Below are 57,671 nucleotides of genomic sequence, written 5' to 3'. Positions count from 1 at the left end.
AGAAGAAGTAGACTCTATCTGGAAGTAATCTTTTCTACCGTAGATGTGGCCGACCAAGGATAGCGTCGGCTGATTATTTTGACTGGTACTAGGACAGTTTCAGCCATTATTACTATATGTTCATGTATGTGTGCGCATATTCGTGTATCACTGTGCGTATTCGTGTATTGCTATGTGTATATTCGTATATTGCTGCGTGCATGCTCGTGCTTACATAGAACCTAGTACTTAGTCGGAGAGTTATGCAAACGTCTACCTCACAGACCCCAAGCTCACAATCACAAACGCCTCAGTTAGGTTGGATGCTATTTTTGGTTCTGGGCGCTATTGGTGCTTTAACACCACTCGCCATCGATATGTACCTACCTGCAATGCCAACGATCGCCAAAGATCTTGGTGTGACAGCAGGGGAAGTGCAAATCACACTTACCGCGTACACCGCAGGTTTCGCTTTAGGTCAGTTGTTACATGGTCCGTTAGCCGACAGTTATGGTCGCAAGCCAGTTCTACTGATTGGTGTGCTCTTCTTTGCGATAGCGTCTGTCGTGAGTGCAACCACTCATGGCATTGAAGCGTTAACGTTAGTTCGTACCGCTCAAGGTTTTGCAGGTGCGGCGGCGGCGGTCATTATCCAAGCGGTTGTGCGTGATATGTTCGACCGTGAAGATTTCGCAAGAACCATGTCGTTCGTTACCTTAGTGATGACGGTTGCGCCACTTATCGCGCCGATGATTGGCGGCTATTTGGCATTGTGGTTCGGCTGGCGTTCAATCTTTTGGGTGTTAGCTATTTTTGCAGTGATTGTGATTCTCGCGGTGATAATCAAAATCCCTGAAACTCTGCCTGTTGAAAATCGTCAACCATTACGCTTTAAAACCACGATTCGTAATTACGCTCGTTTATGTAAAAACTCGACCGCTATGGGCCTAATTTTCTCGGGTGCGTTCTCGTTCTCTGGGATGTTTGCATTCTTAACCGCAGGCTCTTTTGTCTACATTGATGTCTATGGAGTACGTCCTGACCTGTTTGGTTACCTGTTTGGTCTGAACATCGTTGCGATGATTCTGATGACGACAATTAATGGTCGAATTGTTAAGAAGGTTGGCTCTCATACCATGCTGAGAGCCGCGCTGGTCATTCAATTATTAGCTGGCGTCGGTTTACTGGTTGGTTGGTTATTGGATCTCGGGCTTTGGGGTATTGTGCCGTTTGTGATGCTATTTATTGGCACCATTTCTACTATCGGCAGTAACTCTATGGGTCTATTGCTCAGTGGTTATCCAAACATGGCCGGCACGGCTTCATCGCTTGCGGGAACATTAAGATTTGGTACTGGTTCTGTCGTTGGAGCTATCGTTGCGATGCTGCCAAGTGACAGTGCTGGGTCTATGGCTATGGTAATGGCTGCGTGTGCAGTAATGTCAGCATTACTATATTGGACATTAGGAAAGAAGGCATAATGTCAAAATACTATATTGAAATTCAGAAGTTAGTGAATGATGCGTTAGGCGAGCTTTACGCTCTGCACAAAGCAGGCAAAGCGATTGATGCGCCTATTGCGAACAACCTTTATTTAGTTCGTTGGGTAACGAAGGCGATTAAGGCTCAGTCTTATGATCGTGTGATTGTGCCTGACTTGGTTCGCTGGCAGAAACAGGGCCGTTCAAAGGGCAATAACTCTGATTTAACTTTTACCTTTAAACGTATTTCTGCGTTTTACGGACGTTTTTTCCCTGAAGGCGAAGAGCCTAAAGCGCTAAAAGACAGTGATGTTGAAGCGTTCATGGACAAAATGTACGAGATGGGTTGGAGTGTATCAAGTGAAGACGAGCTAACGACTGGAGGCAAGATTCAATTCTTCACCGATGGTGAGCACTCTTTTGCTTTGTGTGGCAAACAGTGTGACGACTCTTTCGACGGTGAGCTGATGGTTAAGCCTATGAACTGGTTTGTTCGTGGTAACCACGCTGAGTTTATTCAAGCAGCGATGGAAGCGGGTTTCATGCTTCACAAAGTGACGGACTATAAGTCTGCGGTGAAGTATCACGGTGAATACATCGTGTACCCAGCTAACCAAGGCAACCAACTGGCTGAGATCCCAATTAGCGTTATTGGCTAATCTAGTGACAGTTAAAAATATAAAGACCGCCTAAATGGCGGTCTTTTTCTAGCAAGAAGGTGTGCAGGGAGTCTCATCTATAGCTCTTAATTTCTTCGCATCTCGAATCTGCTTTAATCCTTCATCTGATCTTTAGCTTGCTTCTCAATCGCCTTCACCATGCCTTTAAAGATAAATAGGTGAGCTGGCATCATCGCGAACCAATACAGTAAGCCTAAAAAGCCTTTTGGATGCCACCAAGCTGAAATGTTCAGTTCACGAGAATCACCGTGGTCAGATACGGTAATTTCGAGTCTCCCCAAACCGGGGCCTTTCATACCGAAAAGCAGAGATAGAAACTGATTCTCTTCACAGCGAATAACCTTCCAAGAATCAATTTTGTCACCGACTTTTAGGTTAGGGCCTTCTGGCATTTGTCGAACAGGTACACCACCGCCAAAGATAAGATCTAACCATTCGCGTGTGCGCCATAAAGCGTTAGCGAAGAAGTAACCCTGTTTTGGGCTTCCTATCTGCTGTGCAACATGCCAGAGGGAATCTAAGGATGCGCTTGAGGTGATACTTGCCCCTGTTTTCTTCGGGTAATAGCCATATCCAGCTTGCCAGCGCTTGAAGGCGGTTTTGTCAAAGCCCCAAACATTACTTTTTACGAAGTTGCCTTCAGAATGAATCGCTTGCTCAACCATGTTTTCGAATGAGATAAGTTTCTGAGGGTACTTTTCTCTAATGATGGTCGAACTGGCAATAAAGTCATGCTTTAAGCCCGCGAGAAGCGCTCTGCCTATGTTGGACGGAACAGAAGTCACCACGCCCAACCAATAAGACGCCATTGAAGGTGTGAGAAGCGATGTCGCCCACAGCCTGAGTGGACGATCGGCTGTTTTGGCAATGTGAGCAAATTGATTTCGATAAGAGACAATATCTGGCCCGCCAACCTCGAAGGTTTGATTGTCGCTTGGCGTGTCTTGTGCGAGTTGTAGTAAATAATGGTTCAGGTTCTGCAAGGCAATCGGGTTCGCTTTAGAGTCAACCCACTTTGGCGCAATCATGATAGGTAAGTTGTACACGAAATCTCGCATGATCTCGAATGCCGCAGAGCCGGGGCCAATGATGACGCCTGCTTGAAGTTCGGTTACCGGTACTGGTCCTTTACGAAGCAGTTGTCCGGTTTGTTTTCTCGCTTGAAGATGCTCTGAATCACCCGTTTGCGGTTGAAGCGAACTCAGGTAGATGACGTGTTGGTTTTTTGGCCCAAGAGCCGAAACAAAGTTACGAGCCAACTTGAGTTCGTAATCAATGAAATCATGGCCTTCAGCCATTCCATGTACAAGAAAGAAAATAAGGTCAAAGTCAGGGACGAGCGCTTGTGTCGCAGCTTGATCTGCGAGATCAAGGTATTCAAGTGACAAGTTGTCGTGAGGCTCTGTTCGTGCTTTTAAATAGTCGATATGCCTTGCTGCAGCTGTGACTAGATAGCCTTGCTCAAGCAGGAGAGGGAGGAGCTGCGAACCAACATATCCAGAAGCGCCTAAAACCAGTACTTTCTTCATTGTTACTCCATTTATCTCTGTGGTTAAAAACCGAACATTGATATAATAGCGTGATATTTATCTTTATTCATCAATACGTTCCGTTTAGGTATTTCTATGTTGCTCTCTTCAATTATTCATCACACTCGAGGTGATTTTGTTCGTAGGCTTATTGCGATTGCTTTGCCTATTACTTTGCAGAGCATTATGTTTTCAAGCCGAGGCTTAGTGGATGTGTTGATGTTAGGCCAATTGGGTGAAGCGGATATTGCGGCGGTGGGTGTGGCGAGTCGAGCCATGTTTGTCACGACCATTATGCTGGTGGGTGTCACCACGGGTGGTGCGTTATTGACTGCGCAATATTGGGGAGCAGGTAACAAGCAAGGCGTCAGAGAAAGTACGGCGTTGACTTGGCTGGTTTCAACACTGTTTGCATTACTAACTATTGTTTTCTTCGTTTCATTTCCCGCACAAATCATGGGCGTGACGACTGACTCCCAAGAAGTGATCAACCTTGGTGTTGAATACATTGTTATCACCTCGTTTAGCATGCTAGCTGTATCGTGCGTTAGCAGTATGGCTGTAGGTTTGAGAGCGATGCACAAACCCGGGCTAAGCACCTTCTTCAGCGGTATCGGTATCCTGTCTAACGTGTTCTTAAACTGGGTGCTGATCTTCGGTAACTTAGGCTTTCCTGCGCTTGGAATCAAAGGTGCGGCGATTGCGACGGTATTGAGCGGTGCCATTGAAGTGGCGACCTTATATGGTTATCTTTATTGTTCAAAGCATCTCTTGGCTTTCAAGTTATGCGATATAAAAGCAGCAGCTTCGATTGAAAAAGTGGTTCGCTTCTTAAAGTTATCGCTGCCGACGACGTTTAACTTTTTGGCGTGGGCGGGTGGCTTATTTGCTTACCACGCGATCATGGGGCAATCGGGCGTTCAAGGACTGGCAGCACTGTCAGTGATGACGCCGGTTGAATCTATCTCATTGAGTTTACTGATTGGCCTTTCGAATGCGGCAGCGGTTCTGGTGGGTAATCAACTTGGCGCAAAGAATAATGAAGCGGTTTATTACCAAGCGTTAGGCTTAACGATTTTGTGTTTCTTGACCAGTATCGTGGTCGCGATTTTTCTTTACTTCGTACAAACGCCAATACTGAATGCTTTTAGTGCACTGACGGAAGAAACCAGAGCCCTCTCAGAAAAGTTCATTCTAATTTTAAGCGTGGGTATTGTTATCCGATCGGTACCGCTGACTGTCATTGTTGGTGTGTTGAGAGCGGGCGGTGATGTGAAGTTCTGCCTTTATCAAGACCTGATTGCCCAATGGGTGATCGGTATTCCGCTCGCCGCGATTGCTGCTATCTATCTGAAGTTTCCACCTGAGTGGATATATCTACTTTTCCTCACTGAAGAAGTACTTAAGTGGGGTGGGTCGCTCTACCGCATGAAAACAAGAAAATGGATTAAAAACTTGATAGGAAATTGAAGTAGAGCGCATCAACCCCATCACTTTATCGTTGGTGTGTGATCTATCTTTCAAAATACTTCCTCCTAACAGGGAATTAGTGTAGATTCTCATTCCAAATTCTAACTAATGTGAGCTGTTTAATGTTAAAGCTGTCAGACCTGTGTAAAGGCTATGTCGATGGGGGGGAGTTTCACCCTGTTTTGCAAGGTGCTGAATTAACATTAAACCAAGGTGATCAGCTGGCATTAATGGGAGAAAGTGGCTCTGGTAAGAGTACTTTGCTGAATCTTATCGCGGGTTTAGACCTCGCCGATTCAGGTGAAATCGCTTTCCCTCACTTCGATATGCACGACTCGACCGAGCGTGACCGCACCGCTTATCGTAGAAACAACATCGGTCATATCTTCCAGCAATTCAACTTGCTACCAACGCTTAACATTGCCGACAACATCCGTTTTTGCCGCCAGTTAAAAGGTTTACCTGAAGATAAGGGACTCTGGAGACAGATTCTTTCTGCTTTAGATCTTATGCCTTTGCTTGGTCGTTACCCTGAAGAAGCGTCTGGTGGCCAGCAACAACGTGCTGCGATTGCTCGTGCCTTGTATATGGAACCGAAAATTTTGTTGGCCGATGAACCAACGGGAAGCCTTGATGAGCGCAATGCGGAAGCTGTGATGCGTTTGCTGACCTCTTTGGCCCGCCAATTAGAATGTACATTATTGCTGGTGACACACAGTGAGAAAGTTGCATTGCATATGGATGGCAGAATTCGCCTACAAGGAGGGCAACTGCATGTTATGGCCCGTAGTTAAAGCGCTACTTGGTCACTATCGACGTTACCCACTTCAGATTATCTTGGTATGGCTTGGTTTAACCCTAGGCGTATCACTTTTGGTTGGTGTTACCGCTATCAACCAACACGCCAAGCAAAGTTATACGCATGGCGAAAAACTCTTTTCGAATCCTCTTCCTTACCGTATTCGACCAAAACATAACGCGAATAAAATCCCGCAAGGTTTTTACATTCAGCTTCGTCGTGAAGGCTTTCAGCAGTGTTCTCCTTTTGACCACCATAGTATCACTGATGAAAATGGTGCAAACTTTATGCTTATTGGCATAGACCCTGTTTCTATGCTTCAGCTTCAGCCTGGTGCTGCCCTAAAAGAACTCACCACGTTAGATCTCATGAAACCACCATATCCGATCCTAGTGAGTGATGATCTTGCTGAACATATGGAATGGAAGGATGGGGACTACATTCCACTTATGGATGGTTCAGAGCTAGGTCCAGTGGTAGTGGACCAAAATAACCTGATTAATGGTACAAGGTTGATTGCGGATATCTCTTTGCTCCGAATGCTTAAACGCAGTGCAGGGCTTTCCGTGATTGCGTGTTCAGACATGTCTCCCGAGAAGTTTGAACGTCTTAAAAACATGTTGCCCAATGGTTTGACAATCTCTCGCAGCTCTAAAGCTGAGCTTGAGTCATTGACTAGCGCTTTCCACTTAAATCTAAAAGCGATGGGCATGCTGTCGTTTGTCGTTGGCTTGTTTATTTTCTATCAAGCGATGTCGCTGTCTTTCATTCAGCGCCAACCACTCGTCGGAATCTTGAGACAAACAGGTGTGTCTGGTTGGCAACTGACTAAAGCGCTTTGCTTAGAGTTATTGTTATTGGTTCTACTGAGCTGGATCTGCGGTAATGTATTCGGTGTCATGTTGGCAAACCAACTGTTACCTGCCGTTTCTTCGAGTTTAGGTGATCTTTACGATGCGAATGTGGGCTTAACCCTTAGCTGGAGTTGGCGTTGGAGTGGTTATAGCTTATTAATGGCGTTGCTTGGTGCATTCCTAGCGTGTGCATGGCCATTGGTTCGTTTGCTGAGGTCGCAACCGATTCGTTTGTCATCTCGTTTATCTTTGATGCGTTTTGCTGGCACTGAGTTTACTTGGCAAGCATTGATTGGTTGTGGTTTCTTGGTTGCAGCTGTCGCTGTGTATCAAGCCCCACAAACGCAAGAATCTGGTTTTGCGATTATTGCCCTGATGCTCGTCAGTGTGGCTTTGTTTACGCCTTTCTTGATGTGGAAGCTGTTCAACAGTTTGTCTTATTCACTGCGTTGGGTTCGTGCTCGCTGGTTCTTTGCGGATGCCGCTTCAAGCATGAGTTATCGTGGTGTGGCGACAATGGCGTTCATGCTAGCGTTAACAGCGAATATTGGTGTAGAAACCATGGTGGGTAGCTTTAGGGATACCACCGATAAATGGCTAACACAGCGTTTGGCTGCAGACCTTTACATTTACCCAACCAACAACGCCGCTGCACGTATGAGTAATTGGCTGTCAGAACAGCCTGAAGTCGATTCAGTTTGGTGGCGTTGGGAGAAAGATGTCGCTTCCCCTGTCGGAAGTACCCAGGTGGTCAGTACTGGTCCTTCTGAAGGCGAATTAGAAGCGCTGACGATCAAGTTAGGTATTCCGAATTACTGGTACCACCTGCATCATTCGAAAGGTGTGTTGATCAGTGAATCGATGTCTCTCAAGTTAGGGATTCGCCCAGGCGACTATATAGACCTTTATGACAGTCTTGGCTCTGGTTGGCAGGTTGTTGGTGTTTATTACGATTATGGCAACCCTTACCATCAAGTCATGATGTCACATCGAAACTGGCTATCTGGGTTTGCTGGACGCGGAAATGTCGGTCTAGGCGTCATACTCAAAGATGATGTCAATTCCGTAGGACTTCGAAGTCGATTGGAAAGCGTATTCAGGCTTGGATCTGAGCGTATTTTTGATAATAACAATATTCACAGTCAGGCGATGAGAGTGTTTGATAGAACATTCGCGATAGCTGATACATTGGGTAACATCACTTTGGTCATCGCGGTCTTCGGCATCTTTTTCGCGACGGTTGCGGGTGAAGTGTCTCGACAAAGGCATATTTCATTGCAACGTTGCTTAGGGGTCTCGGCAAAAGAGCTGATTTTTACAGGCAGCTTGCAGTTGTTTGTGTTCGGACTTATTTCTTCCTTGATTGCTATCCCGCTCGGATTGGCGTTAGCCAGCTTGATCGTCGATATTGTCATTAAGCAGTCTTTTGGGTGGTCACTCGAATTACAAGTGATTCCTTGGGACTATTTGCAGACATTTGCGTGGGCCATGGCAGCATTAATGTTAGCTGGTGCATTGCCAGTGATGAGAATGATTCGGAACACACCGATGAAATCACTGAGGGATGCGCTTTAATATGCTTCAACGAAATGGCTCAAAAAAACTCAGACACCGATTTGTTTCTGCTCTATTACTGATTGGTTTCTTTGGCACTATTTTAGGTGTCTGGGCTTACTATTCCTATTTTGTCGATGTTGGCGATAAGGGCGAGAATGAGGTTAATTCAGTACTTGTAAGTGAGCACTTCAATGTGTTTGAACCTGTATTGCCAGACCGAGGCGTTTCGTTGCCTCGTGATTTCCAGTTCCACCCAGAATTCCAGCATGAGTGGTGGCATTATTTTGCGTCTCTAAAAGGGGATGATGGGAAAAAGTACTCGGTACAGTGGAGCTTCTTTCGCATTGCAACCGATGAGCGAGAAACCTGGGGGTGGCAAAGCCCGCAGGTTTATATTTCAAATGTGGTAATTTCGTCTGAATCTAAGGTTTGGAAAGAGCAACGTTTGGCGCGTGGTGGCATTGGACAGGCGGGAATGACCAGTCATCCGTTTAGAATTTGGATTGATAACTGGAACTGGCGTGCCTTGGGTAACACACCGTTTCCAGGTCGCCTTCAAGTACAAACCGATGCGTTCGGCCTTGAACTCGACACTATTGCGAAAGGGCCATACGTGCTCAACGGCGATAACGGCTATCAGAAAAAGCACGACTTATTGCCTGTCGCGTCTTATAACTTCAGCGCTCCGTTTTTATCTTTGAGTGGGGTTTTGAATCTCGACGGTGTAACGAAAGAAGTCGAAGGTACTGCGTGGGTGCATAAAGAGTGGGGCAGTGGTTTACTCGGAGTCGGTCAGCAAGGCTGGGATTGGTTCGTGTTTAATCTCGATGACGGTACTGCACTGAGCATTAACCGATATCGCCATAATCAACAATTGCCTTATGTTTTTGGAACATTGGCAACTCGTTCTGGCAAAGTGTATCAGCTAACGGACTCCGACATTTCTATCAAGCCATTACAGAATACGACGCTAATGAATGGTAGAAGAATGCCGCTCCAATGGATTATTAACGTGCCACAACACGATATCAATCTCACTACGCGTATCAAACGTAGGGATATGTGGCTGCCTTTTGTCATACCCTATTGGGAAGGGCCAATTATGGCGAGCGGAAGCCATGAAGCAACAGGCTTTATGCAGTTAACTGGCTACTAAAAAACACCTAAGGCTATCATTTGATAGCCTTTTTTTATGTTTGATATTCCGACAACCCTCGAATTATTTGTGCATACAGCCTTGGTGAACTCATCTATACTTAATTCATGGTGCATAACAACATTATGGAATATACGACGTATTGTTTAGTATTTGTAGGAAAAACCGAAGTTAAACATCCGAAGAAGTGATTATCTATCGATAGAGCTTGGATATAAACTCGTGGTTATTCTTTGTTATTCGTTTATTTAAATAATAAATATAAGGGCGAAATCATGACCGACGTCATCCGTGACTTCTTTAAATTGGAATCTGCTGGCGGCATCATACTAGTCATCGCTGCGGCGATCGCAATGTTTGTAGCAAACTCACCATTGAACGAAATGTACCAAGGGGTACTGCACAGCTATGTTCTTGGTATGTCTGTATCACACTGGATTAACGATGGCTTAATGGCTGTCTTCTTCCTTCTAATTGGCTTAGAAGTTAAGCGCGAACTGTTAGAAGGCGCATTAAAGTCTAAAGAGACAGCAATCTTCCCAGCTATCGCAGCGGTGGGTGGTATGCTAGCTCCTGCACTTATTTACGTGCTATTCAATTCAAGTAACCCTGAAGCGCTTCAAGGTTGGGCTATCCCAGCGGCAACTGATATCGCTTTCGCATTGGGCATCATGGCTCTTCTTGGTAACCGTGTACCGGTAAGCTTGAAGGTATTCCTACTAGCGTTGGCAATTATCGATGATCTAGGGGTTGTTGTTATCATTGCACTGTTCTACTCAGGCGATCTATCGACGCTTGCACTAACGGTTGGCTTCATTGCAACTGGTGTGCTGTTCATGCTAAACAACAAGCATGTAACTAAGCTGAGTGTTTACCTTATTGTTGGTGCAATTCTGTGGTTCGCAGTATTGAAGTCAGGTGTTCACGCAACATTGGCTGGTGTAGTCATTGGTTTTGCTATCCCACTGAAAGGCAATAAAGGAGAGCGTTCTCCGCTGAAACATCTAGAACATGCTCTGCACCCATACGTCGCTTTTGCAATTTTGCCAATCTTCGCATTTGCAAACGCAGGTATCTCACTAGAAGGCATCTCAATTTCAAACCTTACAGGCATGCTACCTCTTGGTATTGCTATGGGTCTATTGGTTGGTAAGCCTCTGGGTATCTTCCTATTCAGCTGGGGTGCTGTGAAAACGGGCATCGCTAAGCTTCCTGAAGGTGTGAACTTCATGAACATCTTCGCGGTATCTGTGTTGTGTGGTATTGGCTTTACGATGTCTATCTTTATTTCATCGCTAGCATTTGGTCCAACGAACGCAGATTTTGATACGCTTGCTCGATTAGGTATCCTGATGGGCTCAACGACCGCAGCTATCTTAGGTTACTTCCTGCTAAGTATTTCTCTACCGAAAACTAAGCATCAAGAAGTAAAATTATAATTGGTAGGTAAAAGCATAATCGGTAGTAGGTTCGCTTAAGAGGGAGCCTACTCACTGAGTAACAAGTCAATTTCTGAGTAGCAAGAAGAGTCACAGAATCACCTTTACGATTCATGTGACGACAAAGAACAAAAAGCCGTGATGGGTAACCCTATCACGGCTTTATTGATCTTGAAGCTAAGCTGTATTTGTAAGCGAATTTACCTTACATCTTGCGCTTTCAGTGATGATGTCACGTTACTTTTCTAGTGTGGTAAAAATGGTCCACTCTTCAACGATCTGCTCACTTAACCCAACTACGGTCGCGGTTACCTTACGATTCAGTGCGTGTGAAGTAGGATCGTCACCATCGTTTTCTAAGCGTTCTTCACCATAGCCAACAATTCTCACGCGCTCTGGTTCTATACCATTCGAAAGTAACTCATCTTGTACATTGTTTGCTCGTTTCTTTGACAAGTCTAAGTTGTATTCGTTGGAGCCCACTTTACTGGCGTAACCTTGGATTTCAATTGAAGCGCTTTTGTAGTTTTCAAGAAACTCTGCCATGGTGCTAATTTGGCTAGAAAATATTGGGTTTACTTCAAATGAGTCATGAGCAAAGAGTATTTTCAGCTGTCGTACTTCTTCTGCTCGAATTGTTTCACCACAGCCATCATTGTCGACTTGTGATGTTTCTGGTGTACCAGGGCAGGTATCTCGCGCGTTTACTACACCATCTTTATCATCGTCTTGTAGATCGGCAATTTGTTCAGCTTCGGGCGTCTCGATGTAGGTTTCTCGCTGCTGATTGGAGCAGGCAAATAAAGTCATCGTTAATACGGGAAGTAATAAGTAAGTTATTTTCATCATTAATACTCCACGGCCGTTGTCCACTCTTCCGGTATATCAACCAGCAGAGCATTCAATAAAGAACCTGTAGCGTTCATCACTCGGTATTTAGCGTACTGCTCCGAATAATGGGCATCCAGATAATCTTTGCGTGCTTCAAACAGTTCGTTCTCAGTATTGAGCAAGTCAAGCAGAGTACGTTTCCCTATTCGGTATTGTTTTTCATAGGCGATAACGGTTTCTGAAGCCGAATCAACATGGTCGGACAAAAAGTTTTTCTGTTGCAGTGTGAGATCTAAGGCGCTCCATGAGAGGCGAAGTCCTTCTTCGACTTGGCGATAAGCACGATCTCTAAGATCTTTCGCCTTATTGAGTTGGTAAGCAGAAGCTTCTGAATTGGCGCTGTCTGTACCACCATTGTACAAGTTATACCGCATTCTCAGCATTGCGAGCGTTTCTTGACTTGAACCTTCATCGCCTCCTGCATCATCACGCCATGACTGAGACGCTTCGATAGAGAATGTAGGATAGTTTACGCCTTTGGACTGTTTATATTGAAAATGTGCTGCGTCGACATCTGCCGCCGCTATTTTAATTACAGGGTGTTTATCTAAAGCGTCAACTAGGGCATCTGACAATGACAGTGGAATCCAAGATATGTCGGCCCTTGGGTAAATCAGACCTAGCGGTTCTTGTCCTACAACTCTTCTAAATTGGGTATGTGTGTCGATCAAATTATTCTGGGCGGCTAATAAGTTACCATGAGCTTTTGCAATCCTAGCTTCTACTTGCGAAACGTCTGCGGTAGAACCTATGCCTGAACTCGCTCGTTTTTTTATGTCTTTATAGATTTTCTTGTGTATCGCAAGGTTACTTTCTGACAGCGCCAGTACCTCAGTCGCTTTTACTGCGTCGAGATATATTTGTGTTACCTCCAGTGCTTTGTCTTCGGCATCGGCTATCAATTGCAAACGAACTGATTCGGCTTCTGCAGCGGTACGGTCAATATCGTTCAGAGTCGAAGAACCATCCCACAGCAATTGAGTGAGGGAAATCGTTGCTTCCTTTCTTGTTAGATCCGTGTCTGGACCGTTATTTGGTGCAGGGTTTATACCTTCATAACCAATACCGGCATCAAGGTCGATACTCGGCCTGTATGCCCCACCAGAGGCGTCATTACGCTTTTTCACGCTCACATATTCGTTAAAGATGCTTTTAATCTCTGGATTCGTTGCCAGGGTAATAGCCACAGACTGTTCCAGAGTTTGAGCGGCGAGTGGTGCTGCAGCAACTAAGCAACACATTATGGATAATTTAAACAATTTCAAAGTAGCTCTCCTTCTACTTTCAATGCCTCATCCGTTTCCCAACCTACGTTTACCGTTGAATTGAGTGAATGGTATTAAACGAAGCTTAGGACATTTGCAAAAAAATGCGAAGTTTGTTGGTTTTTTTTTGAATGTAAGTCGCTATTGCCATTGACTAATTTAAAAAGCATCGCATTTCCATGTCTTTAGTGAGTTGATTATCAATAATGCCACTACTAAATTTATTGTAGGAAATAGCCACAGCGCAGAGTGGGATTGGATCCGCGTTTGGTGTGTTCTGGGCAGAAGTGGGAATATGGATATGGGAAATATCAACCTAAGTATACTAGGTCTTGCGAACGGCGTTATAGTGCTCGACGCTCAAGGCCAAGTTAGACGTTTGCCTCCGGGCGAGCAACCAGCTACTAGCGACGTCATTGTCACTGTCGAAACAACTGAAGAGAGCGTGCCAAACGTTTCTGCACGGTTTGTCGATGACCAAGGTCAGCAAAACGTGATAGACACTGATGATGCGATCGCTCAAGTTCAACGTGCTATTGAAGAAGGGTTTGATCCAACAGAATTGGGTGAAGAGTTTGATGCCGCAGCAGGTGAGCAAGGCTCAAGTCTAACCAACAGCGGTAGGATTGAACGTACAGGGGCTGAAACTCTGGCTTCAACAAACTTTGAAACTGACGGACTTGAATCTCAAGGGCTGTCCGAAACTCAAAGTATTGCTCTTTTCGATATCATTGCTCTTGCGCTTGTTTCAGGTGAAACCAACGTTATTGAGTTTGAACAGGATGAGCCTATTGAAACCGGGGGCGCTTTAACCATTGACGATCCGGACGTTACCTTTATCGCCAAAGATGCGGAAGGCGAAAATGGGTTCGGGTCTTTTGTCGTTAATGAGGATGGCTCCTGGACATTCGTGGCCAACAGTCCATTTGATGAACTTGCTGATGGCGAGCAAATTCAAGATACGACGACAGTGCAAACCTCCGACGGTGGCGAACAAGTCATCACCGTCACCATCATTGGTACTGATGATGCGGCAGTCGCTACCGATGACTCGGGCAGTGTGACTGAGGACATTGATGTAGATGAGATCACCAATCAATTAGTGACGTCTGGTCAGATCGTAATTACAGATGTAGACAGCGACACTCCTACCTATTCAGCTGACGGTGAGTTTAACCTCGTAGGTTCAACAAACGAATCACAGCTAGGCGTATTGAGCATCGACCCTGATGGTGCTTGGACTTACGTAGTTAACAACGACGATGTTCAGTACTTGGATGACGATGAATTCGTTACTGAGGTTTATACCGTGACAGCCAGTGACGGTACCACTAGCGAAGTGACTATCACTATTAACGGTGCCGATGATCCATCTGACATAACCGTTGGTGAAGGTGATTCAGACACAGGAGAAGTGACTGAGGATGTGGATGTTGATCAAGAGAGCAACAACTTAGCGACGTCAGGGACGCTAACCATCACCGATGTCGACGATAACGACGTCGCTGCTTTCGAACCAAACGGTGTGTTTAACCCAGAAGGTTCGACCAATGATACCGCTCTGGGTTTTTTGACCATTACCGATGGTGGCGAATGGACTTACGTCGTCAACAACGATGATGTGCAATACCTTGACGACGATGAGTTTGTCACCGAGGTTTACACGGTTACTGCAATAGACGGAACCACGAGCGAAGTGACCATTACTATTAACGGTGCCGATGATCCGTCCGAGATTACCGTAGGAGAAGGTGACTCAGACATGGGTGAGGTGACGGAAGATGTCGATGTTGACCCGGAGAGTAACGACTTGATGGCGACGGGAACACTGACGATTACCGATGTTGATGCTAATGATGTCGCGGCTTTTCAACCTAACGGAACGTTTAATCCTGAAGGTTCGACCAATGATACTGCGTTGGGTATGTTGACCATTACCGACGATGGTGAATGGACTTATGTCGTAGACAACGACGATGTGCAGTATCTCGATGATGATGAGTTTGTCACCGAGGTTTACACTGTTACTGCGATTGACGGAACCACAAGTGAAGTGACCATCACCATTAACGGTGCTGATGATCCATCTGAGATTACGGTTGGGGAAGGTGACTCAGACATGGGTGAGGTGACGGAAGATGTCGATGTTGACCCGGAGAGTAACGACTTGATGGCGACGGGAACACTGACGATTACCGATGTTGATGCTAACGATGTCGCGGCTTTTCAACCTAACGGAACGTTTAATCCTGAAGGTTCGACCAATGATACTGCGTTGGGTATGTTGACCATTACCGACGAAGGTGAATGGACTTACGTCGTCGACAACGATGATGTGCAATATCTCGATGACGATGAATTTATCACCGAGGTTTACACGGTTACTGCGATTGACGGAACCACAAGTGAAGTGACAATCACTATTAATGGTGCTGATGATCCATCTGAGATTACGATTGGGGAAGGTGACTCTGACGTGGGAGAAGTGACAGAGGACGTCGATGTCAATGAAGATACCAACGAACTCTCGGTGTCTGGTACTTTAACGATTACTGACGTCGACACGAGTGACATGCCTGCATTTAAACCTAATGGCGTGTTTACCCCTGTTGGATCTACTTATGCACTTGCACTAGGAATGTTAACGATTACTCCTGAAGGGGCATGGAGTTATGTCGTTGATAACGATGCGGTTCAATACTTGAACGATGACGACACGGTTATTGAGCGATATGTCGTCACCGCCATCGATGGTATAGAGCATGTTATCGAGATAACAATCAATGGTGTCAATGACGCACCTGAAGCGACCAGCTTTACGGTCGTTAATGATGAGGACGCGATTATACCTATCCTCTTCGATTCTGAAGATGGCGGCATGCCAGATTACATCTCAGATATAGAAGATGATCATGACGACATTCCACTTAATATTCGGATAGAAAGTTTGCCAACCAACGGCAGCCTTTTGTATACCGACGAAAATGGCGTCACGAGAGAAATTGTGCAGTCTGACGTCGACAACGGTGTGTTGTTTGTCCCAAACAATATCAGCTTCATTGCCGGGCCTGGAGAAATGTTTGAAATGGGCTTCAGTGGTGACCCTGACGATATGCCAGAGCTCGTTGATGGTTTCTATAATTGGGGCGTCGCGGTGTCACCAACCGAAAGACTTATTACCCTAGATAACGGCAATACGATTACGGTTACGATTGAAGACAACAATAATAAGCCTTTGAAACAGTATCAAGGTGAACACTCTCATGTCGGTTTTGGTATTGGTGATACCGATGGTAGAGGTATGAACAAACAGGAGACCTTAGTCCTCGATTTTACGAATAATCCATTAGGGGTTGTTGATTTTGGTCTAGATGGTTTGGGTGGTTCATTTAACACCAATAGTAATGTTTATGTTGAAGTACTCTATACCTTTGCTGATGGTACAACGCATACAGAGCAGTATCAGAAAGACCCCGGAGACACCGGAAATAGCCAACTTCTATATGATTTTAGTTATTCATCACCAGATAATCCGATCGTTGGAATGGAGTTGTCATCGACAGGGGGCAGTTGGGAGTTACGCTATGTCCAAGGTAACGAGGCGGTAACTGAAGACCCGCAGTTTAATTATGTCGCGGTCGACTCTAATGGCGCAGAAAGCACTGTAGAGACGGTCACCATAGATATCGAAGAACCGCAGCAATATAACGTTATTAGTGCAGCGAGTAATGAACCTTTGTATGCCGAGCCAGGCAACGATCTGCTGATTGGAGATAGCGGAGACAACATCTTCACTTGGCTAGACTCTACGCTCGACAATGGGACCGATATCATTAAAGACTTTGAGCTTTATACGGAGGGCGCCGGTGATCTGATTGACCTCAATGATCTACTTGAAGACCCACAAGATGAAACTCAAATGGCCGAGCTGCTTGGCATGATTGAAGTGTCTGTTGATGGAGACGATATCGCACTATCGATTCCAATCAATGGCGGCAGTGATACTCAAACCATAGTGGTTGAAGGTATTGCAACGGAAATGGGAGCTTCGGTTGATCTCGGCAATGATCTTTCGGTGCTAGCCGAGTTAATCAAAAATGATGCTGCCTAGTAGGATCGTGAAATGCTTTGAACTTTAATGTAATGAAAGCCTTCGGTTTCGAGGGCTTTTTTGTGTCTACTATTAACCTAAAAAAAACACCGTGATCTTAGACAAAAAAAAGCCCAAACCAACGTGGTTTGGGCGGATACAAGTATAGGAGTTAATAAGGAAAATGCAGTAATTAAGAAAACAGTGAGAAACAAGTTTGACGGCCTGTTAAACATCTAAATACTCTGTTTTCTACTTAATTTATGACCCTCGATTACCATTTCAGTTCCCCAAAAATTCATTAATTTTCTCTTTTTAATTAAACGCGTCTCTATTCAATCGCTTAGAACGTAACGCTTATAACTGGTACGACCAATTTGTGAAAGTGTGATGTTGCTTGCTTGTTAAATAAATGTTCTAAGCGTATATTTCAAACAGTTGTTTAATACGAGTGATTGAAATGGCACCAAGAAGTACAACCAAAGACAAAATCTTAGATGTGGCTGAAGGCTTATTTGCTGAGCACGGTTTTAATGACACCTCTTTACGCACGATTACGAGTAAAGCCAATGTCAATCTTGCTTCAGTGAACTACCACTTTGGCGATAAGAAGACTCTGGTTCGTGCGGTACTCAATCGTTACTTAGAAGCATTTATGCCAGCATTGCAAGATGCACTAGTGAACTTAAATTTGAACGAAACGTATTCTATGAGTGACGTGTTTGAGTCTTTAAGACAGCCACTAAGGGCACTCAATGATGTAAGGCCAAATGGTACGAGCCGATTTATGTTACTCATCGGTCGAGGCTATACAGATGTGCAAGGTCATTTGCGTTGGTTCATTACTACTCGTTATAGCGAAGTACTGACTTTGTTTACCAACTCAGTAATGAAAGCTAACCCCAACCTCACTCAAGAACAGTTATTTTGGCGATTGCACTTCACCCTAGGGACTTGTGTATTCACCATGGCATCTAGCCAGGCTCTAATAGAAATTGCAGAGAATGACTATGACAGAAAGATAGATGCTAAGGCAGTGGTCGATATTCTTATTCCATATCTGGCCGCTGGCATGTCAGCAAAAGAATAAAACAATAAAAAGCAAAATATTCACAAACAATATAGTGAACAAAAGGATCTGAACTATGAGCTCTCTAAGACAAAAATGGGTAAGTGACCCAGCTTTTAAACTCTTTAAAAAAGTACTACCACCCCTATCTAGCACCGAGAAAGAAGCGATGGAAGCGGGTAGCGTGTGGTGGGACGGAGAGCTGTTTTCTGGTAAACCAGATTTCACTAAGCTACACCAATATCCAAAACCACAGCTGACAGCAGAAGAGCAATCGTTCATGGACAATGAACTTGAAACTCTACTCGCTATGCTTGATGACCACAAAATTGTGAAAGAAGACCGAGACCTTCCTGAGGAAGTTTGGAACTTTTTACGCAAAGAGCGTTTCTTCTCGCTAATTATCGCGAAAGGGTACGGGGGTCGTGAATTTTCTGCGCACGCAAACTCCACCATAGTAACCAAGATTGCTACGCGTAGTATCAGTACTGCGGTTTCGGTAATGGTTCCAAACTCTCTTGGTCCTGGTGAGCTGCTGTCTCACTACGGTACTCAAGATCAAAAAGATTACTGGCTACCTCGTCTTGCTGACGGTACAGACATCCCTTGTTTCGCACTAACAGGCCCTGAAGCAGGTTCTGATGCGGGTGGTATCCCTGATGTCGGCACTGTGTGTATGGGCATGCACGAAGGTAAAGAGACGCTAGGCATCAAGCTTAACTGGAACAAGCGTTACATTACGCTAGCACCAGTGGCAACGGTACTTGGTTTGGCTTTCAAACTGCACGATCCAGAAAAACTACTGGGTGACAAAGAAGACATCGGTATCACTTGTGCGCTTATCCCGGCAGACCACGAAGGTGTTGTGATTGGTGAGCGTCATGATCCACTTGGTCTTGCGTTTATGAATGGTCCAACACGCGGTCACGATGTATTTATTCCTATGGAATGGCTAATCGGTGGCGCAGATTACGCAGGTAAAGGCTGGCGTATGCTGGTGGAATGTCTGTCTGCAGGTCGTGGTATCTCATTACCCGCACTTGGTACGGCGATGGGCCACCTAACAGCGAAAACGACCGGCGCATACGCTTATGTTCGTAAGCAGTTCGGTATGTCGATTGGTAAATTTGAAGGTGTTGCAGAGAGCTTAGGCCGTATTGGTGGTCTAACGTATCTATTAGAAGCGACTCGTACACTGACAACCACTTCACTTGATATGAAAGAGAAGCCGGGTATCGTAACGGCTATCGCGAAGTATCACATGACAGAGATGGCTCGTACTATTCTGAATGACTCAATGGATATCCATTCAGGTCGTGCAATTCAAGATGGCCCAATGAACTACTTGGCTGCGCCGTACCTAGGTATTCCAGTTGCTATCACAGTAGAAGGTGCGAACATTCTAACTCGTAACCTAATGATCTTCGGTCAAGGTGCGACACGTTGTCACCCATACGTATTGAGCGAAATGGAAGCGGCAGCGAACCCAGACGAGAAGCAAGGTGCAAAAGACTTTGATAGCTTGTTGTTCAAGCACATCTCACACGCAACTAAAAACACGTTTGGCGCATTTGGTGCAGCACTGACTGGCTCTAAGTTCATTAAAGCCGACATGAGCGGCCCAACTAAGCCTTACTACCAAGATTTGACTCGTTTGAGCCGTGCGCTTGCAGTGAGTGCGGATTTCGCAATGCTGACACTAGGTGGCGAGCTGAAACGTAAAGAGCTTATCTCTGCACGTTTGGGTGATGGTCTAAGTTACCTATACATGGCGTCTGCTGCACTTAAAAAGTATGAAGACGAAGGTCGTCAACAAGCTGACCTAGACTACGTACACTACGCGGTTCAACACTGTTTCCACAATGCGGCTAAGTCGTTACAAGAAGCGTACCGTAACTTCCCGAACAAGATGGTTGGAAAAGTACTTAAAGGTCTAGTTTTCCCTGTAGGTAACCACTTCGAAAAACCGAGTGATAACCTAACAGTTCAACTAGCAGAAAGCTTGATGACTCCGGGCGCACACCGTGAACGTCTGACTCACCTTTGCTACATCGGCAAGGAAGAGGATGATAGTGTTGGCCTTATGGAGAACGCGTTCAATGCGATGTACAGCATCAAGCCTCTAGAGCGTAAGATCTTCAAAGCAGTGAAAGAGGGCAAAGTGGCTCGTAAAGGGTTGCTGGCAGACAAATTGGCTCAAGCACTTGCTGCCGATGTTCTGACACAAGAAGAAGTCGACCAAATTGTTGCTGCTGATAAACTGCGTTACACAGCGATTCAAGTTGACCACTTCAGTCATGACTTTAGTGAAACTTTGACGCGAAAAGAGTTAAAACCTAAGCTAAATAGCGTTGCTTAGATAACGAAATGATAAAAGGCACCTAATAAGGTGCCTTTTTTGTTTTTGTTGTAGAAGTCGCAATAGAAGCGTTAACAAATGGTGACTTAGTCGGCAAATATCAGTTGAGTGCTCCAACCACTTGCATTTTCACCACATTTTTACAGAAATTAGATGCCATTTGCGCACGAAACTCTTATCCTTAACCTGATTTTTTAAGGAAGTTGAATATGATCATCAAACCTCGAATTCGCGGATTCATCTGTACTACAACACATCCAGTCGGTTGTGAAGCTAATGTAAAAGAACAAATTGCTTACACAAAAGCTCAAGGCCCAATCGCAAATGCACCTAAACGTGTACTCGTTGTTGGCTCTTCAAGTGGCTACGGCTTGTCTTCACGTATTGCGGCTGCATTTGGTGGCGGCGCTTCAACTATCGGTGTTTTCTTCGAGAAAGCCGGTACTGAGAAAAAGCCGGGCACAGCTGGTTTTTACAACTCAGCAGCGTTCGATAAGCTAGCTAAAGAAGAAGGCCTGTATTCAAAAAGCCTTAACGGCGATGCTTTCTCTAACGAAGCTAAACAGAAAACAATTGACCTGATCAAAGAAGATCTAGGTCAAATCGATATGGTTGTGTACTCACTGGCATCTCCAGTGCGTAAAATGCCAGAGACTGGCGAAGTGATTCGTTCATCTCTTAAACCTATCGGTGAGACTTACACATCTACAGCGGTAGATACAAACAAAGATGCGATCATTGAAGCAAGCGTTGAGCCTGCTACTGAAGAAGAGATCAAAGACACTGTTACTGTAATGGGCGGTGAAGATTGGGAACTTTGGATCAACGCACTTTCTGAAGCGGGTGTTCTAGCTGACGGTTGTAAGACTGTTGCTTACAGCTACATCGGTACTGAGCTAACGTGGCCAATCTACTGGGATGGCGCGCTAGGTAAAGCTAAGATGGATCTAGATCGTGCAGCATCAGCGCTTAACGAGAAACTAGGCCAAACTGGTGGTACTGCGAACGTTGCTGTTCTTAAGTCAGTTGTGACTCAAGCAAGCTCTGCTATTCCTGTTATGCCTCTTTACATCGCTATGGTGTTCAAGAAGATGCGTGAAGAAGGCATTCACGAAGGTTGTATGGAACAGATCTTCCGTATGTTCAGCCAACGTTTATACAAAGCAGATGGCAGTGCAGCAGAAGTTGATGAAGTGAACCGTCTACGTCTAGACGACCTAGAACTTCGTGATGACATTCAAGAGCATTGTCGTAACCTATGGCCTCAAATCACAACTGAAAACTTAAAAGAACTGACTGACTACGTTGAGTACAAAGAAGAGTTCTTGAAGCTGTTCGGTTTTGGTGTTGAAGGCGTTGATTACGAAGCTGACGTTGATACTGCTGTTGAATTTGATGTAGCTGACATCTAATTCAAACAATCGAATCAAAACGAAATAGGCGCTCACTGAGCGCCTATTTTTTTTTGCTAAAAACCAGATATGAAAGATATCAGCAGATACGAATAGCAGGATGCAAAAGCTCTAAGAGCAGACTTGGGATGCGTTAAAAGCTGAGAAGAAGTAATAAAAAATGCACTAATCCAAAGATGAATTAGTGCATTCGAAATATCTAAGCTTGGCTGCTTTTAAAGTAGCAGACGCTAGCTAATTATGATGATGAAAGTACCTGCTAAGGTCATCAATATATTGGCAATCGCGTACGTACCCGCGTAACCCAGAGCAGGGATAGTTGAGCGAGCGTGGTCATTTACGATGTCCATCGCCGGAGCACAGGTTCGCGCGCCAATGATGGCACCAAATAGTAGAGCTCGGTTCATCTTCAATACGTAAGCACCCACCAAGTAAGCGAAGAATACCGGCAGAACACTCACTACTAGAGCAATACCGATGACCTGAGGGCCTACTTGCGTTAAGTGTTCAAACATCTTACCACCGGCGCTCAAGCCTATACCGACCATGAAGAACATCAAACCCAAGTCTTTGACCATGTTCAATGCTCCCTGAGGCACATAACCGAAAGTAGGGTGGTTCGCTCTTAAGAAGCCAAGCATGATGCCCGACAGAAGTAGGCCAACCGCATTACCTAAGCCAAATGAAACCTGACCGAATGTCATGGTGATCAAACCAAACAAAATGCCCAGAATGAAGAAGCTACAGAAGGCCATCAAATCCGCCATTTGGCTGTGGATCGAGATGAAACCAATTTTCTCAGCTAGACCGTGAACGCGACTCTTTTCACCACTGACCTGCAGTACATCACCTTTAGAAAGCACGATGTTTAAGTCCATCGGCATTTCAATTTGAGCACGTACTACGCGGTTAAGGAAACAGCCGTATTCAGATAGGTTCAAGTCGGATAGGCGTTTACCTGCGATGCTGTCACTTTTAACGACAATCTCTTCTTCCACGATACGCAGATCGAGAAGGTTACGGTCGAAAACCTCTTTACCATTACGGAAGCTTGGGTCGAGACGCGCGTGGCTATCAGGGAAACCTACCAATGCGATCTCATCACCTTCTTGCAGGATCGCATCACCATCTGGGTGGGCAAGAATACCATTACGGCGAATACGTTCGATGTAACAGCCCGTTTGGCGATAAATACCCAGTTCACGAAGGTTCTTACCGTCTGTCCAAGATATAAGCTCTTGTCCTACGCGGTAAGCTCGTATGATTGGAAGGTAAACCTTACGTTGCCCTGAAGCACCTAAGCCACGCTCTTGGGCGATTTGCTCAGCTGAGTCGTGTAAGTTAACTTTCTGAAGCTTTGGAATAAGGCGAGCAAACATAATCATACTGATTAAGCCAACTAAGTAAGCCATCGCATAACCAACGGAGAGGTTTTCGATGATCAGGCCTATATCCATGTTTCTTGGTAATTCTGCAAGCCCGGAGTTCAGAGCATCTTGAGCACCTACTAATATAGGCGTTGCTGTTAAGGCTCCCGCCATCATGCCTGCGGATAAACCAAAGCCTAGCCCGAGGTAGTGGCTACTGAAATACGTTAAAGCAATTGCGGTAGAGAGAACCACAAGGCTCAGAATGAGATAATGCTTACCGTCTCTGAAGAAGATACCGAAGAAGTTTGGTCCTGCTTCAATACCAACACAGTAGATGAAAAGCATGAAGCCAATCGTGAGCGCATCAGCGTTAAACGAAAAACCAAGATGTCCCATGATAAGGGAAGTAATCAGAACACCGATTGAATTGCCGAGTTGGAGGCTACCGAAACGAATTTTACCAATGGCTAATCCAATCGATAAAACAACAAAGATGAGGAGAATGGGGTTTTGTTCTAACAGAAAAACAACGTCGATATTCACAGTGGTCGCTCAATAATTGGCGTGAAACACAGGGTAAGTTTGAGAGGTGAATTGTATCTAAATATAAATAAAATATAAGCGATATTTTGCTATTTTACTTTATTTTGACTTTATTATTATTCCGTACGAAAACTGGTCATAAAAAAGCCCGCTACAGTGAGCGGGCTTGATATAAATCGTACAGTCTAACGCTTAAATTAGTCAGCTGTTTAAGGTCGTAGCCTCGATTCTCGTATGAGAAATCCTAGCTTAGTCGAAAAGACCTAGGTTTTCTTTTGCGTATGCTTCAAATTCTGTGCAGCCGCCAATGTGATCTTGGTCGATGAAGATTTGTGGAACTGTGTCTACAGGTTTACCAACAGTCTTCTCTAGGTCAGCTTTGCTGATGCCTTCAGCGTGGATGTCAACGTAACGGTAGTTGAAGTCATCGCGTTTAGCTTTAAGAGTTTCAGCATGCTCTTTTGCGCGAACACAGAATGGACAAGCAGGGCGACCAAAAATAACTACAAACATTTAATTTCTCCTAAATACGGGATGAGGCTCGTTAACTCATTTATGTTAACTATTCTTTTATGAATGCCACTCAAAATTTCTTAAAACCAACTATGCCTCAATGGCATGGGGAAATAAAGATGGAATTGCCTCTTAATACGATAGGTTTTGCCTATCAGCGCAAATATTAATCATAAAAGGCTAGAGTCTTGTTTACTGGCCACTGTCATCGTGAATTTCCCTCAATATTAGTGTGTGAATTACCCCTAAGATTGCAACTTTAGTCGATATTTAGTGCGACAAGTTGCACCTTGTCAAAAAAATCAAACGCAGAACGAGGCATCCTTTATCTAGGTATGGAACCATATTCTGTAAGCAGCCTGACGTTATGATGTTTTAGTGCATTCGTATTTGGGGGGCCGAGATTGTGTTGTAAATACGAAAATCAAATTTCAAATGTAAAATCCAAGAGACCAATTTCCAGAAATCAATTTTCTAAAAACCAAGAGTTCGCAGTTTTGTTCGGTCATAGGCGCAGGAGGCACCATGTTTCAATTTATGACATCTACAAAGATCATCTTTGGTGATGGAGCACTCTCCGCTTCATTGTCTCTCTTTAATCAATACGGTTACAGCGTGCTATTGGTGACTGGCAATACATTAGAGCGCACTTCAATAGTTACTGACTATCTCGATGCACAGAGTATGCGCTATCAACACATTGCCGTTTCCGGTGAACCTAATATCAAAATGGTTGAGGAGGCTGCTATTTCCGCACGTCGATTTAAGCCAGATATGGTTGTCGCTATGGGGGGCGGTAGTGCCATCGATATGGGCAAGGCGTTGGCTGCGGTTTTACCTAATCAAGGTAATTTGTATGACTATGTTGAAGTCGTTGGGCGTAATGTCCCTCTTAAAACCAAACCGCTTCCGTTCATTGCGATTCCAACCACAGCGAGTACAGGTGCAGAAGTCACTAAAAACGCGGTGCTGAAATCAGGGCAAGACCAAGTGAAAATCAGCCTTAGAAACCCAGACATGCTGGCTGACGTTGCGATTGTTGACCCAACCCTAACTCATGGTACGAATCTGTATTTGTCGGGGCGAGGTGCTATGGACGCATTTACCCATCTAATGGAAGCCTATGTGTGCGGTGAACCGAACCCACTGACTGATATGATCTGCGAAGAAGGCTTACGTAAGCTGAGTGGTTCTGTCATTCAGGCGTGTATCTACGATGAACCTCAAGCGCGTTCTGATCTCGCGTTTTCCTCTATGTTAGGGGGAATAGCGATAACTAACGCCAAACTTGGCGCTGCGCATGGTTTGGCTTCTGCGCTAGGTGGCAAAATCTCGGCTCCTCATAGTGTGATAACTGCACGTTTAGCACCATTTGTGATGTTAGAGAATATAGCTGCTGCGAAGGAGCAGCAGAGATGTGACATCCTAGCGCGTTATCAGCGAATTTCTCAGATAGTGACAGGTAACGTAGAAGCAACTGAGGAAGAGGCAATTTCTTGGTTGTCTGAAGTGTTGGATACGCTCAAGCTTCCAAGCTTACTGGAATTTGGTGTCTGTGAAGCCCAATTTGATGAGGTGTCAGCCGACGCGCTCAAATCAGTGGCGATTAAAGGGAACCCTTTACCGCTGAACCAAGAACGGCTCGTACGTATTCTGAAGAAGGTTTGCGAGAAGTGCGGTTGTGTAGAAGGGCATCATGAGGGAGCTTTAATGAATCAAATTGAGCAAGAGCCTACCGCCGAGTCGAGCTTTACCATTATCAATTCTTATGCGTCTGAGAACAGCGTGGTTGAGAAGGGCAATAGCTGGACTATCTAACAGTCTTCAATCTGCTCTCGGCATAACCAGACACACTATAATTAATCACAGCACAAACCCATTTAAACAGACAAATAAAAACGGAGCGCTAGGCTCCGTTTTTCAATTGAATATAATTCTTAAGCTTACATCTTAACAGATTAGAACTGAGAGTACTTTTCGTAACGTGAATCACGAAGTGACTCTTTTACTCGTTTCAGGTTCTCTCGGAAGCCAGAACCACGACGAAGCGTAAAGCCTGTTGCTAACACATCGATAACCGTCATCTGAACAACACGACTTGCCATTGGCATGTAAACGTCAGTGTCTTCCGGTACATCCAATGAGATAGACAGAGAACTCGCTTTATCTAGCGGAGAGTCTTTTGCTGTGATAGCGATAACTGTCGCGCCGTTTTCACGAGCTAAGTTCGCAATCTCTACTTGGCTTTTAGTGCGGCCAGTGTGAGAGATCAGAACAATAACATCGTTATCACTGCAGTTAATGCAGCTCATGCGTTGCATCACGATGTCTTCGAAACAAGTGATTGGGATATTGAAACGAATGAATTTGTTTTGAGCATCTTTGGCTACAGCAGAAGAGGCACCCAGTCCGAAGAACGAAATGCGTTTTGCTTGAGTCAGTAAGTCAACCGCTCGGTTTACTTGCATCGCGTCTAAACTGTTTTTAGCAACATCTAGACAAGCCATAGTTGATTCAAAAATCTTATGCGTGTAAGCATCTGGGCCGTCATCTTCTTCAACATTACGGTTCACGTAAGGTGTACCGTTCGCCAAGCTTTGAGCTAGGTGAAGTTTAAAGTCAGGGAAGCCCTTTGTGTCTAAACGACGACAGAAGCGGTTAACTGTAGGCTCACTCACGTCAGCCATTTTCGCTAAGGTAGCAATGCTAGAATGAATTGCAGTTTGAGGGGAAGCCATGATTACTTCGGCTACCTTACGCTCAGACTTGCTGAAGTTTTCCAGGTTTTTTTGTATTTTTTCTAATGTATTCATAGTGTTCACAAGGGTATAGAGAACAACTTGCTAGTTAATATCTTTTACCAGGGGGTATGGCTGAAACAAATATAAGAAAATACAAAACCAAACTTATATTCGGTATTGTAAATTCTACTGCATCAAAGAGATATCAAGCTAACTAGCACCATAGAGTCAGTATAAACCCAACATACTATTCACTAATACAAAAACACGGCATCAATGCTTAAGAATATGACAAACCTCAACAAAATTTTAGAAAACTACAGAATTGGAAGAGGGTTTGAGCAAAAAGAATGCAAATTGAGTATGAACTGACAGCTAAGTTACATCAAAAAGAAAGAAATTTTCAATTTGATGCAACTAAAATTGAATGGCTAGGCGTTGATTAGCTTAACCAATTTGGTGATTTTACTCATCAAGTTGGGTGCTAGTTTAGAGATTTCACGCTGTTCTTCAAGCACTGAAGAGAGAATATCGTTGCCCGTCAGTGGGTTTGCTAATACTACACGGAAAACGATGATTGGCTGATGCGCCCATATTTCGGGGTTTAAGCGGGTGCGCGATACGAAAGACTTGCCCGTTTCACGTTGCTTCTTCTGAATAAACTTGGTCAGTTCATTCAGTAGCTCATTCAGTTCAACACGCTCTGGTGCTTTAGCCTTGAGTAGTGCTGCTTTGACTGATTCAGGCACATAGCGATAGGTCAGTAGGCAAAGCTCAGGCTCTGAAACCAGTTCGAAGTCGTTTTGACTTTTAATCAGGTCAGCAAAGTAGCGCGCTTTATTGATGCTCTGGTCGATTAGCAGTTCATACCCAGGGCGACTGATGATGTGCATTGAGGCGTAGACTAACATTGCCATACCTGAACGAGAGCCTTCTAACGTATGGCTACCTAAGTCTTTTGAGCCTTTGCGAAGGATGTATTGAGCGTGATGTTCGATTGCGGTCATCGCATCTGGCTTCTTAAACAAAACCATGCCAGCACCCATAGGGATATAAAGCTGTTTATGTGCATCAATCGTAACTGAATCAGCCAATTCAATACCATCAAGTAGGTGACGATGGTTGTTCGACATTAGAGTCGCACCGCCCCAAGCGGCATCAACATGGAAATGACAATCGGATTCAGCACACACTTCTGCAATGTCTCTTAGAGGGTCGATATTACCGGTTTCGGTTGTACCAGCCACACCAATGACAGCGAAAGGCTTTATCTTATTCTGCTTGAGCTGTTCAATCTTGAGTCTTAGGTCGTCCGTACAAATGCGGTTGTCGTTATCTGTTTTAACAGACACTAGACCTTCTTGACCAATACCAAGGACATCCGCTGCTTTTTTCAGAGAGTAGTGACCACGTTCAGAAACCAAGATAGCAAGGCCTTCGTAGCCGTAGTGCTTCATGGCTTTAAACAAGCCTTCTTTTTCCACACCTTTGAACGAACCTTGTGCTTTTAGCGCGTTGTTACGTGCAACCCAAAGCGCTGTTATGTTCGCGATGGTACCGCCAGAACAAAACGCTCCTAAAGAGTGGTTGGCACTGTGCATCCAGCGAGAATAAAACTGGTCGCTATCCTGATATATCAGGCGATGTAACATACCCAGAACTTGACGTTCTAGGGGAGTGAAAGCTTTTGAGGTCTCGATTTTTACTAGATTCTGATTTAGCGCAATCATGATTTTAGACAGCGGCATCAGGAAATAGGGTAGCGCAGACGTCATGTGACCAATAAAACTTGGCGACGACGTATGTACAGAATGAGATACAAGAGAATCGAGGAGATGCTCGGTATGTTCTGAAACAAACTCAGGCTGCTCTGGGATATGAGCATTCGAAAAATCTTTCTCAATCTCACGTAATGGCTTTTCTTCAGCCACAATGTGTTCACGTAAGAATTGATTCAGGTTTCGTGAAAGTTTGTCTTCGATTTGAGTGAGTGTTGAGTCTGGGCCTTCTGGTACTGTAAAGATACGTAGAAGACTGTCAAAGCTAACATCTGCTGTTTTTTGTTCCGTAACCATAGCAAGCGAGTTATTTTTCTTATATTGACGCGAGCGGGATAATCTAAACGAAAACGGGAACAATGTCCCGTCTTAATTATGAAATCCAACTTCCCATAAAAGCATAGTAAATTAAGGGTTATTTACACTTGATCGCTTCTAGTTTGGTGATCGACTGGTTGTAACGCTGCAGTGCTGTATCGATTTGCTTAGGGTGACTAAGCAGCTCAGCAAAGGCGGAACGTAGCTCGTAGTTTTGAGCGTGAGGTGTTGACTGGCGGTCGTCGAACGTTGTTTTCGCAATTCTACCAAGTTCATCATCACGTGTTGATAACGTCTTAATGTCGTGTTGTTCCAGTTGCAGCCAGCCTTCTACCGGTTGCTCTGTTGCCACTTTGCTTGAATCGTTCACAAGGTAGTAGTTTACCGCAGCGCGATTAAGCTCGAAGTGGTGCTTACGACCTTCTAGGAACCACTCGCTTACTTCTGTCAATTCTGGGTATTGCTCAGAAGTTAATGTAGCGAGGTCAGCATACCAACCTAAAGAGGCGTCGATGTACGCATTATATTTTTTTGCTTGGCACTGATTTGTCTCAGACATTGAATCTGCTGAAAAAGAGAAAGTCGAAGTTGAAGCTAGCAGTAATGCGACGCAAAGGCGTTTCATAGCGGTTCCTTTTGTAAGTTTATTCTTTTTATAACGTTGTCGTTACAGATTACCGTGATCATTATTTGTTGAGCAATGACACTTAGTGTCTTTTTATTTCGGTAACTGTATCGGTGTCTTGGGCATCGGTATTCGAGTTGCATTCTAATCTAAAACAAACGCTATTCCTGCGATCTAGTTAGCAAGAGATACAAAGAACAACATCAAAATCGGGACAAGCAAGCTGAGGATAAAGCCACTGACTATGGCGACTGGCACGCACCGAACGCCACCTGTGGTTTGAATGACAGGTAATGTGAAATCCATCGCTGTTGCGCCTGCATAACCAATCGATGTGCATGGGTAGCTCCGGATCAGCACAGGAATAAGTACCAAAGCAACTAACTCTCTTAACAACTCAAGCATGAAAGAAGCGCCGCCATAAATAGGACCAAAGGCATCGCCCATCAAGATACCGGCTAAAGAATACCAGCCAAACCCTGAAGACATTGCCAAGGCTTTGAACAAAGGGATATCAAGGATATAAGCCGCAATAATACCACCAAGCATTGAGGTGGCGATGATTGCGATTGCGATTACCATACCGTGCTTGTTGAGTAAGATTTGACGAAGTGTTAGTCCGCTATTGCGTAACTGAATGCCAATAAAGAACAGTAGAACAAACAGAATCCATTCACTCGCGGTATCAACCCAATCAAGGCCAATAGGCAGAACTAAACCCGCAATAAGGCCGGAACCGACCACTAATATGAGTTTGGCAGACTCCATCGCCATAGAAGACAGGGGGAGTTTCTTATTACAGCTGTCTGTCTGGAGTGGCAGTAACTTATCAATAGCAGGTAGCGCCATTAGGTTACAAACGCTTAAGCAGACAAAGAAAGTGGCCGTGTATAGAAGAATTGTCTGCAGGTTACTGCCTAGGTTATCGAGTGCGGCTAAGCTTAGTCCCATCAACGCGAGAATCACGTAGATCAACCGCGAAGTAGAGCGGTTGATAAATTCTAGCCTCTGAGTGTTCGAAATTGAAAAAAGATACCCCACGACGAGTGGCGAAAATATAAAGATCATCCCTGTAAACATGCTTTCCTCATTGCATTCACTTCATATTGCATTTACTAGCAATTTAACAGTAACTTAGAAGCCGCTAGTATTGATCACGTCACTTAGCTTTGCATTAAAATCCTGTTTGCTCAAGTTGCTTAATTTATAAAGTACTTCCGCTCCTGTCACGTTTAGTTCTACTTCGTGCTCATCAATGTTCTCATCCTTGTTTCTAAACATCAGTAGGTGGTTAGCTATTCGCGCAATATCAAGGTAAGACACCTCGCGCTCTTCGTGATTATTAATGGTGTTGCTGCACACATCGATAAAGTCGCTGTCGAAACCCCAGCGTCTAAGAACCAACTTACTGGTTGCTGAACATTGGCCTTGGAATATTTGCAGTGCGATGTCGTGATCTAAATAGTTCCCGTTGTCTAGGTAGAGGTGATATTCACTAACCAAACAGAACAAGCCAATGTCTGCAAGTAACCCAACAAGTAGTGATTTTTCATGTTCTAGATAACGGTATTCAGTAGGGGATAGTTCTTTAAATAGGTTAGTGACTAACACCATAGTTGCGGCGAGTTCTTTTGATACAGAAGCGCTCTGAACCAATAGCTCGTTGCACTCTTTATTCAAATTGACGGAATGTTTAAGTTGTTCAATAGCCTGGGCCGTGACAATGTCACGCACTCTCAATATACCAAGACGCGATACGGCCGTCATAACATCGACACAAGTAATATTGCGTCTGTTGAAGACAACTGAGTTAGCAACTCTGATCACGATTGCTGTCAGCCCTGGGTCTTCAAGTAAGCACTCGGCAACTTCGGCGACGCCTGTTGGTTCAAGAGTACAAAGCTTTTGAATTTTAAGTACAACCTCAGGAATCGGAGGAAGAGTTATTTTTCCCGCTGAGATGGAATGTCCAACAAGTTGGGCAAACTCGGATTCTAGGCCCTTAAGGAGAAGAGCTTTATTTTGTGGTAGCCAGAAAAATGATAAATGATTCATATTAAGAGTAAGAACATGTATGTCGTACCATTTTACAAGCCGCGATGCTGCGAGGCAATACTCATCGAACCACATAAGCTTTGATAACTTGAACGGGGGTATCATTAAGAATTAAATTCTTGGCGTGATTTGATAGTTTAATGTGATGTAAATCATTAAAAGCAAGGATATTCAACTGATTGATGTGAGCTGCGCCCTGACTTATTTTTCTTTTCGAAGTATCATTTATTTCAAAGGTGACAAACGAAACCATAATATTCACCTAAACATTAAATAGATTTAAAATTTTTCGCATAAAAAGCTGCTTGTCTGGCGATCAACCTAATCGGGGTAATTTGATTAAGGATCAACGGATATGACCGAGACAGCATTTATTAATTACGTGAATCAATTTGGTGAACATCAAAAGCGCTCTATGTTTGGAGGTATTGGCCTCTTTCAAAATGACGCTATGTTCGCTTTGTTGAGTGAAGATTGTGTATTCATTCGAGGTGGGAAGTTATTAGATAAAAAGCTGACGGGGCTTGATTGTGAAAAGTATCGTCACGTAAAAAAGCAGACGACAGCGACCGTGAATTACTACGACATCACGGATCTCTTTACGTCTGAGCATCCTGAATTGGATAGTATTATTCGTACTTCAATCGATAATTCAATTCAGCAGCGTAGCTTCAAAAAATCATCTGCTAGCCGTAGATTAAGGGACTTGCCTAACATGCAACTGACGTTAGAACGCATGGTTAAAAAGGCTGGAGTAGATGATGTTTCAATGTTTATGCAGTTGGGTGCATCTGAAGTGTTTAATAAGGTTCGCGAAGCGTACGGAAACGATGTTGACCTAAAATTACTTTGGAAGTTTGCGGGTGCAATTGATGGTATTCACTGGAAACTATTACAAGAGCCACGCAAGCAGCAATTATTAAAGAGCTGCCACTAAAGATATCGCCTGTATATGCATAAGATTACTTTTTATATATAAAAACCGAGGGATTTCCTCGGTTTTTTTGTTTCTATCTAGCCCGTTTTAAAGGCTAAGCCCTTATTAAGAGCTTTCTCGTTTTACTTAAAGCTTGAAACGAGTCGTGAACATTAACTGATCACCGTAGAAATCATTGATACGAACTTCTGCACCTAGAGAGAATAGTTCTGTAGAGTGGAAACGCACGTAAGCAGAACCGATCCAATCATCTTTATCATCGATAGAAACGTAACCGCCTTTGCCGCCAACTTCTAGTTGTGGGCCAAGCCATTGACGAACACCAACGTTGAATTCCATACCAACATCAGGAGAGCTTTTCGCTGCTGGTTGAACTATACGAGCTAGCATTTCACCCGTTAGATCTGCCCAGTTGTTAATTGGAGCGTGGAAACCAAGACCTACAGCAGAGTCGTAATCGCCTTCAAATTCTGAATCGATACGCGCTACTGCGTGAGCATTCGGGTGGATTGACTTACTGAACGCACCACCAAATGTAATTGGGCTCGCACCGATACGAGCGTCAAAGTAATCGTAGCTAAAGTTGCTCATTACTTGTGCTTGTTCATTTGGTTGTCCATCGACAGCTAGTGCTTGGCTAGAAGCCAATAGCATAGCGGTAGTAAGTAAAATTTTGCGCATAACGACCGTAAACCTTTATTAGTGTTGATCCCTTTGGTTTGATAAAAAATAGCCAAACCATAAACATTGAGACAGTTTAATCTAACTCGCGGAAAAATAACCCATAAAAATGCAATTCATTTGTCATTTAGCTAAAAAACAAGCAAGTAAAGTACTGCTCTGTTACAGAGATCTCATGTTTTAGGGTTATTTAACAAAATCTAGTATCCATTCACTTGTTATCGATAACTATTAGATACACTTAATTTACTCGCTGTTATACAAAATACACTTAGTGTCAAAGATGCATCGCGACTAACTAATCGCTATTCATCATCTAATCACTATTCAGCAAACAACCTCTATTTACCAACCTATCGCTATTCACTGAGCCTAGTTCGCTTGTCTGACATTGATGTCAGTATTCGCTCAGTATCTAAAATGGAAGTCCAGTTTAACAACTGCTTGTCGTTTGCAATGACATAGTCTGTCAGTTGTTGAGTAATCGTGTCTCTAAGTTGATCGCCTTGCCAAGGTTTTGAAATATAAAAATCAAGCGCCGCGTTGTTAATTGCTGTGACGGTATCTTCTAGCCCAGCTTGCCCGGTGAGCAGCAGCTTGCGTGTTGGCTTTGTAGAGTCGTGCTGGTTAAGTTCGATAAGAAAATCGATACCCGTTTTGTCAGGCATGATGTGGTCACACAAGATTAAGGCGAGTTTAATACCTTCCTGTCCCATTTCTTTAATCACTTGCTTAGCTTCATCGACCGATTCGGCTCCTTCAACAATAAAATTGTCTTCAAATGGTGCTAAATCTTGAAGGACACTGTTGAGAACCTCTGGCTCATCATCGACACATAAAATTAGGTACTTATTCATGAGGTGCTCCTTCTTGTTTGAATGGAAGCCACACTTGCATGTGTGTATGGCTGCCTACCTCAGACTCCACCAAAATAAAACCTTGATGAGCCGAAACGATTTGTTGAGAAATGGATAACCCAATCCCTAAACCGAAGTTGCCTTCTTTTTTTGTCGTGAAGTTTGGGTTGAAAATAGTGTTGATGTCTTCTTTGGCGATACCGTGTCCAGTGTCCGATATTTGCACCACAAGAAACGTGTCGTCACCTTTAGTTTTTTGAAACGTGGTGATAGAGACTTTACCTCGCTCTGAAAGAGCATCAAGTGCATTAGAGAGAAGGTTGGTCCACACTTGTTGCAGTGAGAGCGACTGGCACAATAGAGGCGGCAAGTCGGTGTCGTAATGCTTCTCTAGTTGGTGGTGTTTGAGCCTGTTTTCAAAGATCACTAAGGTATCTTCAAGTCCTTCGTGAACATCCGCGTAGTGGCGAACCTCTTCATCTTCTCGGGCATAGCTTTTTAGGCTTTTGACCATATCGGCAATACGTTTGCTGCAAACTTGAATTGAGCGGATAGAGTTTCCAACATAGTGATAATGCTCTAAGTCATTAAGTAGCTCTTTGCCTGCGACTGGGGAGCCTTTTAAGGTATCTAGAACCGCAGAGTCTTGGCTCAGGTTCAGTCTTACGGCTTTTTTAGCTAGCGCGCGGTCATCGATAGTAGAGGTGAGGTGTTTTACAAGTTGTCTTTCTTGAGCTGTTGATAGTGGCTTCGCCATTTTTGACTGTGCTAATACATCCGTCCCTTTATTGGATTCTGGGAGTGCCGAGTTCTCGAGTATTTGATCGAGATGTTCAGACAAGGTTTCAATGCTTCGCAAGATCGCTGCAATCGGGTTGTTCAACTCATGTGCAACACCCGCCACGAGTTGGCCGAGCATCGCCATCTTCTCTTTCTCTATCAATTGTTGATGTGCAGATTCCAACGATTCTAGCGTTTGCTGAAGCTGGATCTTATTGTTGATGCTTCTTTGTAATCGTCGGTTAAAGTGACGGAGTAGTAGATTGGTAAACAGCGGCAGCAGAGTGTTGTTTGAATGCATCACCTGAGCAAAGCTATCTTTATCCAGTTTGATGACTTGGGTCTGAGTCAGAGTAATCGCAGTAGAAAACGAAGGCTCACCCGTCACGAATGACATCCCTCCGACAATATTGCCCTTAGAGTGACGCACAACTTCGCGTTGCTGCCCCAGTTCATCTTTTTTATAGAGCGCCGCTTCACCTTCAATAATTAACCAAAGAAAGCGATTATCTTCGCCCTCAACCGTCAGCAGATGCTCTGGTGAATAATCACGAATGGCCTTGGTTTTATCATCTTTTGAAAAGACATCCTGCAGAGCACTGACGACACGCTCAGCAAGGGCATTGTCAGAAAGCTGGTGGTAATCGTGAATGAAACCCGATTGGAAAGAGTGAATCTTTTGTTCAATGTGCGCTCTGAGTAAGCGCTGTTGATCCAATGCATCGCTGTAAGAGAGCAGGTTTTCTGAGTCGTATTGGATGACAAAAGACGTTAGCTCTTTTTGCGCTGATTTGAATAGAACCTGATCTTGAACCGGCTTGGTTAGACAGTGGTTGAGCCTGCCTTCATTTACAGCGGTTAGAATGGATTGAATGTCTGACGAAGCGCTGACTAATATCGTTCTTGCGGTATTACTATGGGGCAGCTGTTCGAGTTCAATCAGAAATTGCACGCCATTAAATTCAGAATGATGATGAGTGATCACCAAGGCTACGGTTTGGTTGTGATCATGAATATCTTCTAATGCGTGATGCGCGTCTTCTATGTTCTCGGCAGTATAAATATCGAATACAGAAGCCAACGGAGCCAACTCCGAACGTATTCTTTCAATGCTAACCGGATTATTGTCCAAACAGATAACAGCGTATTGATTCACAGCTCAACCTTAATAGTAGCGACGTCTCTAGCCTAGCAAGAACCGCCGAATAAGGATGAGAGCTAGCCGTTAATTTATTGAGGCAATCGAAGTATTGAGCAATAGACTGATTTAACTCAATGTTTCTTGTTTGCTACTGATGGGTTAGACTGAAAAAAACAGACTAGTGTAGAAAGAGAACTCATGGAACAGTTAAGAAAAATTGGTGCAATTGGTGGAGCAATCTCATTGGCACTTTGTTGGCCGCTAGCGGTTGGACAAATTGGACAAAATGCCATTACCGATGGTGTTGCAAAGCTTAACAATTCAAGCATTCAAGCGGAGATCGTGGAGTACGATAGAGGTTACCTGTCTTCTAACGTAACTACTCGCCTAACTGTGACCGATGAAAACCTGAAAGAGCAACTTGCGATTGATGGGCTGCCGAGTGAGTTTGTCATCAATAGTGCGGTTAGCCATGGTTTGGTGAGCCTAAATGCACTGTCGACGTTTGAGAATACCGATATTCTGCCTTTAACTCTGACGACTAGCACTGAGCTAAACGGCAACACTGACTTTAACTTCGAGTTAAGCCAGTTCAATCATCAAGGTTCTGATGAGAATGGTACTTCGGTATCAATCACGAAATCGAATCTGTCTGGCCATGCCACTGTTTTAGGGCAAGTTGATTACGAGCTTTCAATCCCTTCAGTTCAAATTGATTTTGAAACCGGTGAAGAGGTAACACTGTCAAACCTAAAAGGTGTAGGTTCAGGTCAACAAGCGAAAGGCTACTGGTTAGGTTCTCAGAATTTTACTATCGATAGCTTCTTGGTTACAGACTCTGCAATGCAGCCTTTCATGACCATTGAAAACTCTAAGTACGATTTTGAATCACATCTAGATGAAGCGACTAAGCGTCTGCGCAGCAACCTTAAGCTGGATATCGCAAACATCGAGACCAGTGAAGGCCAGTTGAACAACCTAAACGTCGATTTCGAAATGTCGAAATTGGATAGCGAATCGTTTGAGAAAATCTTTGAGATTTACCAATCTAATCCAGTAATGACGCAAGAAGACGTTGCCGAGATCATTCCATTTATCGATATCCTGTTTGCTAAAGGCTTCGACCTTTCAATGAACAATATGTCGTTAGATCTAGGTAAGGGTCAATTCGAATCTAAGTGGTTAGTGAGCGTACCGGAAGGAACCGAAAACATCAGCAGTAATCCTTCGATGATTGTACCTGCATTAAAGGGTAACGTTCACTCTAGCTTCTCAAATGAGCTTGTTGAAGAGTACCCATTCATCCGTGAAGGTATTGATGAATTGCTTGTGATGGAAATGATCAAGGAAACAGAAAGTGGTTATGAAATCAGCGCTGACTTAGAAAATGGAAACCTAGTGTTCGAAAATGGACAAGAAATTCCATTAATCGCTCTACTTATGCCGGTTTTTGTTCAATAAACAGAACAGGCTTGAATACTGATAGGGTGATTTAGCAGGTTCAGCTTAAACATTTTATACGGTACAAAACAAAAGAGGTCTTAAGACCTCTTTTGTTGTTTTTATGTTGGGTAAAACATGGTATTACTTGCATAGTTATTATTTAGCAGGAGCAATCATCCCCATGGAACTTACATTAGATAACGTATTCAACTTCAGTGCTGGCCCAGCTGCACTGCCTAAACCGGTAATGAAACAAGCGCAGGCGGACTTTATTGATTGGAATGGTTTAGGGACTTCCGTGATGGAAATCAGCCATCGCAGCAAGGAATTTATTCAAGTTGCTGACGAGTCCGAACAGGACCTACGTGATCTTCTGAACATCCCAGACAACTACAAAGTTCTTTTCTGTCAGGGGGGCGCTCGTGCTCAATTCGCTGCTGTTCCTCTAAACCTTTTAGGTGACGCGACGAAAGCGACTTACATTGATGCGGGTTACTGGGCAGAAAGTGCAGTGACTGAAGCGAGCAAATATTGCGAAATCGATGTATTCAACGCCAAGACGTCAATTGATGGCAAAGCAGCGGTTGTTCCAGCTAAAGATTGGAAAATCGACCCGGAAGCGGCGTATGTACATTTCTGTCCAAATGAGACCATCGATGGTATTGAAATCAGTGAGCTTCCTCAAACGGATAAGCCAATCGTAGCGGATATGTCATCTAACATTCTGTCTCGTAAGATCGATGTGTCTCAGTACGGTGTTATCTACGCTGGCGCTCAAAAGAATATAGGCCCTGCTGGTATTTGCATTGCTATCGTGCGTGATGATCTGCTAGAGCTAGCAAACGACGTATTGCCGAGCATTCTTAACTACAAAGTACTTGCTGAAAAAGACTCAATGTTCAACACACCGCCAACGTATGCTTGGTACCTATCAGGCCTCGTATTCAAGTGGTTGAAAGCTCAAGGTGGTGTTGAAGCGATGGAATTAGTGAACAAAGAGAAAGCTGCGCTGCTTTATAATGCGATTGATAGCTCAGCTTTCTACAGAAACGATGTTCATACAGTAAACCGTTCAAGAATGAACGTGCCATTCCAATTAGCGAAACCAGAGCTAGATGCTAAGTTTTTAGAGTTGGCTGATGCTGCTGGTCTGAAATCACTAAAAGGCCACAGAGCGGTAGGTGGGATGCGAGCATCACTTTACAACGCGATGTCTCTGGAAGGCGTGCAAGTATTAGTCAGCTTCATGAAAGACTTTGAAGAGAAATACGCTTAATTAAGGCGTATTTCACAATAAGAGGAGCGAAAGCTTCTCTTTTTTTACTTGCTGAAAAGGAAGGGTATGAAGAAGTTAGGTACAGTAAACAGTGTTTTGGGCGGTAAGGTTGTTGCTTTTGCTCACGGTACACAGAGTGCTATCAATAAGCAGGTTTTATCTGAGCGCCAATACACCACTGAGCTTGGATTTATTAACGATGAGCAAGGCGACCCTCGCTTTCATGGTGGTATTCAGAAAGCCCTTCATATCTACCCAAGCGAGCACTACTTAATTTGGCAGGAGGAGTTGGGCGACAAAGCAATCTTCCAATCTGAAGGTGCATTTGGTGAGAACATAAGTTCAAGTGGGGTGACTGAAGCTTCCATTTGTTTAAAAGATAAGATTCGAATTGGTTCAACCTTGCTGGAAGTTTCACAAGGTCGTATGCCTTGTTGGAAGCTCAATGTACGATTCGATCAAAATGATATGGCGAAAAGGCTACAAGACACCCTTCGAACTGGCTGGTACTTCCGTGTTTTGGAAGAGGGTGATATCGGCTCCGGCGATGAGATTATCCTGTGTGAAAGACCTTACCCAGAATGGACGTTAAGCCGGGTTATGGGTGCGGTGTTCACGGGTTGTTTGGATAAACAAGAGCTTAGAGAATTGGCGGAGCTGCCTCTAGTGGAATCTTGGGGCACGCTCGTAGAACGTCGACTTCAAACTGGCGAAGTTGAAGATTGGGAAATGAGATTGGTTGGCCCGACAGCCGAGTAGACTTTCTATTCATGCTTAAAAGATAATCATGCGCAAAACAAAACGCTCACTATCTAGAAGATGTGAGCGTTTTTAGTTCTGAGGTGAGCACTTATTAGTCAGTAACTAACAGCGACTAGTTTATCTAGCTATAACCAGAAATCTTTAACAGGCATATCAGGGCTAAAATGGTGCGCAATCTGTGCTTGTAGAAGCTCCGCTGTCGCAATCGCATCAGTTAACGCATGATGCGGAGTATAGTCAGGCAAGTGGTATCTACGACGGCTCTGACCAAGCCTTACTGACGCAGGCTTCTTACCTTTTAGCTTATTCCATAGACCGCCGGCCAGTTTGTTTTGGATTTGAGATTCAATCTCGAGCGTGTCGAGGACTGGAAACTCAATTCCTTCACCTAATCTGACCTTCAACGCGTTATCCAAGAAATCACGCTCGATGCGGCGATAATGAACGACTGGGATATGGCCGCCCATTGATTCTAAGATCTCATCTAATACTTCACTTAAGTCTGGCGCATCAATGATGTCGTTGTGAGTGATGCCATGGATAACAACCGAGTCTTCTTCCAATTTCTGCTTTGGTCTCAGGGTCCAGTGCTTGGCTTGTCTTAGGTAGATTCGATTTAGCGTAAACGGAACTAGACCAATGGTAATGATGCCATCTTTGTTTGGGTTTAAACCCGTTGTCTCAAAGTCGACAGCTAAGAAAGTCACTTCTGATAATGGCGTATCAGGTGCAGGAAGAGGCTGGCTATAAAATTGCTTTAAGCGCTCGTCTCTCGCTCGTTCCAATTTCTGAGCAAACTTAAATGGCCAATCGACTGCAGGTGATCTGAATAGTTTGTTCATAGCGCCTACTTAAACTTATTGCTAGCTTGATAACGAAACTTAAGGAAGTTCTGCGCATTACTTAATATTTGGAATGCATCCTTCAGGTTACGTCGCTCGAAGTCAGAAAGGTTCTCTGGCTCAATGTTGTTATCAGGCTCAATGTTGTTGTCGACATCGTGTGCTTGGTGGCGAATACGAACTAAAGAGATGAATTCCATCGCATCTTTCAAGTCTTGAGCTCGACCTTTTGGCAAAATACCTGCGTCGATAATGTCATCTAAACGTTCGAATGAGTTCTTAGAGCGAGATGCGACTGCTAAAGAGTGAACACGGATTAGATCGGCAAGTGGTGCGGTACCACGACGTTTAAGATTGATCGAGTTGTTATGACGACCATCTTTCTCCATTACGAAATCTTTAAAGAAACCCAGAGGCGGTGTTCGGTTGAGTGCGTTACGAGCAAGACACGCCAAGAAACGGTTGTTCTTACGCGCACGTCTTACAATAAAACTATTTAACTGTTCTGCCCATTTTAAGCGGCCATAAACACCATCTAAATCAAAGAAGATAGAGGCGTTCAGCAGTGCTTTCGGGTTTGGATCATCAATCCAATCAGCGAAGCATTCTTCCCATTGTCGACGTGTCATACGCCAAGTTGGGTTAGTGGCCATGATGTCACCGGTACAGTACACATAGCCACATTGGTCTAAGCCATCACAAATGAAGGTCGACAGCTCTTCAAAGTACTTACCGTGCTTTTTCTCATCGTAGGTATCATCAAGAATAATTGCGTTATCTTGGTCAGTAACGAGCAGCTGCTCATCACGCCCCATTGAGCCGAGCGCGAGGAAACAATAAGGGATCGGCGCTTTACCGAGTTTATCTTCGGCTAGTTCAATAATTCGTTGTTTAAAGCTACGGCCAATTACCGACATTGCGGTACCCACCATGTGGGCGTTGGCGTCTTCGTTAACCAAGCGCACAAAGCTGTCTTTTACTTGCTCAGAAAGGACTTTAAGATCTTCGATGCTTTGCTGTTGGAAGATGCTGCTTACCAATAACAGCGAGTTTTGAGATTCGTAACGTACAATATCGGTCGCTTCAATAATACCAATAGGCTTCTTATCTTTTAGTACTGGTAGGTGATGCACGTTGTAGCGAAGCATGGTCATCATGGCTTCGTAGACATAGGCATTATGATCGAGCGAGATAACCTCTGCTGTCATTACACTTGATACTTCATCCGATGGATCGAGTCCTTCTGCTAAAACTCGGGTACACAGATCACGGTCGGTAATGATGCCAATAACGGGCGTCGAATCGTCTTCATCATCTTCAACAATATCCGGGTCGATGATCAGCAAAGATGAAACATTATCTTGTGCCATCATGGTAGCAGCTTGTTGGATGGTTCGTGTTTTTTCGATCATTGGCGCTTCGCTAGTCAGCAGCGTCTTTACCTTTGACGTGGTTAGATCGTTAGCGTCGTTGCTGTCTGAGTTAGCCTGACGAAGTCGCGCATTATCTTCTACTTCGACAAAGTCAGCGAATGAATCATAGTTGTCGTAGAGTTCTTGGAAAATAGGTTCAGGGATACAGTAGAGTAGGGTGTCTTCTGTTGCTTTTACCGGGAAGCGAACTTTATTGTTGGTGAGTAGCCCCATTTGGCCAAATAAGTGTCCCTCATCCAGCCGGTTATAGAGCTCACCTTTACGACGATAGACTTCTACTTCGCCGCTTCGAACAATGTAAAGGTCGTTAATCTGATCACCAAAGTGAATGATAGGGGTATCTTGGCGGTAATAAGAAATTTCGACGCTACTGGTCACTTTCGCCAACATCTCCTCTGGGAGTTCTGTGAAAGGGGGGTATTGTGCCAGAAAGTTTTGAATCTCTAATAACTCAGCATCCATAATGATCATCCATTGGTTTGTATGATTTCATGGTACAACATTTGATAATATTTTGCCGTCACAAATCAATCTGTGAGCTAAAACCTTTTTAAAGTCTTAGGGATAGACTAATCTTTCAAATAATAGGGTGACAGTTAAAGGATGATAGGAATGCCGAAGTGGAAACTTAGTTTAGTGTCTGCAATTTTTATGTTTTCTTCAAGTTCGTGGGCCGAAACTCACAGTGTGGATATTCTGGATTATGACCATATATACGCCACCGCTCATTCGGGAAGTTTGAATGAAGATGCAGGCAGCAATAACAATGCATCATCCTATGGATTAGGTATTAGCTATGCGATAACGGATGATTGGCTATTGTTGGGTGACTACAGTGCTCGTTTCATTCACCCAGATGAATCAACAACTCGAATGGATACCCTTATGCCGGGCATTGGGTACCGTTACAGTATTAAGCGAGATCTAGATATAGTGGCTTACTACCTGCTTGGTATTACTAAGGGGGAAGTCGAAGATAATGGAACTAACATTACTCGCTCGTCTGACACGGAGTTTATCCAAGGAATAAAAGCGGAACTCAACTATGGCTTTGCGAAACGTTGGATAGCGAACGGCAGTGTACAAGTGAATCGCAGTGACTTGTTTGACGAGGAAGTCTACCACCTAGGTTTACGCTATTTAGTGACCAACAAATTTGCGATTGGTGGCTCTTACCAACACAGAAATGGCGAAGGTAAGATTCGTAGTGAACGCACTAACGAGCTAGGTGTAGAGTTCTTCCTAGAGTATTAGTTAGCGATATATAGACTAAGCGTCTTAAAAACTGACATATAAAGGAGGCAGACACAAAAAAGCCAGCTTAATAGCTGGCTTTTGCATATCTATTGGTCTGCAAGTGCAGGTTTCTTTTTCGATTAAAGAACCGCAGCGATGCCTTTACATAGAGGACCCATATTTGACTTCGTCATGCCCGCTACGCTGATACGGCCAGAACCGACAATGTAGATAGCGAATTCGTCTTTCAGGCGAGTTACTTGCTCTTTGCTTAAACCAGAGAAAGAGAACATGCCGTTTTGGCGCTCGATGAATGTGAAGTCTGCATCAACACCTTCAGATTTCAGTGTCGTTACGAATAGCTCGCGCATCTCTTGGATACGGTCACGCATTTCTGCTATTTCTGCTTCCCATTCAGCACGTAGATCAGCATCACCAAGGATGTGAGTAACGACAGCACTGCCGTGCGCTGGTGGGTTAGAGTAGATAGAGCGGATGATGCTCTTAACTTGAGAGAACGCTGTTGTTGCTACGTCTGCAGATTCTGCAACCAGAGTGAATGCACCCACACGCTCGTTGTACAAGCCGAAGTTCTTAGAGAACGAGCTAGCAACAAGAATCTCTTTGTTGTATTTAGCAAAAATGCGCAGGCCAGCTGCATCTTCTTCAACACCTTTAGCAAAACCTTGGTAGGCAAAATCGAATAGAGGAAGCAGTTTCTTCTCAGCAACTAACTTAGCCAGTACTTCCCACTCTTCAGTTGTTGGGTCGATGCCTGTTGGGTTATGACAGCAGCCGTGAAGAAGAACGATGTCGCCTTCAGAAGCTTTCTCTAGGTCAGCAACCATGCCTGCGAAGTCTTTGTCTTTGGTTTCAGCGTTGTAGTAGCAGTATTGAGCTGTTTCGATACCGGCAGCAGCGAAAACGCCGTTGTGGTTAGCCCAAGTTGGGTTACTGATCCAGATTTTCACGTGACCCAGTTGGCGCTTGATGAATTCACCCGCTACGCGAAGTGCACCTGTACCACCTGGAGCTTGTGCTGTTTTAGCGCGTTGAGACGTTACGATCTCTGCATCTGAACCGAAAAGCAGTTTCTGAACCGCTAGACCGTATTCAGCGGTACCTTCAATCGTTAGGTAAGATTTGGTTTTTTCGTTTTCAAGAAGTGCAGCTTCTGCTTTCTTTACTGTTTTAAGTACTGGCGTTTGACCATCTTCATTTTTGTAGATGCCAACACCAAGGTTAATTTTCTCTTCACGAGAGTCTTTTTTAAATTCTTCAGTAAGGCCGAGAATAGGATCGGCGGGAGCTGCTAACACTTTTTCAAACATAATCTTCATCCATGTCAATTGAGAGGGAGGTAATAATAACTCCGGTATTTATACCTTTCATACAAGGTTGTTACAACTCAAAACCTAGAATTTATTAAAACGATTTATAACCAATAGCTTCGAAAATTTGATTTATGGAATTTTTCGGCATTTCCATTTGAAATGACTGTGCGTCGATGCGGTTTTGTTTAACGTAATTCATTGCTAACAATGTTGTTTTTGTTCATGTTTAGGGCGGTAAACATGAAGGAACTCTTTAGAATGAAGAAAACACTGAGTCTGTTTTTCGTGGCTTTAGCAGTGGTCACTGCTGGGGGCTGTAAAGATAGCAAAAATGAAGGCCATAAACCTATGGTCTATAAGCCAACGAAAGCATCACCGTCAGAGCTTTCTGTTGAAATTATTGTTAATGGAAAAAAGCGTACGTTAGAGCTGAATCGTTACTCTATTCGTGAGCCCGATATGAAAGTATATCTATGGGATCATCGTATTAACGGGAACGCCCCTTCGAGTACTATTAAAACTCCGGACATTCGTGTTTACCGAGGCGTTGATACGAGTGATGAAAATACTCAAGTTATAGCGGCTCTTGCCACTAAAAATAAATTATATGTAACTGCTTTTCGTGGTAGCCACCGAGTTTGGTCGATCAAGGATGCAGCGGTAACTGGTGGTAAATCAGCGGGTACTATCCAACCGCTGAAGTCTAGCTTTTCTTCTGTGTCTCGACAAAACAGTATATTAGATGCGGTTCAGAAGTCGATTAAGCCAATAGACAAAAATCCGGATAACCCAGTTTCGGGTCTAGACAATATCTTACCAACAAATATGTCAGACATTAAACTGAGTAAGATAAATGCATTTGTTCAAATTAGTTACCAGACTTTTAAAGAGCAAGCTGACGGTAACTTTGATGATGCTATGGTTTTAGCTGATTACTACATAAACTTAGTGGACTATGTGTATAGTCGTGATGCGTTAATTCGATTCTCTATGCAAGATGTTCTTATTGAAACATGGGGGCATTTAAGGAGTCACTACAATAACTGTATAAAGAGTAGCAGTCACGATAGATGTAAAGACTGGGGTTACCAAAATGAGAATACCTCAATTAAAAACGCAACACGACGTTGGGTGGATGCCCAAAGAAAAACGCGCCATTGGGATGTTCGACATCGCATGATTGATTTGGTAGGCAGTGGGGTTGTTGGTGTGAACTGGGGATCTTATGTTCGCTCGATGGGTCAATTGATTCAAGCGGATGGTGTTGTTTTACACGAAACCTCACACTATTTAGGTACGGGGCACCATACTGGTGGCGAGGAAGAAACCTCACAAGGTGGTGAAGCGCACGTGGGAGATATTGGTTTTGTCGGTTACAAAAACCGCGTAGCCAGACGAGCGATTGTTGGCCCTGCTGATTACCCGTTACCCCCATCGGCTAAAATTGATCACTTTGGTGTGTTGCGTGATACAGCGAAAACATTAGATGTGTTGAAAAATGACTTTGATGCAAATGGTGATTCGATATCGATAAATAAAGTGGACTCGCTTACCGTTCAAGGCGGTCAAGTTAAGATCGTCGGAGATAAACTGGTCTATACCCCACCAAAAGGGTTTGTGGGAGAAGATTCGTTCTTTTATCAAATCACTGACTCAACTACGCATCATGGAAAACAATTGTATGATCGTGAAGAGGTTCATTTAAGAGTAACAAGCCCTGGTTTGTACGCTAGATTCGGATTTGAAAGCGCGATTGAAGATTTTTGGATTCCTAATGAACAGACCGGACTAGCAAGTCAGCTTCATGTTAGTCGTGATTGGCGTTCAGGGAAGGATGTTTGGGTTGATTACTCACAATCAGTGACTAACGATTCCTATGGAAAGACATTAACGCTGGGCGCTCATGAAGCGGTAAGGTCAATCAAAAGCAAATACGATGTACCTGAGTCGTTTAAATATAATACTCATTACGGTCATGCATTTGATCTCGGTGATGATAGCTTCACGGTTTCATTGAAAGTGAAAGTTGGAACTAGACTTCCTCATGACATTAATTTGGTTAACCGTGGAATGGAGAGAGAAGGCTACCATTTACGACTACTGAAAGATGGAAAACTAAAGTGGTACATGAAGTCTCGTCAATACGCTATGCATAAAGGCGGTACTGATTACCGCATTGTAAAAATGACGACGGAGTCACCTTTACCTGCTGATAGCGCATGGCATGCAATTGCTGTGCGAGTTGACCGAACAACGAATCAAGCAAGCTTATGGGTTGATGGGGTTAAACAGTCGCTTGTCGATGAAGCGCAAAATGAGGTTAATCTTCCTAAAGGTTATGCTGGTTTATGGGGCGGAGGTAGCCGAAGAGCGTCAAGTATCAGTCAAGGTTTGACTATCGGGCAAGCATGGTGGGATACGGACGAAGTACACAAGCAGGAGTTACAAAAAAGCCAGAGCCGCTATTTGCGTATCGATAACGTAGAGTTGAGGTCATTTGCACTTACAGATGATCAGATATCAAAATTGACCAACAACAATTATGTGTATCCTTATGCACCGCGTCCATATAATGGTGAAGGCATTGCTTTCTCAGGAAGCAAAACACTGAGCTGGAAATTGTCTAAGTCATCGGCTTACAAGTTAATGATTAGCCGTGATGGAAAGTCTTGGTCTACTGAAAAAATTGGTAATGGTAGTTCGGGTTCACATACTGTCGCGCTCAATGCCTCCGATGAGGCGCTTTATTGGCGTGTCGACGTGAACGGTTCTGTCGGCGAAGTGTGGTCGGTTCGAAATAATCTAGTTAATGGTCGTCAAGAAGTCGCATTCAGTCACTCTGAAATTAGTAACGGTGCCGCAATACCTGATTGTGAAGTCAAATCAGGTGTAACCTGCTTATTTGGTTGGCCAGCAACGCAAAATGGTTATAACGACTTATATGGTAATACTTGGACAATTGACAACGGCGGGACTACTAACTGGGAAGGCCATATATATCTTGGTGGTAAACAAAAAACGTTGAGCTTACAAGTTGATACTCCAACCGGTGAGTGGTCTGGTGTTCGTTTTCGAGCAGCTGCGGCGGGCAAAGGTTGGACCGGTGCGGACGATTACCCTTCAGGTACACTGAAGCTGTATGCAAATGGGAAGGAAGTATGGAAAGCTTATAATATCGGTGATGAGGTTTGGACTAAAGCAGGTACAGAGTGGGCGTCACTCCCCTCTATCGGTACCTATGCAGTAAGTGTACCTCGTAAAGTGAAATCTGATATGTATGGCGTTCACTTTATTGATCTCCCTGCAAATGTCACACAGCTCAAATGGGAATATGAAAGCTCACGCTTAGATAGCAAAGGAATGACCCCCGGAGCCGTTATAGGAGGCGTACAACTAATAAGGTAGTACTTTTCTTTTAAACTTTAATAGCCCAGCGTATTTGTACGCTGGGCTTTTTTATTTACATAGTTAAATCACGCTCCCTTTTGAAAGACAGTCCTTTGATAGGCTGTACGTTGGCGTTGTTTTGTTCAACGTAATTCATTGCTATTACTATGGTTTTTATTCATCTTTAGACTGGTCGATATAAGGGAACCACATAGAATGAATAAAATACTGAGTCTATGTTTTGTGGTACTAGCGGTAGTCATGGCTGGTGGGTGCAAAGATAGCAAAAACGAAGGCCATAAACCTATGGTCTACAACCCTACGAAAGCATCACCCCCAGATCTTTCAGTGGCAATTACGGTTAATGGTAAAAAGCGTACGTTAGAGCTCCATCGTTACTCGATCAGAGAGCCCGATATGAAAGTATATCTTTGGGATCACCGTATTAATGGGAATGCACCATCCAGTACTATTAATACGCCAGCGATTCGTGTTTATCGTGGTGTTGATACCAGTGATGAGAATACGCAAGTTATTGCCGCACTGACCAGTAAAAATAAACTCTATGTGACAGCGTTCCGTGGTAGTCAAAGAGTATGGACAATTGAAAAAGCGGACATCATAAGCGGTCTTTCCGCTAAGAAGCTAACAGCAACAGCTCAAAACTTAGCTTCGGTTACGCCGCAGTCTGCAATTTTAGACAACATGCAAAAAGCAATTAAAACCGTAGATGAGCACCCGAGTGCACCAACATCGGGTTTAGATAACTTAATTGCTAAAGACAAAACGCAAGTTCAGCTGCACAAAGTAAAAGTGGCAGTTCATGTCTCTTACCAAGCGTTTGTTCAAGAAGCGGATAGCAACTTGGATGATGCGATGGTGCTCGTCGACTACTACATTAACTTGGTTGATTATGTTTTGAGTCGAGATGCTTTGTTACGTTTCTCTGTCAATGATGTGTTGATAGAAACTTGGGGCTATCTGGACGACCATTACCAAACTTGTAAAAAAAGCGCTTCTCATGACGCTTGTAAGACTTGGGGGTACCAACACGAGAATGAACCCATTAGAGTCGCTGCTATAAAATGGTGGGATGAACAAAGAAAAACGCGAGGTTGGGACCTTAAACATAGAATGTTGTGGCTGAAAGGTAACTGGATTCTAGGTGTAAACTTCGGAAGTATTGTTCGCTCTCCAGGTGACATCATTGGTGCTGATGGCGTTGTATTGCATGAAACCGCGCACTACTTAGGCACAGGGCATAGTACTTCTGCTGAAGGCCACGGAATTCAAGGTGGTGAAGCGCACGTTGACGATATCAATTTCAATATTTATAAAAATAACCGTCTAAGAAGAAATCTTGTTGGACCTGCGGATTACCCTCTGCCTCCTTCGGCTAAAATTGACCACTTTAGTGTAAAACGTGATAGCACGACGGCATTAGATGTCATGAAAAATGACGTAGATGCTAATGGCGATAAGATTTCTATCCACAACGTTGATAAATACTCGGCACAAGGTGCTGAGCTCAGTATCACAAATGGGAAAGTCACCTATAAAGCACCAAAAGGCTTTATTGGTGAGGATGAGTTCCACTACATCATTACTGATGGCAAGAAACTGTTCGATCGTGACGTTGTTCATGTCAAGGTTACGACTCCAGATCTATATGCTCGTTTCGATTTTGAAGACGCACCTGTTGATGACTTATGGATGGTGAACGCTCAAACAGGATTGGCAGGACAAGTTGCTGTTGTAAAAGAGTCGAGTAAGCAGGAAGTTTCTGAAGTTTGGGTTAACCAAGGTTACGCGAATTCGAAAACACTAAAACTAGGTGCTTACGAGTCAGTAAAATCTAACTTACTAGAGAACGATGTTCAGGAATCTTATAAGTATAAGTTCCACTACGGACATGATTTCGATTTCGGTGAAGACGATTTTACTTTGTCACTCAAAGTGAAACCTAAAGTCAAGCTAGAACATCCAATTGATCTCGTTAGTAAGGGCATTTGGGTTGATGGGTTCCAACTTAAGTTAACGAACGAAGGAACACTAGAGTGGTTCATGATTTCGCGTCAACTTGCTGCTTATGCGGGTGGAAGTGACCTTAGAAAGGTGTCTGTTACAACCAAAGAGGCACTTAACCTCAGTCAATGGAATACTGTCGCAGTGCGTGTTGATCGTACCACTCAAAAAGTTTCTATTTGGGTTAATGGAAAGCAAGCTACGCTAGTTAACAACTACAGTCGCAGTAAAGAAGAAAGCGATGATATGGAGTTGGCTGATGGTTATGCGGGTGTTTGGGGGGCGGGTAGCCGTTTGTCTGCGGGCACAAGCCAAGGGTTGATCATTTCTAAGCCTTGGATGGATGCAGGCAAAGATGCTACAGCTAATATAAAGTCTGAGCAAAAAGCAGGTAATATCTTGGTTGATAATATCGAGATGCGCTCATTTGCTTTGTCTGATGGTGACATGGTGGCGCTTGCTAATGATAGCTTAAAGTATGCGTATACACCGCGACCATATAATGGACAATCGTTCCCATTCAAGGGTAACCATAAGTTCACTTGGAAAGTATCTAAATCAAGTGCTTACAAAGTGTATACCAGTACAGATAATAGCACTTGGTTAGAAGTTCAATCAGGTGCTAGTTCTGCTGCTTCAGGTTCGCACACTGTCAATCTAGACCCAGCAAGCGATGTTTTATATTGGCGCATTGATTTTGATGGTAAAACCGGAAAAGTATGGTCTGTTCGTAACTCACTCAAAACGGGTATTCAGAACTTATCTTTCAGTTATGCTGAAGCAAACTCTGGTGCTAATTACCCTCAATGTACAGTCACTAAGAATGGGGATTGTCTGTTTGGTTGGGATGATGGCAATACAACTGACCAATTTAATCATAGTTGGACACAAAACCCTGCCGATATCACTAACTGGGAAGGTCACCTCTACCTTGGTGGTGAAGATAAAAAGCCTGAAGTGTCAGTTACAGCTGAAAGCGGACAAAGCTGGAAGGCCATTCGTTTTAGAGCCGCTGTTATTGGAAAAGGCTGGACTGGTGCTCAAGACGTACCAAAAGGTACGCTTAAATTATTCGCGAATGGCACTGAAGTATGGAAGGCATATAGCGTTGGTGACAATATTATTGATGGCGCGTTAGCAAAATCAGGGAATCAGTGGTCTAGCTTACCTTCTATCGGTTCTTCTTCAGTCAGTGTACCTAGAGGCACTAAGGTAGGCCGCTACGGTATTCACCAAGTTGATTTACCAGACGATACCACGACCCTAAAATGGGTATATGAAGTAGAAAATCTGGATAGCAAAGGGAAGAACCCAGGTGTAGCTCTTGGTGGTGTACAACTACTAAGATAGTGTTTCTTCTAAACCAAAAAAAACCAGCATATATATGCTGGTTTTTTATAGAATCTTACTCAGTCACTATTCCTGTTTCGCTTAACTTAACACTCGAATGAAGCTGACTCAGAAAATCACTCTGCGATCTAACCTATATAACTATTGTAGCCTGTATAACACCCCATAACTTACTGTAACCTGTATAGTCGGAGCCTGTATAGTTAGTGGTTTTCGAAAAGACTAAGCAGGTTGAGCAACAAAGCTTTCTCGTTCAAGTTCACTTTGCATGTTTTTTCCATCCTTGTAGGTCGCGGCAATTGAAACGAATTCTTGTTCGACGGCCAGAAAAGCTTGGACAACTTGCGGGTCAAAATGGGTCCCATTACCTTCCAAGATAATCTGTTTCGCTTGCTCATGAGTAAAGGCTGGCTTGTAAACTCGCTTCGATATTAATGCGTCATAAACATCGGCCAATGCCATTAAGCGGCCGGACAGAGGAATATCTTCCCCGGACAGTTGGTTGGGATAACCGCTGCCGTTCCATTTCTCGTGGTGAGTGAGAGAAATCTCTTTCGCGACTCTTAAGAAAGAACTGCTTCCCAATTGCTTTTCTGCAATAGATAACGCTTCGGCGCCAATAGCAGGGTGACCTTTCATTATCTCAAACTCTTCATCCGTCAGTTTGCCCGGTTTTAGCAGCACACTGTCAGGTACTCCAACCTTACCTACATCATGCAGTGGGGCAGATTTATAAAGCAGCTCGATATAGTTGGGTGTTAATAAGATCGCGTGAGCTTCAGATTTGCTGAGCTCCAGTGCGAGTACCTTTACGTATTCTTGAGTTCGTAAAATATGGGCGCCAGTTTCATTGTCTCGAGATTCAGCTAGTGCAGATAAGCTAACAATCGCGACGTCACGTGTGGTTTTTACTTCGTCTTGAGCGTTTTCGAGGCTATCAAGCATGGTATTGGTCATAGATGCTATTGACCCAAGCTCGTTGTAGCTGAATATAGGTAAGCGAACGCCTTGCTCACCATTAGTTACTTTACTTAATGCGTGCTCTTGGCTTAGAAGAATACGTTTAATCAGCTGGCTCCATAGAGTCATGATGGTTATCGCGTATCCACCTAGTACAACCGCCAAATAAATGAACTCTTTGATCACGCTGATCTTGCCCGTACCATCTAGCAAACGACCGGGGTTGTGTTCTAGCCAGAAGATGTCTTTGACGGCCACCATAGTCAGCATGGTGGTCAGTGTTACCAGAAGCACGATGACCAAACCAATCATTTGTTTAACCAGTGAACTTCTTTCACCCATCAGGTGGAAGTCAAATTGCCCAGTCATCTCCATTTCATCTATTTGGCTAAGCTTCGCTTTCAGTTGAAGAATGGTACCGGTAAAGAAACCGAATAGACTCATGCCAAACAGCACTTTCAAGTTACTGTCTATCGTGAAGTCGTAGCTTAGGTTGTAGTAGAGCGCGAAAGGAATACTCGCGGCAAAGAACAACATAGTATCGAGTTGTGCAAATCGACCTTGTTTGACTAAGGTGTGTTGCGATAGCAAATAATGACGCGCTAGCCACAATAAGATAAAGACACTACTGACTTGGGTGAAAATTTCTAACGTCGTTAAGCTTTCGAGCATCGGGCATACCCGACTGCCGTAGGTGCCAAATAGCACGCCAGCGATGACGTATAATTGAGTCGTTAGCGATTGATTGTAATTTGAAGTATCCATCGATAAGCCTTTGTTCATTTTCATCTTAAGGTCTCGCAACTATTCCTAAGTTTACGAATACGTATTTTGTGTATTAATTCACGAGGTTGGTAGGTATGTATGGCTAGTATAGCGAGTGTGAATAAGGTCGGGGATTCTATCGATAGCTTTTGTTGAATGATACAAAAAATTGGTTTGTGTTAGATAATTGTTAGCTAGATGGGTGTTATTACGGCAGTTTTTATGAAGACACTTGAATAGTCCCGGTTGAAATACGAGACTATTCAGTCGATATATTTGAGTAAAGTCGAGAGTGATTGACGACTACTTACCTCTAATCAAATTACTTTTTCAGATTGATTTCAGATTCAATTGAGTTGGTTTCAATGTCTGGGTGAGATGCTAGTTTGTCTGATGCCCATTGGTTTAGGTGTTTCAGAATAGCAGACACCGCGTGTTTCTCAGTTGGTGCTTGGTCTTGATCGACGTCGATCTCCTGCTTTGGATGTGAGCCTGTTGCATCTTCAGCGATATGGAGCCAGTCTGGGTGCCAGTAATATGGCTGGCCACTCGGTGTTGTCCAACTATGAACACCGTTTGACTCTCCTTTATAACTTAACTGGTCTGCTTCTATTTTTTTCATTTTTATCTCGCATGTTTTTTGGATTACATCAAATTATAGAGGCGTAGAACGAACTTGGCTCTCGCCTTGGTTACAAACTTAGCAAAGCATACAAAGTTATCTGTGAACCAATTCACACTATTATAGAAATTAGGCTCAATCATATGGATAGCAGCAATAGTTGTTAACGTTAGTGATAAAATCTCAGGCTTATTAGAATTTCTCTAGGTAGTACAATTAGATGGCGCGTTATGAAGAGCTTGCAAAGGATATTCGAACTCAGATAGCGAACAACACGTGGCGTTCAGGAGAAAAGATCCCTTCCGTCCGCATGAGTTGTCGCAATTACAGCGTCAGCAATAGTACTGTCTTACAAGCCTACCAATTGTTAGAAAGCGAAGGGTGGATCATCGCTAAGCCTCAGTCGGGCTACTTTGTTGCACCACGTGTGGACGGCGTTGATTATGAACTGCCGTTAGTACACAAAAAGAAAGCCATTAATGATCGCTTATTCGACTTTTTGAAATCGAGTTCGGCAGAGGGGGTTATTCCTTTTGGATCAGCATTCCCAGATCCTGACCTTTTTCCTTTGCCTACCTTGACTCGAAACCTCGCCAGTGCGGGAAGGAAGATGACAGGTGCTAGTGTGATCAATAATCTGCCACCGGGCAGTGAGTCCCTAAGAAGACAAATCGCTCAACGTTACCTGCAGCAAGGTATTACCGTCAACCATCAAGATATCGTGATTACTTCTGGTGCGATGGAAGCGCTTAACTTGAGCCTTCAAACTGTAACCAAGCCCGGTGACTACGTTGTGATTGAATCTCCCGCTTTCTATGGTGCTCTGCAAGCTGTCGAGAGGTTAGGACTCAACCCTATCGAAGTGGATGTTTGTCCAATCAATGGATTGAATATTGAGCAGTTTGAAAGCGCACTACAAAACCAGGATGTGAAAGCGTGTTGGCTGATGACGACGTTTCAAAACCCGACAGGGACAAGTTTGTCTGAAGATGCGAAGCGCCGAGTGGTTGAGGTTGCTGAACAATACAAGACTTATATTATCGAAGATGATGTTTACGGCGACCTATATTTCGAAGGGCATAAACCTAAACCGCTAAAAGCATTTGATAAAACAGACTTAGTGTTGCTATGCGGCTCTTACTCTAAGAGTTTATGCCCTGGCTATCGTGTTGGTTGGGTGGTGAGTTCGCGTTTTAACGATGCGATTCAAAAACTTCAGCTTCTTTCTACGCTGTCGAGTAGTGCTCCTGTGCAGCTTGGTGTTGCGCACTTCTTGACACACGAAAGCTACGACAATCACCTTCGTAAATTGCGTAAAAATCTTCTAGTGAGAAAAAAGCGATTTATAGAGGTCATTAAGCAATATTTCCCACATTCCATCGAGATAGAAGATCCAGCTGGCGGCTACTTTGTATGGATTCGTTTTTCTGCCAAATTCGACAGTCAACAATTCCATCAGTTAGCGATTGCTCAAGGCATTAGCGTCGCCTCTGGAGACCTCTTTAGCGAGTTGGGCAGAGTAGACAACGCGATTAGATTGAACTTCTCTTATGAACTCACAGCAGAGAAAGAGCAAGCGCTGCTCTTACTTGGTAAACTTGCGCATCAACTTACGCACTCGTAAAACCGTAAGTCACTCATAAAAAAGACAATGATTCCAACTGTACGGACTGATTCCGATGCAACTGTACGCCTTCTTGACCAACGAGTTGTGATTCAATATCGATAGACCAAATATTGGAGATACCGTTATGTTGAAAATGACTATGGGTAACGAAGTTAAGTTGATTATCGTTGCTATTGTGTGTGCACTTCTGTTAATCCTCGGCCACGTACTACTGGCAAAAGCATTCGCTGATATGGCATGGGCAGAATACACGACTGCCGCCATCCCATTCGTTATGATGGCAATCTGCGGTCTCGCGATAAAATACGCTATCGACCAAGATGTCGACTAAGTTTTTGAGTACACAAAAATGATCTTTCAGAGCCCCTCCATGATTTGGTGGGGCTTTTTCGTTGTATACATGAAACGAACTTGCATAGGTATCGCTGTTATCGTCGTGAAATAAAAATTCTTAATGACATACAATTACTATCCATACCTATTGTAAGCATATGTAAGGAGCGTCGAGTCACTACTTGGAAAGTAAATCACCTTTAGTCAAAAGCTTGGCAAACGCCATTTATCATCATCAACTATTGGTATGGTTGGGTTTGTAGTTATTCGTGCCAACTATCAGTTGGTGAGGTTTGAATCGTGATGAACAAAGCCCTTACAGCACCTTACATTTTCAACTTATCTTTAGCCTACAATTACTTGGAACTAATACTGAGGCGAAAATATGAGATTAAAATGTGCAAAATTGAACCTCTGCATGTTGGCATTGCTAACAACCAATGCAGCGGCCAGTGAGGTTGAGGTCGATTTAAATAAATTAAGTAATGTTTCAGAAATTGGTACAGGTACTTTGTCGATCGCTAGTGAGTTCATCGGTTATGAACTTAATGATGGCAAGTATCGTTACGCAAGAGACGTTGACTTGAACGGTTTAGATTGGGTTTTCTTGTATGGAGAGCATCAAAGAAAAGATAAACCCAATAGTGCTTTAATTGGTGACGTAAACGTTATTGGTGAATTACGACAAGTTTCTAATTCAGAGACCAAAAACGCAATTGGTAACCGTTATTACTGGCAGGGTGGTGATTCTACAGATTACAACCAAGAGCTAGCTTTTTCTGGTTTACTTGTCGGCACTAGTGGTTTCTCTTTTGACGTTCAGCCAGGTAAAGGCGGGCGATTTTCTGTAGAGCTTTATACACACAATTGGCTCTCTTCTGCTGATGTAACCGCATGTGTTAAAAAGCAATGTATCACTATTAAAAATGATATTTCCTTTCACATGACCAGCGTCAAAAATACGATAGTTTTCGAATCCCAATCTCCTGATGATATCGTCGAAATCACTTATACACGTCAACATAGACAGTTCGACTTTGAAGCTAGACAGGGTTACCACGCTATTGAAGCTATCCAATTGAGAGAGGCTCAGTAACATGAAAAAAATTATTTTGGCATCAGCGATCGTTGCTACTTTTTCAGCGCAGGCGGGCATAGGCAAGATGGATCGCTCGGTTACTCAACACAAAGCGTTTGCCTTACAAACTCAATTTGATTTTGCTTGCCACATGAATGCAGGGTCGGCCACTTTAATCGACCCGTATTGGGTTATCACAGCAAATCATGTGTCAGGTTCAAAAAGTGAAGGATATGAAAATGCGGTAACTTGTTCTTCTTATGAAAAAGATAAGAATGGCAAGTACAATGTTGTTCATACGTCACGTGCGACTACTGACCCTGATGGTGAGTGGGGGGAGTATGAATTTACCGATGGTATTTACGACTTTGCTTTGGTGCGCTTAGATACGCCAATCACCGGTATCAAGCCGGCGAAGTTGCCTGAGAAAGGGATGTTTGATCATTCAGAAGTCTATGAAGTAAATAGCGTTGGCTTTGGCAACTATAACGGACGTAATGGCGGCAAAAAGTTTGTTAAGTACAACGACACAGACAAAAAATGGTTAGCTGAGTACAAATATGACCCAGTGATCATGCCTCAAAGTAACTTGCAGTGGTTAATTATCCATGGGGATTCAGGCTCTGGTATCACGATTGAGAGAGATGGTGAGTTTTATATTATTGGGGAGATAGGGCTTCAATATTATGGTGAGCTTGGTTGGCAAGATACCTTCGATGATGTTTTGGGAAGATTAGATTCGTTAAATAAAGATATGAGAGATCATGGCTTTAGTGTAAGCGCGTCATGAACCCCGCATTCTAATTAACCGGCACGAAGAATAAGATCA

Annotated in this window: 41 protein-coding genes and 1 pseudogene (1 of these 42 running past the window's edge); 24 read left to right on the top strand and 18 right to left on the bottom strand. The window is 43.8% G+C overall.

The features are described from left to right. The 3 genes from rsuA to ACED60_RS19150 form a co-directional block, all read left to right on the top strand. Positions 1–28 carry the 3' end of a 16S rRNA pseudouridine(516) synthase RsuA gene (gene rsuA / locus ACED60_RS19160; protein ID WP_009847085.1) on the top strand. 668 nt of this gene lie to the left of the window's left edge, so only the last 28 of its 696 coding nucleotides appear in the window; its start codon lies beyond the left edge, outside the window; its stop codon occupies positions 26–28. A gap of 214 nt (positions 29–242) precedes the next feature. Further along, positions 243–1,460, top strand: coding sequence for a Bcr/CflA family multidrug efflux MFS transporter (locus ACED60_RS19155; RefSeq protein WP_065680420.1), 1,218 nt, complete (start codon positions 243–245; stop codon positions 1,458–1,460). Next, complete coding sequence (locus tag ACED60_RS19150; protein ID WP_009847083.1) at positions 1,460–2,119, top strand: DUF2913 family protein; 660 nt, start codon at positions 1,460–1,462, stop codon at positions 2,117–2,119. Before ACED60_RS19155 ends, ACED60_RS19150 begins: the two co-directional genes overlap by 1 nt. A gap of 113 nt (positions 2,120–2,232) precedes the next feature. On the opposite strand, the gene ACED60_RS19145 is transcribed toward ACED60_RS19150, so the two are convergent. Next, complete coding sequence (locus ACED60_RS19145) at positions 2,233–3,669, bottom strand: DUF2867 domain-containing protein (RefSeq protein WP_371728231.1); 1,437 nt, start codon at positions 3,667–3,669, stop codon at positions 2,233–2,235. Between the two features lie 96 nt (positions 3,670–3,765). On the opposite strand from ACED60_RS19145, the gene ACED60_RS19140 reads away from it, so the two are divergent. The 5 genes from ACED60_RS19140 (at position 3,766) to nhaA (ending at position 10,944) form a co-directional block, all read left to right on the top strand. Continuing rightward, positions 3,766–5,139, top strand: coding sequence for an MATE family efflux transporter (locus ACED60_RS19140; RefSeq protein WP_102258612.1), 1,374 nt, complete (start codon positions 3,766–3,768; stop codon positions 5,137–5,139). 122 nt (positions 5,140–5,261) lie between these two features. After that, on the top strand, positions 5,262–5,933 hold the full coding sequence (locus tag ACED60_RS19135; RefSeq protein WP_009847080.1) for an ABC transporter ATP-binding protein: 672 nt from the start codon (positions 5,262–5,264) through the stop codon (positions 5,931–5,933). Beyond that, positions 5,914–8,367 (top strand): ABC transporter permease, encoded by a 2,454-nt coding sequence (locus ACED60_RS19130; protein ID WP_009847079.1) that lies wholly within the window; start codon positions 5,914–5,916, stop codon positions 8,365–8,367. The genes ACED60_RS19135 and ACED60_RS19130 overlap by 20 nt, the downstream gene beginning before the upstream one ends. After that, entirely contained in the window at positions 8,357–9,505 is a 1,149-nt protein-coding gene (locus ACED60_RS19125) for a lipocalin-like domain-containing protein (RefSeq protein ID WP_371728230.1), read from the top strand. The genes ACED60_RS19130 and ACED60_RS19125 overlap by 11 nt, the downstream gene beginning before the upstream one ends. Before the next feature lie 275 nt (positions 9,506–9,780). Beyond that, complete coding sequence (gene nhaA, locus ACED60_RS19120) at positions 9,781–10,944, top strand: Na+/H+ antiporter NhaA (RefSeq protein ID WP_029222855.1); 1,164 nt, start codon at positions 9,781–9,783, stop codon at positions 10,942–10,944. A gap of 237 nt (positions 10,945–11,181) precedes the next feature. Here the strand turns inward: nhaA and ACED60_RS19115 are convergent, their stop codons facing one another. Beyond that, on the bottom strand, positions 11,182–11,793 hold the full coding sequence (locus tag ACED60_RS19115; RefSeq protein WP_032499350.1) for an OmpA family protein: 612 nt from the start codon (positions 11,791–11,793) through the stop codon (positions 11,182–11,184). Beyond that, complete coding sequence (locus ACED60_RS19110) at positions 11,793–13,100, bottom strand: TolC family outer membrane protein (RefSeq protein ID WP_017096715.1); 1,308 nt, start codon at positions 13,098–13,100, stop codon at positions 11,793–11,795. The genes ACED60_RS19115 and ACED60_RS19110 overlap by 1 nt, the downstream gene beginning before the upstream one ends. 301 nt (positions 13,101–13,401) lie before the next feature. Between ACED60_RS19110 and ACED60_RS19105 the strand changes: the two genes are divergently transcribed. The 4 genes from ACED60_RS19105 (at position 13,402) to fabV (ending at position 22,030) form a co-directional block, all read left to right on the top strand. After that, a complete protein-coding gene (locus tag ACED60_RS19105; protein ID WP_371728229.1) occupies positions 13,402–17,211 on the top strand; it encodes a VCBS domain-containing protein in 3,810 nt (1,269 codons plus the stop codon). 439 nt (positions 17,212–17,650) lie between these two features. Continuing rightward, a complete protein-coding gene (locus tag ACED60_RS19100; protein WP_009847073.1) occupies positions 17,651–18,280 on the top strand; it encodes a TetR/AcrR family transcriptional regulator in 630 nt (209 codons plus the stop codon). A gap of 55 nt (positions 18,281–18,335) precedes the next feature. After that, the gene (locus ACED60_RS19095) at positions 18,336–20,618 is read left to right on the top strand and encodes an acyl-CoA dehydrogenase (RefSeq protein ID WP_004734682.1); all 2,283 of its coding nucleotides are present in this window, start codon (positions 18,336–18,338) and stop codon (positions 20,616–20,618) included. A gap of 209 nt (positions 20,619–20,827) precedes the next feature. After that, entirely contained in the window at positions 20,828–22,030 is a 1,203-nt protein-coding gene (gene fabV, locus ACED60_RS19090) for an enoyl-ACP reductase FabV (protein ID WP_371728228.1), read from the top strand. 230 nt (positions 22,031–22,260) lie between these two features. Here the strand turns inward: fabV and ACED60_RS19085 are convergent, their stop codons facing one another. Then, on the bottom strand, positions 22,261–23,943 hold the full coding sequence (locus ACED60_RS19085) for an aspartate:alanine antiporter (protein ID WP_017077841.1): 1,683 nt from the start codon (positions 23,941–23,943) through the stop codon (positions 22,261–22,263). A 249-nt stretch (positions 23,944–24,192) separates the two neighbouring features. After that, positions 24,193–24,456: a GrxA family glutaredoxin gene (locus tag ACED60_RS19080; RefSeq protein WP_009847069.1), complete on the bottom strand. Its 264-nt coding sequence runs from the start codon at positions 24,454–24,456 to the stop codon at positions 24,193–24,195. Positions 24,457–24,981: 525 nt separating this feature from the next. Between ACED60_RS19080 and ACED60_RS19075 the strand changes: the two genes are divergently transcribed. After that, positions 24,982–26,274: an iron-containing alcohol dehydrogenase gene (locus ACED60_RS19075; RefSeq protein ID WP_371728227.1), complete on the top strand. Its 1,293-nt coding sequence runs from the start codon at positions 24,982–24,984 to the stop codon at positions 26,272–26,274. Positions 26,275–26,414: 140 nt separating this feature from the next. On the opposite strand, the gene ACED60_RS19070 is transcribed toward ACED60_RS19075, so the two are convergent. The 5 genes from ACED60_RS19070 to ACED60_RS19050 form a co-directional block, all read right to left on the bottom strand. Beyond that, positions 26,415–27,269, bottom strand: a complete 855-nt coding sequence (locus ACED60_RS19070) for a MurR/RpiR family transcriptional regulator (RefSeq protein ID WP_004734686.1) — start codon at positions 27,267–27,269, stop codon at positions 26,415–26,417. A 359-nt stretch (positions 27,270–27,628) separates the two neighbouring features. Next, positions 27,629–29,272 carry a pyridoxal-dependent aspartate 1-decarboxylase PanP gene (gene panP / locus ACED60_RS19065; RefSeq protein WP_017096719.1) on the bottom strand — a complete coding sequence of 548 codons (1,644 nt, stop codon included), beginning with the start codon at positions 29,270–29,272 and terminating at the stop codon, positions 27,629–27,631. 118 nt (positions 29,273–29,390) lie between these two features. Continuing rightward, on the bottom strand, positions 29,391–29,918 hold the full coding sequence (locus ACED60_RS19060) for a hypothetical protein (protein ID WP_371728226.1): 528 nt from the start codon (positions 29,916–29,918) through the stop codon (positions 29,391–29,393). Positions 29,919–30,092: 174 nt separating this feature from the next. Beyond that, complete coding sequence (locus ACED60_RS19055) at positions 30,093–30,998, bottom strand: lysine exporter LysO family protein (RefSeq protein ID WP_135442712.1); 906 nt, start codon at positions 30,996–30,998, stop codon at positions 30,093–30,095. A 54-nt stretch (positions 30,999–31,052) separates the two neighbouring features. Further along, positions 31,053–31,973, bottom strand: a complete 921-nt coding sequence (locus ACED60_RS19050) for an HDOD domain-containing protein (protein ID WP_012604233.1) — start codon at positions 31,971–31,973, stop codon at positions 31,053–31,055. 355 nt (positions 31,974–32,328) lie between these two features. Here ACED60_RS19050 and ACED60_RS19045 point away from each other — a divergent pair, with 355 nt between their 5' ends. Next, on the top strand, positions 32,329–32,910 hold the full coding sequence (locus ACED60_RS19045) for a TfoX/Sxy family DNA transformation protein (RefSeq protein WP_009847061.1): 582 nt from the start codon (positions 32,329–32,331) through the stop codon (positions 32,908–32,910). Positions 32,911–33,036: 126 nt separating this feature from the next. Here ACED60_RS19045 and ACED60_RS19040 read toward each other — a convergent pair whose 3' ends face one another. From ACED60_RS19040 to ACED60_RS19030, 3 genes are all read right to left on the bottom strand, one after another. Beyond that, entirely contained in the window at positions 33,037–33,591 is a 555-nt protein-coding gene (locus ACED60_RS19040; protein WP_009847060.1) for a hypothetical protein, read from the bottom strand. Positions 33,592–33,950: 359 nt separating this feature from the next. Next, entirely contained in the window at positions 33,951–34,448 is a 498-nt protein-coding gene (locus ACED60_RS19035; protein WP_371728225.1) for a response regulator, read from the bottom strand. Continuing rightward, on the bottom strand, positions 34,441–36,384 hold the full coding sequence (locus tag ACED60_RS19030) for an ATP-binding protein (RefSeq protein WP_371728224.1): 1,944 nt from the start codon (positions 36,382–36,384) through the stop codon (positions 34,441–34,443). Before ACED60_RS19030 ends, ACED60_RS19035 begins: the two co-directional genes overlap by 8 nt. A gap of 183 nt (positions 36,385–36,567) precedes the next feature. Here ACED60_RS19030 and ACED60_RS19025 point away from each other — a divergent pair, with 183 nt between their 5' ends. The 3 genes from ACED60_RS19025 (at position 36,568) to ACED60_RS19015 (ending at position 39,847) form a co-directional block, all read left to right on the top strand. After that, positions 36,568–37,830 carry a DUF945 family protein gene (locus tag ACED60_RS19025; protein WP_371728223.1) on the top strand — a complete coding sequence of 421 codons (1,263 nt, stop codon included), beginning with the start codon at positions 36,568–36,570 and terminating at the stop codon, positions 37,828–37,830. Positions 37,831–37,993: 163 nt separating this feature from the next. Then, positions 37,994–39,088 carry a 3-phosphoserine/phosphohydroxythreonine transaminase gene (serC, locus tag ACED60_RS19020; RefSeq protein ID WP_009847056.1) on the top strand — a complete coding sequence of 365 codons (1,095 nt, stop codon included), beginning with the start codon at positions 37,994–37,996 and terminating at the stop codon, positions 39,086–39,088. 66 nt (positions 39,089–39,154) lie between these two features. Further along, positions 39,155–39,847: an MOSC domain-containing protein gene (locus ACED60_RS19015; RefSeq protein ID WP_371728222.1), complete on the top strand. Its 693-nt coding sequence runs from the start codon at positions 39,155–39,157 to the stop codon at positions 39,845–39,847. 128 nt (positions 39,848–39,975) lie between these two features. On the opposite strand, the gene ACED60_RS19010 is transcribed toward ACED60_RS19015, so the two are convergent. Next, positions 39,976–40,692, bottom strand: coding sequence for a 3'-5' exonuclease (locus ACED60_RS19010; RefSeq protein WP_012604226.1), 717 nt, complete (start codon positions 40,690–40,692; stop codon positions 39,976–39,978). A 5-nt stretch (positions 40,693–40,697) separates the two neighbouring features. Further along, positions 40,698–42,587: a DUF294 nucleotidyltransferase-like domain-containing protein gene (locus ACED60_RS19005; protein ID WP_009847053.1), complete on the bottom strand. Its 1,890-nt coding sequence runs from the start codon at positions 42,585–42,587 to the stop codon at positions 40,698–40,700. A gap of 150 nt (positions 42,588–42,737) precedes the next feature. Here ACED60_RS19005 and ACED60_RS19000 point away from each other — a divergent pair, with 150 nt between their 5' ends. Further along, entirely contained in the window at positions 42,738–43,379 is a 642-nt protein-coding gene (locus ACED60_RS19000) for an outer membrane beta-barrel protein (RefSeq protein ID WP_029223784.1), read from the top strand. A gap of 122 nt (positions 43,380–43,501) precedes the next feature. Here ACED60_RS19000 and ACED60_RS18995 read toward each other — a convergent pair whose 3' ends face one another. Further along, complete coding sequence (locus tag ACED60_RS18995) at positions 43,502–44,692, bottom strand: amino acid aminotransferase (RefSeq protein ID WP_371728221.1); 1,191 nt, start codon at positions 44,690–44,692, stop codon at positions 43,502–43,504. A 261-nt stretch (positions 44,693–44,953) separates the two neighbouring features. On the opposite strand from ACED60_RS18995, the gene ACED60_RS18990 reads away from it, so the two are divergent. Both ACED60_RS18990 and ACED60_RS18985 read left to right on the top strand, forming a co-directional pair. Further along, the gene (locus ACED60_RS18990; protein WP_371728220.1) at positions 44,954–48,100 is read left to right on the top strand and encodes an Ig-like domain-containing protein; all 3,147 of its coding nucleotides are present in this window, start codon (positions 44,954–44,956) and stop codon (positions 48,098–48,100) included. Positions 48,101–48,298: 198 nt separating this feature from the next. Next, positions 48,299–51,457, top strand: coding sequence for an Ig-like domain-containing protein (locus tag ACED60_RS18985; protein WP_371728219.1), 3,159 nt, complete (start codon positions 48,299–48,301; stop codon positions 51,455–51,457). Between the two features lie 222 nt (positions 51,458–51,679). Here the strand turns inward: ACED60_RS18985 and ACED60_RS18980 are convergent, their stop codons facing one another. Both ACED60_RS18980 and ACED60_RS18975 read right to left on the bottom strand, forming a co-directional pair. Beyond that, entirely contained in the window at positions 51,680–53,206 is a 1,527-nt protein-coding gene (locus ACED60_RS18980; protein ID WP_371728218.1) for an HD-GYP domain-containing protein, read from the bottom strand. A gap of 298 nt (positions 53,207–53,504) precedes the next feature. After that, positions 53,505–53,804 carry a hypothetical protein gene (locus tag ACED60_RS18975; protein WP_009847048.1) on the bottom strand — a complete coding sequence of 100 codons (300 nt, stop codon included), beginning with the start codon at positions 53,802–53,804 and terminating at the stop codon, positions 53,505–53,507. A 220-nt stretch (positions 53,805–54,024) separates the two neighbouring features. Here ACED60_RS18975 and ACED60_RS18970 point away from each other — a divergent pair, with 220 nt between their 5' ends. From ACED60_RS18970 to ACED60_RS18955, 4 genes and pseudogenes are all read left to right on the top strand, one after another. Then, positions 54,025–55,428, top strand: coding sequence for a PLP-dependent aminotransferase family protein (locus tag ACED60_RS18970; protein WP_371728217.1), 1,404 nt, complete (start codon positions 54,025–54,027; stop codon positions 55,426–55,428). A gap of 127 nt (positions 55,429–55,555) precedes the next feature. Further along, positions 55,556–55,762, top strand: a complete 207-nt coding sequence (locus ACED60_RS18965; protein ID WP_004734707.1) for a hypothetical protein — start codon at positions 55,556–55,558, stop codon at positions 55,760–55,762. A gap of 420 nt (positions 55,763–56,182) precedes the next feature. After that, on the top strand, positions 56,183–56,860 hold the full coding sequence (locus ACED60_RS18960) for a hypothetical protein (RefSeq protein ID WP_371728238.1): 678 nt from the start codon (positions 56,183–56,185) through the stop codon (positions 56,858–56,860). 1 nt (position 56,861) lies between these two features. After that, positions 56,862–57,617: pseudogene (locus tag ACED60_RS18955) on the top strand (serine protease); the annotation flags it as partial. Between the last annotated feature and the right edge of the window lie 54 nt (positions 57,618–57,671).

This window comes from Vibrio sp. 1F279 (assembly GCF_041439815.1).
In the GTDB taxonomy this organism is placed as follows: Bacteria; Pseudomonadota; Gammaproteobacteria; order Enterobacterales; family Vibrionaceae; genus Vibrio; species Vibrio tasmaniensis_A.
Note: the sequence above shows the minus strand (reverse complement) of the source record. Positions and strands in the feature narration are given on the sequence as shown.

Coding starts and splice junctions, on each gene's coding strand:
- ACED60_RS19000 (WP_029223784.1), top strand. CDS start 42,738: ATGCCGAAGTGGAAACTTAGTTTAGTGTCTGCAATTTTTATGTTTTCT.
- ACED60_RS19130 (WP_009847079.1), top strand. CDS start 5,914: ATGTTATGGCCCGTAGTTAAAGCGCTACTTGGTCACTATCGACGTTAC.
- ACED60_RS19055 (WP_135442712.1), bottom strand. CDS start 30,998: ATGTTTACAGGGATGATCTTTATATTTTCGCCACTCGTCGTGGGGTAT.
- ACED60_RS18990 (WP_371728220.1), top strand. CDS start 44,954: ATGAAGAAAACACTGAGTCTGTTTTTCGTGGCTTTAGCAGTGGTCACT.
- ACED60_RS19140 (WP_102258612.1), top strand. CDS start 3,766: ATGTTGCTCTCTTCAATTATTCATCACACTCGAGGTGATTTTGTTCGT.
- ACED60_RS19155 (WP_065680420.1), top strand. CDS start 243: ATGCAAACGTCTACCTCACAGACCCCAAGCTCACAATCACAAACGCCT.
- ACED60_RS18995 (WP_371728221.1), bottom strand. CDS start 44,692: ATGTTTGAAAAAGTGTTAGCAGCTCCCGCCGATCCTATTCTCGGCCTT.
- ACED60_RS19100 (WP_009847073.1), top strand. CDS start 17,651: ATGGCACCAAGAAGTACAACCAAAGACAAAATCTTAGATGTGGCTGAA.
- ACED60_RS19125 (WP_371728230.1), top strand. CDS start 8,357: ATGCGCTTTAATATGCTTCAACGAAATGGCTCAAAAAAACTCAGACAC.
- ACED60_RS19105 (WP_371728229.1), top strand. CDS start 13,402: ATGGGAAATATCAACCTAAGTATACTAGGTCTTGCGAACGGCGTTATA.
- ACED60_RS19015 (WP_371728222.1), top strand. CDS start 39,155: ATGAAGAAGTTAGGTACAGTAAACAGTGTTTTGGGCGGTAAGGTTGTT.
- ACED60_RS18980 (WP_371728218.1), bottom strand. CDS start 53,206: ATGAAAATGAACAAAGGCTTATCGATGGATACTTCAAATTACAATCAA.
- ACED60_RS19005 (WP_009847053.1), bottom strand. CDS start 42,587: ATGGATGCTGAGTTATTAGAGATTCAAAACTTTCTGGCACAATACCCC.
- ACED60_RS19070 (WP_004734686.1), bottom strand. CDS start 27,269: ATGAATACATTAGAAAAAATACAAAAAAACCTGGAAAACTTCAGCAAG.
- ACED60_RS19075 (WP_371728227.1), top strand. CDS start 24,982: ATGTTTCAATTTATGACATCTACAAAGATCATCTTTGGTGATGGAGCA.
- ACED60_RS18965 (WP_004734707.1), top strand. CDS start 55,556: ATGTTGAAAATGACTATGGGTAACGAAGTTAAGTTGATTATCGTTGCT.
- nhaA (WP_029222855.1), top strand. CDS start 9,781: ATGACCGACGTCATCCGTGACTTCTTTAAATTGGAATCTGCTGGCGGC.
- ACED60_RS19045 (WP_009847061.1), top strand. CDS start 32,329: ATGACCGAGACAGCATTTATTAATTACGTGAATCAATTTGGTGAACAT.
- serC (WP_009847056.1), top strand. CDS start 37,994: ATGGAACTTACATTAGATAACGTATTCAACTTCAGTGCTGGCCCAGCT.
- ACED60_RS19010 (WP_012604226.1), bottom strand. CDS start 40,692: ATGAACAAACTATTCAGATCACCTGCAGTCGATTGGCCATTTAAGTTT.
- ACED60_RS18975 (WP_009847048.1), bottom strand. CDS start 53,804: ATGAAAAAAATAGAAGCAGACCAGTTAAGTTATAAAGGAGAGTCAAAC.
- ACED60_RS18985 (WP_371728219.1), top strand. CDS start 48,299: ATGAATAAAATACTGAGTCTATGTTTTGTGGTACTAGCGGTAGTCATG.
- ACED60_RS19150 (WP_009847083.1), top strand. CDS start 1,460: ATGTCAAAATACTATATTGAAATTCAGAAGTTAGTGAATGATGCGTTA.
- ACED60_RS19060 (WP_371728226.1), bottom strand. CDS start 29,918: ATGAAACGCCTTTGCGTCGCATTACTGCTAGCTTCAACTTCGACTTTC.
- ACED60_RS18970 (WP_371728217.1), top strand. CDS start 54,025: ATGGCGCGTTATGAAGAGCTTGCAAAGGATATTCGAACTCAGATAGCG.
- ACED60_RS19080 (WP_009847069.1), bottom strand. CDS start 24,456: ATGTTTGTAGTTATTTTTGGTCGCCCTGCTTGTCCATTCTGTGTTCGC.
- fabV (WP_371728228.1), top strand. CDS start 20,828: ATGATCATCAAACCTCGAATTCGCGGATTCATCTGTACTACAACACAT.
- ACED60_RS19025 (WP_371728223.1), top strand. CDS start 36,568: ATGGAACAGTTAAGAAAAATTGGTGCAATTGGTGGAGCAATCTCATTG.
- ACED60_RS19095 (WP_004734682.1), top strand. CDS start 18,336: ATGAGCTCTCTAAGACAAAAATGGGTAAGTGACCCAGCTTTTAAACTC.
- ACED60_RS19115 (WP_032499350.1), bottom strand. CDS start 11,793: ATGATGAAAATAACTTACTTATTACTTCCCGTATTAACGATGACTTTA.
- ACED60_RS19135 (WP_009847080.1), top strand. CDS start 5,262: ATGTTAAAGCTGTCAGACCTGTGTAAAGGCTATGTCGATGGGGGGGAG.
- ACED60_RS19035 (WP_371728225.1), bottom strand. CDS start 34,448: ATGAATAAGTACCTAATTTTATGTGTCGATGATGAGCCAGAGGTTCTC.
- ACED60_RS19050 (WP_012604233.1), bottom strand. CDS start 31,973: ATGAATCATTTATCATTTTTCTGGCTACCACAAAATAAAGCTCTTCTC.
- ACED60_RS19145 (WP_371728231.1), bottom strand. CDS start 3,669: ATGAAGAAAGTACTGGTTTTAGGCGCTTCTGGATATGTTGGTTCGCAG.
- ACED60_RS18960 (WP_371728238.1), top strand. CDS start 56,183: ATGTTGGCATTGCTAACAACCAATGCAGCGGCCAGTGAGGTTGAGGTC.
- ACED60_RS19040 (WP_009847060.1), bottom strand. CDS start 33,591: ATGCGCAAAATTTTACTTACTACCGCTATGCTATTGGCTTCTAGCCAA.
- panP (WP_017096719.1), bottom strand. CDS start 29,272: ATGGTTACGGAACAAAAAACAGCAGATGTTAGCTTTGACAGTCTTCTA.